Origin of the sequence: Sphingomonas arantia, from assembly GCF_042682045.1 — a bacterium.
In the GTDB taxonomy this organism is placed as follows: domain Bacteria; phylum Pseudomonadota; class Alphaproteobacteria; order Sphingomonadales; family Sphingomonadaceae; genus Sphingomonas_R; species Sphingomonas_R arantia.
The window spans coordinates 512559-570229 of sequence record NZ_JBHUGS010000005.1; the positions used below are offsets into that span (position 1 = coordinate 512559).

Below are 57671 nucleotides of genomic sequence, written 5' to 3' on the forward strand. Positions count from 1 at the left end.
CGCCATGCTCAGCGCCTGCACCACGTCGATCGTCCGGCCGCTGGCATAGCTGCCCGGGTTGCGGACCTTGCCGACGACGAAGAAGTTCATCCCCGCGGTGTTGCGCACCGTGACGGTCACCTCGGGCACCCGCTCGCGGAAATTGCCGGCGATGCGCGTGCGGATCTCGCTCGCGATCTGCGCGACGGTGCGGTCCATGGCGGCGATCGTCCCGGCCAGCGGGATCGCGAACGTGCCGTCCGGCAGGATCCGCACCGTCCGCTGCATCCGCTCCTCCCCCCAGACATAGATGTCCAGATCGTCGCCGGCGTTGATGCGATATTCCGCGGACCCGGCCGCCGTGCGCGGCGCGGGCGCGTCACTGGCCGTCTGCGCCTGCGCGATGCTGCCCGGCCCAACCATGATCGACAGCGCTGCCAGCGGCATCAGCGCGCAGCGCAGCCGCGAATGGGCGACGGGACTGTTCCTGTGATCCATGAATATGCCCCCTTCCCAACAGGAGGGCAGCTTAGCGGCGCGGTGTCCGTCGGATATCGGGAGGTGGCCCGTCCGATAAGGGCGTGCGGCATTTTCGGACCTGCCGCCCCCCTCCCGCATATGCGGGCTGACGATCGATCAGGTGGGAAACGACCGCGCACTCGGCGCGCCGGTCGGAACCCGCTTTTTCGGGTAGCGTCACGGCCGGCGACTTAACGGAACCGACGCTGCTCAAGACCCAACCGGATCGCGACGACGACAGGCTTCCGAACGCGCCGAAGCGGGAGGTCACCTGTGCTGCAACGTCTTGAAACCATCGACGCCGATCTGCTCGATCGCGAACCGGCGCCCGCCCCTGTCGTCATGCCGACGTCCCCCTCCGCGGTGCTCCCGCCGGTGCGCGCGGTCCCGACGCTCGGTTCGACCGCGAACTTCATGGATTTCCGGTTCCAGCTCGGCACGCAGGACGGCATCATGGGGCAGATCGCGGCGCGTGCGCCGGACGACGCCTTCGCCTATGTCGTGACGCCGAATGTCGACCATGTGGTCCGCATCCAGCATCTGCGGTCTGATCTCTGGCCCGCCTACCGCCATGCCTGGATGACGCTGTGCGACAGCCGCATCCTCGCGCGGCTGGCCGCGCGCACCGGCCTGCGCCTGCCGGTCATGCCGGGCAGCGACCTGACCAGCGCGCTGTTCGGCACGGTCATCGCGCCCGACGACCGGATCGCGATCCTCGGCGGCGATGCGGCCACGGTCGACGATCTCTGCGCACGCTACGGCCTGACCAACGTCTTCCACCACGTGCCCAGCATGGGATTCATCGAAAGCCCGGCCGACGCCGCCCGCGCGGTCGACTTCCTCGTCGCCACCCGCGCGCGTTACAGCTTCCTCGCGGTCGGATCGCCGCAGCAGGAGATGATCGCTTACCGCGTCGCCAAGCTCGGCCTCGCGATCGGGATCGGGTTCTGCGTCGGGGCAAGCCTCGATTTCCTGACCGGCCGGCAACGCCGTGCGCCGCGCGCGATGCAGAAGGTCGCGCTGGAATGGCTGTTCCGGCTGCTGTCGAACCCACGCCGGCTCTGGCGGCGCTACCTGGTTGACGGCCCGCTGATCCTGCACGTCTATCGCAGTTGGCGGCGGCGCAGCCGGGCCCTGCGCTGACGCTTTCGCCGGCCCTCAAGCTGCTCCACCGTCCAGCATCTGCGCCAGCATCGCCGCCCCGCGCGTACTGCTGAACCCCGCCGCGATCTTCCGCCGGCCCGCCGCGCCCAATTCTGCCGCGCGGGCCGGATCCCGCGCCAGCGCGATCAGCTGCGCCGCCATCGCCCGCGGGTCGCCCGGCGGCACCAGCACCCCGTCGATGCCGTCGTCCACCAGCTCCGGGACACCACCCGCGCCGGTGACGACGACGGGCAACTCCATCGCCATCGCCTCCATGATCGCGACGCCCAGCGGTTCGGCCAGGCTGGCGAGTGCGAAGATGTGCGCCGCCTCCAGATGGCCGCGCAGCACATGCTCGTCCACCGCGCCCAGCAAGGTGACGCCCACCGCGCCCGAGTCCGCGATCAGCGCGGTCAGCACCTGTCGGTAGCCGCCGCCCCCGCCCTCGTCCTCGCCGCAGATGCTCAGCCGCGCATCGATCCCCTTCGCGCGGACGATGCCGACCGCGGCGATCAGGTCGGCATGGCCCTTGCCGGGGTTCAGCCGCCCGCACGACAGGATCCGCAACGGCCCCGCCCCCCGCCACGGCGAATAGCCCGCGGTCCGCCGGAAATCGTCGAGGTCCACGCCCATCGGCGCGATGCCGGTGCGCGCCGGAAACGCATCGCCCAGCGCCTCTGCAGTGGCGGCATGCAGCTGCCGCGTGATGATCAGCGCGAATGTCGCGTGCCGCCATTTCTCGTGCTGGTTCGGCCCGTAATCGCCGAGCGGGCCGTGCAGCGTCAGGCTGTACGACAGCCCCGACAGCTGCCGCGCGAACATCGCGATATGCGCCGAGTCCGCGCAGGAATGGACATGGACATGGCTCCACCCGCGCGCCCGCGCCAACGCCGCCAGCCGCCCGCCCAGCACCGCCAGCGCGATCAACCTGATCCGACCACGCCGGTCGAGCCCCTGGGCACGCCGGATCGAACCTAGGCACCGTATCCAGCCGCCCGGAAACGCCCGGGCGATCGCCGCCACGGCCCCCGCGATCGACGCACCGTCGCGATCGGTCAGGTACACGGTCCGCGCCATCGCCTCCGCGCCCCAATCATGCGCGTTGACGCCGCGCGCCGGCCGCCGCGTCGACACCAGCTCCGCCTCGACCTCCATCCCCGCCAGCGCGCGCAGTTCGCGCCAGAAGAAGCTGTGCGTCTGGCCGGGAAATTCCGGGACGAGGTAACCGATCCTGTGCATCCCGCTCTTATGCCTGCGGCCCGCGCGGCTGCCTTTACGGCGAAACGCCCCCCGCTTTTGCCGCAGGCGCCAGCGCCGACAGCGGGACCACGCCGCTATCCGCGAACCGCACCCTCGCCACGCGCGTCACGATCATGTCGCCGGCCGGCCCCGTCACTCGCACACCGCCGTCGGCCTCCGTGAACCGATAGGCCGCGCGCTGGCCGCCGAGCTGCAGCACGTCGTCCCCGCCCCCGCCGTCGATCCGCACCGCCGCGCCGCCACCCGGCACGAACCGGTCGTCGCCCGCCCCGCCGATCAGGATGTCGTATCCGTGCGCGGTCCCGGCGATCGTCTCGCCCGCCGTCCCGCCGCGGTGGATCCGCGCATCGGCATAGGCGACCGCCGCCCCGCCGGACCAGGGCGGGTTGCGCCCGATCCAGTCGCGCAGCGCCTGGTATCGCGGCGTCGTCGCCTGCCGCACCGTCTCCAGCGCGGACCAGTTCCCCCATTTGGACGGCGTGCCGATGATCCCGAAATTGACGTACAGCGCGCCGCCCGCCGCCTGGAACGCGCGGTAGTTCTGCGTTTCCAGCGCGTGGAACTCCGGCCGGCGCTGCAACCGCGCGAGGAACTCGGTATAGGTCGCGTCGCCATGCTGCGACATCGGCGTCGTCTCGCCGAACCCGCTTTCATAGGTGACCAGCGTCAGCCCGCGCTTCCGCGCCTGTTCCGCGTGATAGAGATAGAAGGGCGCGTTGACCGTATCGATGCGCTCCGTCAGCGCCTTGATCGCCCGCCCGTACCCGCCATCCGCGTCGGTCCACCACCCCTGCACCACCGGCACCGCCGCATCGTCGTTCATCGTGCCGTCGTAATAGCCCGTGATCGCATAGTCGTCGTACCCGGCCGATGTCGGTGCGGGCCGCCCGGCCGCATCCCGCCAGTCCGGCGCGTCGAGCCCGTCCGCCTCCAGCCCCTTCCACCCGAACTGCGTGTTGTACGTCATCCGCACGCGCCCGCGACCGGCCGGCCCGAACGCCGATTTCCAGATCGCCCCGACCTGCGCCCCGCGCAGGCCGTACCACCGCATCCACTTCGCATCGGGGCCGAACCGCACACGCGCCTTCGCCTCGGCGAACAGGGCCTGCGGAAACATCCGGTTCCACACCTCGTTCGACAGTTCGACATGCACCGCCAGGTCGGGACGCAGATGGTCGCGGACATAGCTCGCAAAGCCGCGGACATAGTCGTCGCTGGCGTTGATCGGCATGTTGAACCACGGTTCCGCGCCGGTCCGGTTGGCGATCTCGACCATCGCCTCCACCGGCACGCCGCGCCCGCCATCGCCCCAGCGGCGGTCGGTCGGCACCGCCCGGTCGGCCCAGCGCAACCAGGGCGCCGCCCGGATCGCGGCATCGCCCTCGATCGCGCGGCCCGCGGCGTCGAACAGCACGTTGGTCGCCATCCAGTCCATGAACCGCAGCACCGCGAACGGCGCGACCTTTTCCAGGAACGCCGGATTGAACGTCAGCCCCGCGGCATGGAGCGGCAGGTCCGCCTCGCGCACCACGCGGATGTCGCGCACATAGTCGCCGCGCCCGGCCGGGTCGGTCGCCGACAACCGCAGATACAGGCTGCCCGTATCACTCACGCGCACCACCATCCGCCCGGGCGCGCGCGACAGCGTCGTCGATCCGCCCACGTCGACGACGTCCAGCGTCCCCTGCCCGACATAGCTGACCACGTAGCGCGCGCCCGGTTCCGCCGCCGGATTGTCGTGGATGACGTTCAGCAGCACGGACGTGTAGCGCAGCCGCGATCCCGGCCCGGGCAAGCGCATGACCCAGCCGGCGCGGTCCAGCGCGACCGGCTCGCCGGTGTCATATTCGGTGGCCGTCTGCGGCAACCACCCGCTCGACGATTTCATCAGGTCCAGCATCGCCAGCCCGGGGTTCCAATAGGCCAGCCCGTCCAGGTTCGTCCCGATCGGCAGGACCGCGCGACGCGCCGGCGGGCGCGGCTCGACCGCCGACCCGGCTGGCCCGCACGCCACCGAGCACAGCCCGAGGCCAAGAATGACGATCAGGCGGGAAGCCGCGATATGCTGGATAATCCCCACTTCGTTCGCACCACTTCTATCGCGATCGGAATTCCGTAAGACTGATCGCAGCTTACCGGACGATACGGACTGCATACCCGGACATGACCGGACAGACCATGTCCGTAACAGCGTAGGCATAATACAGGATCGGTATTGCAATGTATGCGACACAACCCTTCCTGCCTGGATCCCGGATCTTGAAACCGCGGCGGTACCGCATCCTGTTGCTGGCCGAGGTCGCCAATCCGGACATGGTCAGCGTGCCGCTCGTCGCCTGGTCGATCGCGGCGGCGCTGGCAAAGGTCGCGGACGTCCACCTCGTCACCCATGTCCGCAACCGCGATGCGATCGGCGCCCGCGGCTGGCAGGAGGGGCGCGACTTCACGATCATCGATACCGAATGGCTGGTGCGCGGCATCTTCCGAACGGCACGGCTGCTGGGCGCGGGCGAGGAACGCGGCTGGACGATCTTCCAGGCGCTGGCCCCGCTCGGCTGCCTCGCCTTCGAACGGGCGACCTGGGCGCGCTTCGCCGGTGCGCTGCGGGCAGGCGACTACGACCTCGTCCACCGCCTGACGCCGATGAGTCCCACCACGCCGTCGATCCTGGGCCCGCGGCTGAAGGCGATCGGCGTGCCGCTCGTCGTCGGTCCGCTCAACGGCGGCCTGCCCTGGCCCCCCGGCTTCGCGGAGCGCATGCACCGCGAACGCGAAGGGTTGTCGCGACTGCGCGGGCTGCATCGCCTGCTGCCGGGTTACCGCGCGACGCGCCGCGACGCCGCCGCCTTCCTGGCCGGATCGCGCCATACGCTGGGCGAGATTCCGCGCTATGCCCGTCCGCAGAGCGTCTACCTGCCCGAAAACGGGATCGACCCGACCCGGTTCGGCAAGGTGCGCGTCCGGCGTGCGCAGGCGCCCTTGCGCGGGGCGTTCGTCGGCCGGTTGGTGCCCTATAAATGCGCCGATCTGCTCATCCGTGCCGCAGCGGACCTGATCCGTGCCGGCACGCTGACGCTCGACATCATCGGCGACGGGCCGGACCGCGCGATGCTGGACGCGCTCGTCGCGGACCTCGGGCTCGGTGACGGCGTCACGCTGCACGGCACCGTCGCGCATATCCGCGTGCAGGACCTGTTGGTCGATTGCGATCTCCTCGCCTGCCCCAGCATCCGCGAATTTGGCGGCGGCGTGGTGCTGGAGGCGATGGCACTCGGCGTCGCGCCGATCGTCGCCGACTATGGCGGCCCGACCGAATTGGTCGACGACGACACCGGCATCCGCGTGCCGTTCAGCGGCCCGGAGGATCTCGTCACCGGCCTGCGCGAAACGCTGGAGGCACTGGTCCGCGATCCGGCCCGGCTCGATCGCATCGGCTCCGCCGCCGCGGCGCGCGTTGCAGCCCTGTTCACCTGGGACCGAAAGGCGGAACAACTGCTCCGCGTCTACGACTGGGTGCAGGCGCAGGGGCCCCGCCCCGACCTGCTGACCACCCCGCCGGCCGACGCGCCCGCGCCTGCCGAGCCCGCCCCCGCCTCCGCGATCCAGGGCTGACGCGCATGGCCACCGTCGTCATCCTGGTGCTCAGCTTGATCACCTTGCTGCTGCTGCGCGCGGTGCCGGGCGCGATCGGTCGGTCGGCCGGTCCGCATCAGCTGACGCTCGCGCTCGCGCTGCCGGTCGCGGCCAATTTCGGCGGCACCTATACGCTGTTCGCGATCGGGACGATGGGCCTGATGCTGCTCGCCCCCGCGATCACCGGCCGCGGCCTGGAACTGCCGCACGCCGCCGATGTCGCGCTCCGCGCCCGGCTCTACGTCTTCGCACTGCCCATGATGCCGATCCTGACGCGCACCGTCGCCGTGTCCGGCCTTACGCTCGTGCAGATGACATACGTCAACCTGCTGTCGTTCGGGATGGTGATGGCCATGATTCGCGCGGGGCAGAGCCTGCGTACGTCGTCGCTCGCCCGCTGGGATGTGCTGGCCGCGATCATGATCCTGGTCCAGCTGTTCATGAATGCTCGGGGCCAGGATACCGGCTTTGCGGTACGCGCCACGCTCAATGTCCTGATGAACCTCGGCCTGCCCTATCTGATCGTCAGCCGCGCCTGCCTGCGCGCGCGCGCACCCGACATGCTGCTGTTGTCGCTCGTCGTCGCGGGCTGCGTGCTGGCGGTCATGGCGCCTGCGGAATCGGTTCATCACTGGCTGTTCTACGATTCGATGCCGGCGGCGGCGAACGCCGATCCGGAACTGATCTCCGGCTATACCAAGCAGCGCGACGGGCTGCTCCGCGCGCACGTCACCTACGGCGAATCGACCGGCCTTTCGCTGCTGTTCGGCCTGCTGATCGTCATGGTCTTCGCGCTGCGCGATCGGATCGGACCGCGCCGCATCACCGCCGGTCTCGCCTTGTTGCTGTCCGCCGGGCTGCTCTTCACCTTCGCGCGGGTCGGCTACATCGTCGTCGCGCTCGGGCTGCCGGCGTGCGCGGCCTATGAACGGCGCTGGCGTCAGCTTGCCACGCTGCTGCTGGTCCTGCCCGCGCTGATGGGCGTCCTGCTCGTGGCGGCGCGCTATCTCCCGGTGGTCGCCGCCTCGATCGGCATCAGCGACGATGCCGCCGGCTCCGTGGACTATCGCTCGCAACTGCTCACCGCCGGGCTGCAACTGATCCGCGAGAACTGGCTGACCGGCATCAGCATGAAAACGCTGCTGGAGAAGCTCGCCTTCCTCCAGACGGGCGAACAGATCGTCGACCTGGTCAACCAGCCACTCGTCATCTTCATCCAGGCGGGCGTGTTCGGCGGGCTGCTCTATTTCGCGATGTTCGCGGCGGTGCTGGCCGCATTGTTCGCCCGCGGTCCGCGGCTGGACGCCGATGCCCGCGCCGCCGGGGCCGCCTGCTTCGCCGGCCTCATCGGCATGATGGGCAGCCTGACGACCACCAGCTTCGGCCGGAACGAGATCACCTACATCGTGCTGCTCGCCGCGGGGGCCGGCGTCGCCGCGCGCCGTCGCCGCGCGCGGCCGGTGGCGTCAGCCGCCGCCGAACAGCAGGAAATACGCTTCGTTCCCGCCCATGCCCAGCAATAGTCCGACACCGAGCGCCGCCAGCATGAGCAGTTCCTCGCCGATCCGGAACACCCCGATCCGGCCGAGCTCGTACCAGCAGTACAGCATGACCGGGATCTCGATCAGCCCCACCGCGGCGACCAGCCCGATCGGCCCGGCGATCAGGAACCCGGCCGTCCCCATCGCCAGCAGCCAGCCCAGCCGGACGAGGTTCGCGATCAGCAACGTCCGCACCCGCCCCGCGACGATCAGCACCTCGCGCGCGGCATAGTTGTTGAGCGCGAAGGCCGGCGCGATCGACAGGATCTGCATGTACCGCGCCGCATCGGCATAACGCGGATCGTAGAGCAGGTGGATCACCGCCGGCGCCATGGCGATGAACCCGCCCATCGCGACCAGATACAGCAGCATCACCCAGCGCCGCCCGGCATAATAGACCGCGGCCAGCGCATCACTCCCCCGCCGCAGCGCATCGGCATAGGCCGGCAGCAGGACGCGGTTTGGATAAAGCTGCGTAAAAGCGGACGGCGCACCGGACAGGTTCGACGCCAGCACATACAGCCCGAACACCCCGAACGGGACCAGCCGGGACAGCGCGAACTTATCGAAATTCGACAGCAGCACCTGGATCGTGTGCGCCCCCGCGACGGTCCGCCCGAACCGCCACAGCGCGGTCACCTCCGCCCGGTCATAGCCGAACCGCCGCCGCGATCCGGGGAACAGGACGTAGCTCAGCACGGATCGCAGCGCCGTACCGATCAACCCGCCGATCACGATCGCCCAGTAATTGTGTAGCAACAGCGCGAGCAGGATGCCGATCACCGTCTGCGACACCGCGGTCACGATATCGAGCAGGCTCAGCATCGCCAGCCGCTGCCGCCGGATGGCAGACAACGGCGCCAGCGAGGACATCCCCTCGATCACGAACTGGAATGCGGTGACGACGATCACCGCCTGCATCGCCGGCTTGTCGAGCAGCCCGGCGATCGGCCCGGCCAACACGAGCAGGATTAGCGTCAGCAGCGCCGACCGGATCAGCCGCACCGTCCAGACGATGTCGAGCAGCCGCGGCTCGTCCCCGCGCGGGTGCTGGACGATATAGACGCCGAACCCGAAGTCGGAGATCATCCCCATCACGACCAGGATCGCCGCGGTGATCCCCGCCACGCCGAAATCAGCGGGCGACAGCGCGCGCGTCAGGATGATCGTGCTCAGGATACGCAGTGCGTTGGCGGCCACGATCGTGCCCGCGACCATGCTGGTGCCGCTGGTCAGCGCGGTCCGCCACGTCGGCGGGAACGCGGCACTAGCCATGTCGGGACGGCGCCCCCCGCCTGCCCCCGCTCACGCCGCGGCCGGCGTCAGGAGTTCCAGATACCGGTCGGCCGCATGCGCCGTCGTGAACTGCCCCAGCCAGCCGTCGGCAGGCGGAGCCGCGGGCGCGCGTTCCGACAGCACGCGCAGCATCTCGGTCGCCAGCCGGTCGCTGTCGCCGACCGGGATCAGTGTCCCGTACCGCCCACCGGCCAGCGCCTCGGCCGGGCCGGACGGGCAATCGGTGGCGATCACCGGCGTGCCGACCGCCATCGCTTCGATCACCACATTGGCCAGGCTCTCGAAATCGGACGACAGCACCAGCAGCGCGGCCTTCGCCACATAGGCATGCGGATTCGGCGCGAAGCCCGGCATGGCGACATCCTCGTCCAACCCCAGCGTGCGGACCAACGTCTCCAGCATCTCCCGCTCCTGCCCGTCCCCCAGGATCAGCAGCTTCACGGTCCGCGTCGCGCGCACCTGTGCAAACGCGCGGATCAGCATCGCGAAGTTCTTTTGCGGTTCCAGCCGCCCGACCGCGATCACTACCGGCACGTCCGATGCGGTGAACCACGGATGGTCGACCGCCTCGCGCGATTGCGCGATCAGCGCATCGCTCACGATCGGGTTGTAGATGCATTCGATCGATCCCGGATCGATGCGCAGCACGTCGGCCAGGTCGTTCGCCGTCCCGCGGCTGACCGCTACGATCGAATCGGCGTGCGGGTACAGGTAGTGCGCCAGCGGGAAGAACCAGTAGCGCGCCTGCCACGGCCGCGGCGCGGCGCGATCGACCGACGGAAAACAATGTTCGGTCAGCATCAGCCGCAACGGGATTCCCGCCAGCCGCCGCGCCACCACGGCATACAGGTTGGGAAAGCCGAAGCTGGTACACATCATCGCGCGCGGCCGCCGTTCGCGCAGGAACCGGACCAGCTTCACCATCCGCGTCACCGGGTCGCGCGCATCCAGCACGCGGTACGCGATGCCGGGCGGGATCAGTGTGCGGAACGGCGAATAAGGATTGTCCAGGTCGACCAGGATCAACGGCACCAGCCCGCGCGCCTGGAATTCCTCCGCCAGGTTGAACACGACCCGGTCGACCCCGCCATTGTGCAGCTGCCGCGTATAGAAGACGATATCGATGCGACCCGGCGGGCCAAGCTCATCATCGGTCATGCTGCCACTCCGGTCATGCGGGAACGGGGACGGCGGTCGCCGCCTGCGGTGTCTCGATCGCTGGCCGCTGCTCGGCGATCGTCGCGGACAGGATGGCGAGCACCCGCCGCGCCTGTTCGTCCCAGCCCAGCCCGGCCTCTTCCAGATGCCAGCGGGCCGCCGCACCCAGCCGACGGCGCAGCGGCGCGTCGTCGGCCAGCGCCCGCATCGCTGCCGCCAGCCCCTCGACCAATGCATCCTCCGACGCCGGATCGATGAGCAGCGCGCAGTCCGGGCCGGCATATTGCGCGGCACCCGCCCAATCGACACCGATTACGGGCAGGCCGGTGGCCATCGCCTCCATCATCGCCATCCCGCCGCATTCGCGCAGCGACGGCGTCACGAACACGTCGGTCCGGGTCAGCAGATCGACATAGGCCTCGATCGGCAACCGCCCATGCAGCACGACCTGCGCCTCCAGCCCTTCCAGCCGGACCAGCGCGGCGATCGTGTCGAACAACTCCCCGTCGCCGACCAGATCGAGCCGCACGCGCCGCCGCGCTTGCCCGTCGCCTGCACCGTCCCGCGCCAGCAATGCAAAAGCGCGCACCAGATAGCCGATCCCCTTCCAGTCGACGAAGCGGCCGCAGAAGATGAACGACACGACCCCGTCGGGATCGTCCGGCAACGGCGCCCGCTCTTGCCACCGGCGCAGGTCGACCGCGCTTTCCATCTGCATGTAAACGCGCCCACTCGTCCGCGCTGGCAGGGCGGCGCGTGTTCGCTCGTTCGCGACGATCAGCGCGGCGGCGCGGCGCTTGCCGGGAATCAGCCCGTGCAAAACCGCGGACCCCGCCCGCGCCGCCCGGATCATCAGCGTCACGACCGGCCCGTCCAGCGTGCGGAACGCGGGCGGCAACGCCATCCCGCCGCTCATCGGGCCGATCACCACCGGCCGCCCCAGCCCGAACAGCGCGCTGACCGCCTTCGCCGCGATCGGCGTCGGCTGGAACACCACGTCCACTCGCTGCTCCGCGATCAACGCCCTCGCCATGCGCCGCACCCGGAACTGCGTCAGGATCTGGATCAGCTGGTTGACGATCAGGTCCTGCACCCGGTGCGGCAGGAACCGTTCGAACGCGAACAGCCGGCGCTGCAACCACCCGTCCGCCACGAACCGCACCCGCGCGAAGATCACCGGCGGCAGGTCGCGCCGCAGATCCTCGCGCACCCGCTCATGGCAGATGACCTGCACCTCGTGCCCCGCCGCCAGGAACTCGGTCAGATAATGATAGGGCAGGATCGTCTCGCCGCTCAGCCGCAACGAGATGTTCTCCGCGACGAGCAGGATGTGCATCGGCCGGTCGGGCTCGATCGACTCCATCTGCATCCCGCCGTCCTTTTCCTGGTCGTGTCCGCCGTTCGATACCCGCGCCGCCGAACGCTCCGCCAGTTGCGACCAACCTGTGCCGTCGTCCCCCCGCCGGGAAATCCCCACGGGATACGTCGTGGGGCGGCGCCGGTATTCTTCCGTACCGCCCGCTCCGCGATGCTGCCCGGACGCAGGAGTGGCCCCATGAACCGACCCCCATGCCGATCAAGACCGCCTCGGTCGGGACGTCCGTCTTGACCGCGCTGGCCTGGCTGCTGGCCGGCATCGCCGCCTGGCCGATGACCGTGGTGATCGTCGAATGCCTCGCGGGCCTGCGTGACCCCGCCGGCACATTTCCCGACGCCGCCAGCGATCCGCCGCCGTTCGTCGTGCTCGTCCCGGCGCATGACGAAGCGGCCGGCATCGGTCCGGTCCTGACCGCGATCCATGCCGAACTCCGGCCCTGCGACCGGGTCCTGGTCGTCGCCGACAACTGCACGGACGCCACCGCGACAATCGCGCGCGCGGCCGGCGCGGACGTCGTCGAACGCACCGCGCCGGGCCTGCGGGGCAAGGCCTACGCCCTCGCATTCGGGCGCGACCGAATCGCCGCCGATCCGCCGGCGATCGTCCTGCTGGTCGACGCCGATTGCCGGCCTTTGCCCGGGGCGCTGCGCCGGCTGGCGGCCAGCGCCGCGCGGCACGACGCCGCGGTGCAGGGGCGCTACCTGCTCGATCCGCCGGCGACGGCCGGTGCCGCCGTCCGGATCTCCGCCTTCGCGTTCATGGTCCGCAACATGGTGCGCCAGCGCGGGCTCGACCGGATCGCCGGCACGGCACAGCTCCAGGGATCGGGCATGGCGATGCCGTGGCGGATCTTCTCCACCGCCCCGCTCGCCACCGCCTCGCTGGTCGAGGATATGAAGCTCGGGCTCGACCTCGCGCTGTCGGGCGAGACGGTGCGCTTCGCGGACGACGCGCGGTTCCTGGCCGCCACCGCGTCGCTCACCGCGACCGCGACGCAGCGCACCCGGTGGGAACAGGGCATGCTGGCCACCGCCACAGCCTACCTGCCCCGCCTGATCGCCGCCGGCCTCGCACGACGGCCCGCTTTGCTGTTGATCGCCGCGGACCTCAGCGTGCCGCCGCTCGCCCTGCTCGCCGCGCTCGTCGGCGCGACGCTGCTCGTCCTGGGGCTAGTGGGCGTGATCGGCAGTTCGGCGGCACCCTTCCTCTTCCTGCTTACGGTCGGTTGCCTGTTCGCGGGCGTGCTCGCGCTCGTCTGGTCGCGGTTCGGCCGCGCCGTCCTGCCCCCGCGCATGATCGCGGACCTGCTCGGCTACGTCGCCTGGAAACAGCCGATCTACCTCCGCCTGCTCCGCCGTCGCGAGCACAGCTGGATCCGCACGAGTCGCGAGCCATGAACCGAACCCAGCCGCCCAATCCGCCCGTGATCGGCGCCGTCGTCATCGGCCGCAACGAAGCAGCGCGGCTCGGCCGCGCGCTGGCCAGCGTGCGGGACCAGATCGCCACGATAGTCTATGTCGATTCGGGATCGCAGGACGCCAGCCGGGAAATCGCGGCGTCGCTCGGCGTCGATGTCGTCCGGTTGCCGATCGGCTCGGGCTTCACCGCCGCCCGCGCGCGCAATGCCGGGTTCGCCCGCCTGCGGATCCTCCTCCCCGCCGTCGACCTCGTTCAGTTCGTCGACGGAGACTGCGACCTCGAACCCGGCTGGGTCGCCGCCGCCACCGCGTTCCTGCGCGCCGTGCCCGACGCCGCGGTCGTCTGCGGCCGGCGGCGCGAACGCTTCCCGGATGCCAGCCGTTACAACCGGCTGTGCGACCATGAATGGGACACGCGGATCGGCCGGACCGAAAGCTGTGGCGGCGATGCGCTGTTCCGCGCACACGCCTTTGCCGCCGTCGACGGCTTCTGCGACACGCTGATCGCGGGCGAGGAACCCGAACTCTGCCACCGCCTGTCGCGCGCCGGCTGGACGATCCACCGCATCGATCACGCCATGACGCGGCACGATGCGGCGATGACCCGGTTCGGCCAGTGGTGGCAGCGCAATCGGCGCAGCGGCTATGCCCATGCGCAGGCGCTGACGATGCGCGACGGGCTCGACACCCGGCTGCTGCGGATCGTGGCGAGCAACATCTTCTGGTCCACCCCGGTCGGCTGGCCGCTCTGGCCGCTGCTGTGGCTGCGCCTGCTCGTCCGGCGCGGCGCGCTGTATGCGACCTACACGACCATCGGAAAACTGCCGCATCTCCATGGACAGATCGACTATTGGTCCCGACAAAGGCGGCTTATCGAATATAAATGATGGCGCAAGCATGAATGGGCGGATGGTAGAATCCACCACATAATCGACCAACTTGGCGATCTTTGCGGATCGTCCTACCAGACTACATCGATCGTTCGTCAGGATCGATACCGAATACGGGGGGAATGATGATGCGATACTGGTGGGTCACGTCCGTGCCCGTCGCCTGCACGCTGTTGCTCGCGACGCCCGCACCGGCCCGCACCTGCGCCGCCGCCACGCCGGCCTCGCCCGCTATGGCCTGCCGCGCGGATCGCGATCGCGACTCCCGTGACGCCCCTGACGCCGCCGTGACCTGGGGTACCGCGCTGGCCCTCCTCTGTAGTGCCAGCATCGCCGGGGGCCAGGCCGCGCGCCGCCGGTCGGCCCGGGCGGTCCTGTCATGACGCCGGACGGGCTGCCGGACCGGGGCCCCACCTTCCCCGCCCTGCCCGTGCGCGGACCGCGCTGGCGCTGCGTCCTGATCGGGTCGGAAACGCTGCTGATGCGGTGCGGCGACATGCTGATCGCCGCCGGTCACCGGATCGTGGCGGTCGTGAGCGACGCGCCCGCCATCCTTAGCTGGGCGGAGGAGGCCGGCATCGCCGTGACGACGCTGGCGCAGCTCCCGGCGCTCGCCCCGTTCGACTATCTGTTCAGCATCACCAACCTGTCCGTCCTGTCGGCCGAGACGCTCGCATTGCCGCGCCACGCCGCGATCAATTTCCACGACGGCGTCCTGCCCGACTATGCCGGTCTCAATACGCCGGCCTGGGCGCTGCTGAACGGCGAACGGCGTCACGGCGTGACGTGGCACGCGATGACCGCGGAGGTCGACCGCGGCAATATCCTCGTCACGCGATCGTTCGGGATCGAGGTCGGCGAAACCGCCCACTCGCTCAACACGCGCTGCCTCGCCGAGGGGATCGCCAGCTTCGCCGCGCTGATCGACGGCCTTGCCGCCGGAACGATCGCCCCCCGGCCGCAGGACGCCCCACCGACGCGCTACTACAGCCGCGCCGATCGGCCGTTCGCCGCCGCGATGATCCTGTGGGATCGCCCGGCGGACGCCATCGCCGCCATGGTCCGCGCACTCGATTTCGGCGGCCACCGCAACCCGCTCGGCATGCCGAAGACGGCGTTCCGCGGCACGCCGTTGCTGGTGGTGGAGGCGACACCGCTCGCCGATGCCTCCACCGCCGCGCCGGGCACGATCGTCCGCGCCGACCGCACCGCCCTCCATGTCGCGACCGGCACCACCGATCTCGCGCTGGTCCGCATTGCCGGGATCGACGGTCGCATGATCGCGCTGCCCGATGCGATCGACCGGTTCGGGCTGTGCCCCGGCGGCCGGCTCGAACCTGCGACCGATCTTGCGGCGCTGTCGGTTCATGACGCCGCGTGCGCCGGGCATGAACATTGGTGGCGCCGGCGCCTGGCGCAGTCCCGCCCGCCGATGCTGGACCTGTCAACCGGCGAGCCCGCCGAGGAACGCGCCGTCACCGACGATGCGGTCGACGGCCATGCCGACAGCCACCTCCTGCTCGCCGCAGCGGTGGCGTGCCTTGCCCGCGTCGCCGACCGATCCGGGTTCGAAATCGGCTTTTCCGATCCGGTCTTCGCCGCGCAGGACGCGCCCGTCGCCCACTGGGTCGCGCGCCGGTTGCCACTGCGCGTCGATATCGATTGGCAGGCGGGGCTCGGCACGCTGGCCGCCGCGCTCGAAACCGACATCCGCCGCCTCCACCGCCATATCGGCTACGCCATCGACCTCGTCGCACGCAGCCCCGAACTCGCCGGGATCGACACCGACCTGCCCGTCGCGGTGACCCTGGTCGATCGGCTCGACGACGCGGATGCCGATGATAGCGCCACCCTCACGCTCGCAATCCGGACGGATGGCCGGGGTTGCCGCTGGATCCACGATCCTGCCCGGCTCGACATGGCCCTGTTCGCGACGATCCGCTCGGCGTTCCACGCGTTGCTCGCCGCCGGCCACGCCGATCCCGATCGTCCGGTGGCACTCCTCCCGCTGATGGCCGACGCCGACCTGGCCCGGATGGTTCATGGCTGGAACCAGACGGCGGCCCCGTGGCGCGACGATGCCTGCGTCCACCACCTGTTCGCCGAACAGGCCGCACGCACGCCCGACGCGCCGGCGCTGACCTGCGACGGCGTCACGCTGAACTATGCCGATCTGGACGCGCGGGCGAACCGCTTCGCGCGCCACCTCGCGTCACTCGGCGTGGGCCGCGGAACGCTGGTCGGGCTGCACCTCGAACGCTCGCTCGACATGGTTGTCGCGTTGATCGGCATCCACAAGGCGGGCGGCGCCTATGTCCCGCTCGACCCGGCCTACCCCGCCGCCCGGATCGCCCACATGATCGCCGACAGCGCCGCGCCGCTCATCGTCAGCCGCACGACGCTGGCCGCCACGCTACCGCCCGGCCCGGCGCGCGTGCTGTGCGTCGACCAGGACGCGGACGTCATCACGCTGTTGCCCGATACCGCGTTTGACGGCGGCGCGGAGCCCGCCGACCTCGCCTATGTCATCTACACCTCCGGATCGACCGGCCTGCCCAAGGGCGTCATGGTCGAACATCGCAACGTCGCGAACTTCTTCGCCGGCATGGATGCGCTGATCAAACCGGGCGGCGTCTGGCTGGCGGTGACCAGCCTCAGTTTCGACATTTCCGTCCTCGAACTCTGCTGGACGGTCGCCCGCGGCGCGCATGTCGTGATCGCACCGGCCGATGCCGCGACGTCGCGCGCCACCGCCGCCCCCCGCGGGCCGGTCGCGTTCAGCCTGTTCTACTTCGGCAATGCCGACAGCGGCGACGATCCCGATCCCTACCGCCTGCTGCTGGACGGCGCGCGCTTCGCGGACGACCACGGCTTCTCCGCGGTCTGGACGCCGGAACGCCATTTCCATGCGTTCGGCGGGCTCTATCCCAACCCGGCAGTGACCGGCGCGGCGATCGCGGCGATCACCACGCGCGTCGCGATCCGCGGTGGCAGCGTCGTCGTGCCGCTGCATCATCCGCTCCGCGTGGCGGAGGAATGGGCGCTGGTCGACACGCTGTCGCACGGCCGGGCCGGCATCGCCTTTGCCGCCGGGTGGCAGCCCGACGATTTCGTCCTGCGCCCCGATGCCTTTGCGGACCGGCCGGCCGCGCTGATGGCCGGGATCGACGCCGTCCGCGGCCTGTGGCGGGGGGAGCCGCGCAGCTTCCCCGGCCCGCTCGGATCGGACGTCGCGGTGCGCAGCTTCCCGCGCCCGGTGCAACCGGAACTGCCGTTCTGGATCACCACCGCCGGCAACCCGGACAGTTTCGCCGCCGCGGGCCGGGCCGGCGCGTCGGTCCTCACCCATCTGCTCGGCCAGACGGTGGCCGAACTGGCCGACAAGATCGCCACCTACCGCGCCGCATTCGCCGCCGCGGGCCATGCGGGGTCGGGCCAGGTCGCGTTGATGCTCCACAGCTTCGTCGGCGACGATCCCGACGCGGTGCGCGACGCCGTCCGGCAACCGCTGACCGACTATCTGCGAACCTCCACCAACCTGCTCAAATCGTTCGGCTGGTCGTTTCCCGCCTTCCGCCGCCGCCCGGGCATGACCGATACGCAGCCCGATCTCGCCGGACTGGACGATGACGAGATGGCGGCGCTGCTCGATCATGCCTTCACGCGCTATCACGACACCGGCGGCCTGTTCGGCACGCCCGCGCACTGCCTCGCGATGGTCGACCGGGTCCGCGCGGCGGGCGTCGACGAGATTGCGTGCCTGATCGATTTCGGCGTGCCGGCGCAGACCGTGCTCGATCATCTCCCCGCACTCGATCGGCTGCGGCAGCTCGCGATCGATCCGCCACAGCTCGATCAGAGCCCGGTCGCGCTCATGCTCCGGCACGGCGTCACCCATCTCCAGTGTACGCCCTCGCTGGCGCAGATGCTGGTCGCGGACGACGCGGCCGCACCCGCCCTCGCGCGGCTCGACATGATGATGGTGGGGGGCGAGGCGTTCCCCCCCGCGCTCGCCCGCCGGCTCGAAACGCTCGTCGGCGGCACCGTCGTCAACATGTACGGGCCGACCGAAACGACGATCTGGTCCACCACGCACCGGCTCGACGGCACTCCTGGCGCGGTCCCGATCGGCCGCCCGCTCGCCAACCAGGCCTGCTTCGTGCTCGACAGTCGGCAACAGCCGGTACCGCCCGGCATCGCGGGCGAACTGGTCATCGCCGGGGCGGGCGTGGTGCGCGGCTATCTGGGCCGGCCGTCGCTGACCGCGGAACGCTTCGTGCCGTTGCCGTTCCTGGAAGATACGCGCGGCTACCGGACCGGCGATCTTGTCCGGCAACACGCCGATGGCCTGCTCGACTATCTCGGGCGGATCGACAACCAGGTGAAGATCCGCGGCCACCGCATCGAACTGGGCGAGATCGAATCCGTCCTCGCCGCGCACCCCGCCGTGGCGCAGGCCGCCGTCGTCGCGCGGGAAGATACGCCCGGCGACGTCCGGCTGATCGCCTATCATGTCCCCGCCGCCGGGGCCGCGCCGGACGATCTGCGCGCCTACCTCCGCACGCGCCTGCCCGAATTCATGGTTCCGGGCTTCGTGGTCGCGCTGCCGGCGCTGCCCCGCACGCCGAACGGCAAGCTCGACCGCGCGCAGCTGCCGCCGCCCGAACAGGTCCAGCCGGCCGCCCCCGCCGCGTTGGCGGTGCCGATGGAGGGGCTGGAGGCGCGGATCGCGACGGTCTGGCGCGACGTACTCAAACTCGACGCGGTCGGCCGGAACGACAATTTCTTCGACATTGGCGGCCATTCGCTGCTCGCGGTCCAGCTGCACCGCAGTCTGCGCGATCTGGTCGGCCGCCCGCTCGCGCTCACCGATATCTTTCGCTTCCCTACTGTCGCCGCGCTCGCCCGCCACCTGGCGGACGGGGAGGACGACAGCGCGGCCCAGGCGGCGGAGGCGCGCGCGTCCGGGCGGCGCGCCGTCCTGCGCCGTGGCCGCACCGGGGCGCGACCCGCGCTTGCCACCGTGACGAGGGGCTGACCCCATGGACCATGCGACCGATCTCTTCCGCGCCGACGACGGAGCCGCCGACGGCGAAGCCGCAGCGGACACCGCGATCGCGATCGTCGGCATGGCCTGCCGCTTCGCCGGCGCGCGCAACCCCGCGGACTATTGGGCCAATCTGCGCGACGGCGTCGAATCGATCGTCCATTATTCGGACGAGGAACTGCGCGACCGCGGTGTCGATCCGGCGTTGCTGGGCTCCGCCGACTATGTCCGCGCCGGGGCGCCGATCGCGGACATGGACTGTTTCGACGCCGCCTTGTTCGGCCTGTCCCCGCGCGACGCGGCGATCATGGATCCGCAGCACCGCCATTTCCTGGAATGCGCATGGGAGGCGCTGGAGGATGCCGGCCATGTGCCGGCGCGCTTCGACGGCGCGATCGGGGTGTTCGGCGGGTCGGGCCACAACAGCTACCTGGCGAGCAACCTGCTCACCAACCCGTTGCTCGTCCGCGATGTCGGCCGCTTTCTGCTGCGCCATACCGGCAACGACAAGGATTTCCTGACGACGCGCGTCTCCTACCTGCTCGACTTGAAGGGGCCCAGCCTCAACGTCCAGACCGCCTGCTCCACCTCGCTCGTCGCGGTGCACATGGCGGCGCAGAGCCTGCTGACCGGCGAATGCGACATGGCGATCGCGGGCGGCGCGTCGATCGAACTGCCGCACGGTCATGGCTATACCTATGACAAAAGCGGCATCCTCTCGCCCGACGGCCATTGCCGGCCGTTCGATGCGGCGTCCGAAGGGACCGTGTTCGGCAGCGGCGTCGGCATCGTCGTGCTGCGCCGGCTGGCGGATGCAGTGGCGGACGGCGACCATGTCTATGCGGTCATCCGCGGATCGGCGATCAACAACGACGGCGCGGGCAAGGTCGGCTATCTCGCCCCCAGCCTGGACGGTCATGCCCAGGCAGTGACCGAGGCGCTCGCCGTCGCGGGCATATCGGCGGACACGATCGATCATGTCGAGGCGCACGGCACCGGTACGCCGGTCGGCGATCCGATCGAGGTCGCCGCACTGACCCGGGCATTCCGCCGCCACACCGCGCGCACCGGCTATTGCGGGCTCGGATCGGTGAAGGCCAATATCGGCCATACCGATACCGCGGCGGGCGTCGCGGGGCTGATCAAGGTCGCGTTGGCGCTGCACCATGGTCAGATGCCGCCCACACTCAACCACAGCACCGCCAACCCCGGCTGCGACATCGCGCAGACACCGTTCAGCGTCACCACCCGGCTCACCCCCTGGCCGCGCGCCGCGCACGGGCCCCGCCGCGCCGGGATCAGCTCGCTCGGCGTGGGTGGCACGAACGCGCATGTGATCGTTGAGGACGCCCCCGAACGGGCGAAGGGAACCGCGGGTCGCGGGCACCACATCTTCACGCTGTCCGCCCGCTCGGCCTCCGCGCTCGACGCGAACGCCGCGGCGCTGGCCCGTCATCTCGCATCGCACCCCTGCCTCGATCCGGCCGACGTGGCCTACACGCTGTCGATCGGGCGGCAGGCGCTGACGCATCGCCGCGTGATCGTGGCCAACGGGATCGCCGACGCGGCGGACGCGCTCGTCACGCCGGCACGCGTCCATTCGGCGGAGGCAGGCGACGCGCGCCCGGTCGCGTTCCTGTTCTGCGGCGCGGGGTCGCAGCATGTCGGCATGGGGCGCGACCTCTACGAGGCAGAGCCGGTGTTCCGCGACATGGTCGACGCCTGCATCGATCATTGCCGCGCGCTGGATATCGATTTGCGGCGCTGGCTGTTCCCGGCGGTCGACGACATCGAACAGGCCGCCGCCGAACTGAAACGCCCGTCGGTGGCGCTGCCCGCTTTGTTCACCATCCAGGTGGCACTCGCCCGGCTATGGCAGGCCTGGGGCGTCACCCCGTCCGCCATGATCGGCCACAGCTCGGGCGAATATGCCGCCGCGCACCTGGCCGGCGTGATCGGGCTCGAAGACGCGCTCCGCATCGTCGCGACGCGCGGCCGCCTGTTCGAGTCCGTGCCCGGCGGCGCGATGCTGAGCGTCGCGGCCTCGGAAGATGCATTACGCGCGCTGCTGACGCCGGACCTGACCATCGCGGCGATCAACGGCGCGGAGATCTGCGTCGCGTCCGGCCCCGCGCCGTCGATCGACCGGCTGCAGGCGACACTGGCGGCCGCGGAGGTCGAATGCCAACCCGTCGGGATCGACGTCGCCGCGCACTCCGCGATGCTCGATCCGATCCTCGACGCGTTCCGCGCCTGCCTTGCGACCGTCCGGTGGAATGCGCCGACGCGGCGGTTCGCATCGAACCTGACCGGCGATTGGATCACCGCGGACGAGGCGACCGACCCGGAATATTGGGTCCGCCATTTGCGCGAAACGGTCCGCTTCACGGACGGGCTCGCCCGCCTGATGCAGCACCCGGACCAGATCCTGCTCGAGGTCGGGCCCGGCCGCACGCTGTCCAGCCTCGCCCGCCGGCATCCCGCCCGGTCCGCGGACCAGCCGGTGCTGAACGCGATGCGCCACCCGACCGAGGCGGTCGGCGACATGGCGCATCTGCTGACGGTGGCGGGCCGGCTCTGGACGCTGGGCGTCGCGATCGACTGGGATGCCTATTGGTCGCGCGAAACCCGCCTGCGCGTCCCGCTGCCGACCTACAGCTTCGACCGCACCCGCCATTGGATCGAGCCCGGCGCGACCGCAGCGCAGGGACCGCAGCATGACGTAACCGCGCGGCGCCCCGACATCGCCGACTGGTTCTACGCACCCGTCTGGCACCGCAAGCCGCTGCTCCCCGGTGGGGAGCCGACCGACGGACCGGTGCTGCTGTTCCAGGACCGCGAAGGCCTCGGGACCGCGATCGCGGACCGGTTGCGCGCTGGGGGCCGGGTCGTGACGACGGTCCAGACGGGTCGCGTCTTCCGCCGCAACGGACCCGACGGCTTCGTCCTGCCGGCCGGCGACAGAACCGCCTACGACCTGCTCGTCGCCGCCCTCGCCGCCGATGGCCGCCTGCCAACCGAGATCTTCCACTGCTGGCTGGTGACCGGGCAAACACCCGCGCGCTCCGACCGCCGGCAGATCGATGGCACCCAGCAAACCGGCTTCTACAGCCTGCTCTTCCTCGTCCAGGCGCTGGCTGAGGCGGGAAGCGGGCCGGTGGCCATCGCCGCGATCTCGGACGGGATCCAGCGGGTCTGCGACGAACGGCTGCTCGCCCCGACAAAGGCGACGATCCTCGGCCTCTGCCGCACCGTCTCGGCCGAATATCCCGACATCCGCATCCGCAGCGTCGACGTCGTCCTGCCCGCGCAGGCCGGCGCGCGCGACCTGCTCGCCGCCGCGCTGATCGCCGAAAACCATGCGGCCGACACCGCCGCCACCATCGCGTACCGTGCAGGTGAGCGTTGGGTGCAGTCGTTCGATCCCGCCCCGCCCGCCGCGGTTCCGGGGCCCGCGCTCCACCCGCGCACGCGCGGCACCTACCTGATCACCGGCGGCCTCGGCGGGCTCGGTCTCGCGCTGGCACGACATCTCGCCGCCACGGTGCAGGCGCGGATCGCGCTGCTGTCGCGCACCGCGCTGCCCCCGCGGGATCAGTGGGACGGCGTGCTGGCGCAGGACCCGGACGATCGCGACGCAACCGTCATCCGCCGCATCCTGGCGGTCGAGGCGGCCGGCGGCGACGTGCTGGTCGTCACCGCCGACGTCGCCGATGCGCAGGCGTTGCGCCGCGCGGTCGCGCTTGTCCGCGACCGGTTCGGGGCGATCGACGGCGTCTTCCACGCCGCCGGTGTGCTCGACGACGGCGTCATCCAGTCCAAGACGATGGCGTCGGCGTCCGCAGTCATCGCCCCCAAACTGGCCGGCACCCTTGCGCTGGAGGCCGCACTCGCCGCCGATCCGCCGCGCTTCCTGCTGCTGTTCTCGTCGGTCAGCGCCTTCGCCGGCCTGCCGGGGCAGGCCGATTACGCCGCCGGCAACGCCTTCCTGGACGCCTACGCCCAGTCCCGCCGCGACGACGAGCGCACCCGCGTGATGGCGGTCGGCTGGAGCCGCTGGTCCGACGTCGGCATGGCGGCGATCACGCGCCCCGACACGGCCGGCCCGCCCGAACCGATTGGTGCGGGCGTGCCAGTCGACCATCCCTTCCTCGATATGCAGCACGACCTCCCCGACGGCGGCCTGCTCGTCACCGCACGGATCGGCCCCGCTACGCACTGGCTGCTCGACGAACATCGCCTGGCCGACGGCAGCGCGCTGATCCCAGGCACCGGCTTCCTCGAACTGGTCCGCGCAGCCGTCGCACCCGCCGCCGCTGGCGCACTCCAGCTGACCGACGCCGCGTTCCTCGCGCCGTTCGCGGTCGGTGCAGGCGAGACGCGCGACCTACGTATCCATATCGCGCCGATGCAGGCGGGGGCTGCGGTCCCGTTCGCCCTATACGGCCGCGCCACCTCGTCTCCGGACGCAGGCTGGACCGTTCACGCCCGCGGCACGATCGGGCACGATACGGATGCCGCGCCCGCGCCGATCGACATCGACGCCGTCGTGCGGCGTTGCGCCGAACCCGTCCGTGCCGCCGCCATTCCCGCCCCGCATCTGCGGTTCGGTCCGCGCTGGGATGCCATCCGTGACGCGCGCCGCGGCCCGGACGAGGCGTTGCTGTCGCTCCGGCTCGCCGACGCCTTCCATGCCGATCTCGACCGCGTGCTGCTGCACCCGGCGCTGCTCGACATGGCGTCGGCCGGTGCGCAGTGGCTGATCCCCGGCCATGATCCCGCCCGCGATTTCCTCGCCCCCATGCGCTGGGGCCGGTTGCGGATCCTCGGGGCCCTGCCCGCCGACATCGTCGCGCACGTCCGCCTGCGCCCGACCGAACCGGACGCGGCGCTCGCGATCTTCGACGTCACGGTCTGCGATCCGGCCGGCACCGTCCTGATCGACGCCAGCGGCTTCACCATGATCCGCGTACGCGACGCGACGCTGCTCGCCTCGCCCACGCCGGTCGCGCGTCCGATCGTGCCGGCCGAAGCGGCGCCCGCCATGTCGCTGACCGCACAGGAGGGGATGGCCGTCATCGACCGCATCCTGGCCGCCGGTCCCGCCGCGCACCTCGTCGTCTCGCCCGTCGATCTCTATCCCGCGGTGGCCAGCCTCCACGCCGCGCTCGCCCCGCGCGCCAAGGCCCCCCGCACCGACGCCGTCGATGCGCCGCGCACCGCGACCGAACAGGCGATCGCCGGCCTCTGGTGCGACATGCTCGGACTGGACAATGTCGGGCGGTCCGACGATTTCTTCGATCTGGGTGGCCATTCGCTGCTGGCGGTCCAGTTCATCAATCGGTTGCGCAAGCAGACCGGCATGGTCCTGCCGCTCGCCGCCCTCCTCCAGGGTCCGACGATCGCGCACCTGGCAACCCTGCTCGATCCCGCCGCACCCGACAGCGCGGATGTCGACACGCCCTCGCTGGCCGCGGTCACCAGCCTCGACGCGGTCCGGTTGGTCAGCGACGCCGCGCCCGCCCGCCGCGCACCCGATCTGATCGCGATCCGCCCCGGCGATCCGCGGTCCGCGCTGTTCATCGTGCATGACGGGCTCGGCGAAACGTTGCTCTACCGCTCGCTCGCCTACCGGCTTGCGGCGGGCCAGGCGGTGTTCGGCATCGAACCCGCGCGGCGGGCGGACGGCAGCGTCGGCTATGTCAGCATCCCGGACATGGCCGCGGACTATGTCGCACGCGTCCGCCGGCAACAGCCCGACGGCCCCTATCTGATCGCCGGGCTATGCGCGGGCGGCGTCATCGCATTCGAAATGGCGCGCCAGTTGCAGGATGCGGGCGCCACGGTGGCGATGGTCGCGATCTTCGATGCCGCCGACGTCGAAGCCGACATGCGGCGCTTCTACGTCATGCGTGCGCGGATCGATCGGCTCCGCCACCTGATGCAATCCGCGCGCGGCACGTCGCCCGTCGCGATCGCCACGGTCGGATCGCAATTGGTCCGCAAGGCGGGCAACACGCTGGCGTGGGAGGTACGATCCCGCATCGAACGCCGCCGTCAGTTGCGCTCGGTCACGCAGGCTCCAAATGCCTCGCTACCGGACGGCGCAACACCCGCCGGGCCCGACCTCGCCTTCCTCCAGCTTTACGAACTGGCGCACCGCGCGCACCGGCCGACCGGGCTGTTCAGCGGCGGCGATGTCCTGCTGTTCAAGGCGTCGGGGCCGGGCGTGGACGAGGAGGACGAACCGTTCGCCGAACGCTACGCCGATCGATTGCTGGGCTGGGGCAAGCGGGTGGAGGACGACATCATCCTGATCCCGGTCCCCGGCGGGCATTTCACGCTGCTGCGCGAACCGCATGTCACCGTGGTCGCCGAACGGTTGCAGGACGCGATCGACGCGGCGCTGCGCCGCGCCACACCGTCGACGGATTCGGCGCCCGCGGTTCCGCCCGTGGCCACGCTCGCGGCCGTGTCATGACGCCATCATCCACGCCGGCCACCATGCTCGCGGTGATCGTGAACTACCGCACCGCGGACCTCGTGATCGATTGCCTCGAAAGCCTGGTGGCGGAGGTTGCCGCCATCCCGGGGCTCAGCGTCTGCGTGGTCGACAACGCGTCGAACGACGGCTCTGACGAACGGATCGCCGCCGCGATCGCCGCGAACGGGTGGCATGGCTGGGCCACGTTGATCGCGGCGCCGACCAATGGCGGGTTCGCGGCCGGCAACAATGTCGCGATCCGCCCCGCGCTGACCAGCGCCAACCCGCCCGATCTCTGCTGGCTGCTCAATCCCGACACGCGCGTTCAGCCGGGCGCGACTGCCGCGATCCTGGATTTCTTCGCCGATCACCCGGCCGTCGGCATCGCCGGCACCGCGCTGGTCGAGGAGGACGGCAGCCCATGGCATTACGCCTTCCGCTTCCACAGCGTGCTGAGCGAGCTTGAACGCGGCGCGCGGCTGGGCCCGGTGTCGCGCCTGCTGTCGCACCGCGCCGTGCTCCGCCCGATGGGCGATCGCATCCAGCCGGTGGACTGGGTGTCCGGGGCCAGCATGATCGTCCGTCGCGGCGTGTTCGAGATGATCGGCCTCATGGATGAACGCTACTTCCTCTATTATGAGGAAACCGATTTCTGTCGCCGCGCCGCCCGCGCCGGCTGGCCGACCTGCTACCTGCCGCAGGCGTCGGTCATGCACATCGCCGGGCAGAGCACGGGATTGACCGGGCCGCGCCCCGCGCTCCGCCGCGTACCGGACTATTGGTTCGAATCACGCCGGCGCTATTTCCTCCGCCATCACGGGCGCGCCTATGCCGCGCTGGCTGATGCGGCGTGGCTGGCCGGGCATGTCGGCTGGCGGCTAAGGCGCTGGCTGTTCCGCCGGCCCGATCCCGATCCGCCCCGGCTGATCCGCGATTTTCTGCGCCATTCGGCCTTGTTCCCGCGCGCCGCCGGCATGCTCGACGCGCGTATCTCTTGACGGACGCCTGCACGGCGATCGGCGGCGTTCCCGGGCCACTGTCACTCTGGCTGGTCGATCTGACCGTCGAACCCGATCGGCGGCTGGTCGTTCGGCTTTCCGATACGGAACGGGATCGCGCGGCCCGCTTCCTTCGCTCGGTGCCACGCCAGCGTTATCTGGCGGCGCATTGCGCGCTGCGGCAGCTGGTCGAACAACATTGCCATGTTCCGGCTGCGACGCAGCGATATCACCGGACTCACGCCGGACAATGGCACTGCGACGGCCTGTCCGGCTGGCACCTCAGCCTCAGCTATGCCGGCGATGTCGGGCTGATCGGGCTGGGGCAGCACGGCGCGATCGGCATCGACCTCGAAACCGACCGACCCATTGGCAACGTCGCCGGCCTGGTCCGCAGTTATTGCTCGCGCCCGGAACGGATCGCCTTCGCACGGCTGCAACGCGCCGATCGCAACGCCGCTTTCCTGCGCGCCTGGACCCGGAAGGAGGCGTGCGCGAAGGCGCTCGGCCGCGGCCTCTCGATCCCGCTGGCCGAACTGGATTGCGGGATCGACGGAGCCCACCGCGCCCTCGCCTATCGCGACCAACGGATCGACGTCGGCTCGTTCCGGCCGGCCGCCGGGCTCGTCGCCGCATGGGCGCAGCTCCGCTGATCGCGCGTCAGTAAGCCGATCGCTGACCCAACACCGTCAACGCCGTCCGCGCCAGGATGTAGACGTCGAACCAGATCGACCAGTTGTTCACATAATGCATGTCATGTTCCAGCCGCCGGATCAGCTGGTCCGTCGTCGCCGTCTCGCCCCGCCAGCCGCACACCTGCGCCCAGCCGGTCAATCCGGGCTTCACCTTGTGCCGGTCCGCATAGGTCGCCACGACCTCGCCGAACGGCACCCCGCCCGCCCGCGTCGCGGGGGCATGGGGGCGCGGCCCGACCAGCGACATCTGACCGATCAGCACGTTGATCAGCTGCGGCAGTTCATCGAGGCTCGTGCGCCGCAGGAACCCACCGACCCGCGTCACACGCGGATCGCGTCGGCCGGCCTGCACGATCGGGGCTGCGCCGGCCTGGACATACATCGTCCGGAATTTCAGGATGTGGAACGGGCGGCAGTTCAGCCCCTCGCGCAACTGGCGGAACAGCACCGGCCCGCCGCTGTCCAGCCGGATCGCCACCGCCACCGCCAGCATCAGCGGCGCACACAGGATCAGCGCCACCAACGCCAGCGTCCGGTCCATCACCGCCTTCTGAAACCGCTGTCCTGGCGTCAGCGGCCGTTCGCCGACGGTCAGGAACCGCAACCGGGCCTGCGCGGTCGCCGATCGCCCGGCCGGCACCAGCGGTCCGCGATCGGGCAACAACAGGATGTCGACCGGCGTCGCCGACAGGGCGCGCACGATCGCGTCGATCCGCGTCTCGTCCGCCCACGGCATCGTCAGGAACACGCGGTCGATCGCGCCCGCCCGGATCATCCGCACCAGATCCGCGACGCCGCCCAGATATGGCAGGGGCAGCCCCGCCGCCACGTCCGCCGTCACCGGCCGATCATCGAAAAACCCGACCAGCGGCATCGCCAGCCCGTCGCTCCGCGTTAAATGGTCTGCAAACGCGACGCCCTGCCGTCCCGTCCCGACCACCGCGGCGCGGCCCTGGAACAGCCCGGCACGCTTCAACTGGCGCGCGACCTGCAACCCGAACATCCGTCCGGCGACGATCGCGATCGATCCAGTCGCGAACCACAGCACCAGGCCCCGCCATGGCAGCGCGATCTGCGCGTCGAACGCATGGCCCAGCGTCGCCAGCGCCAGCACCGTTGCCACCCACGCGTTCAGCACGCGCGGCAACGCCCGCCGCACCAGCAGCAGGGCGTCCGTATCGTAACCGCCCGTCGCCTGCGCGATGCCGCTGTGGCACGCGATCGCGACCGGGACGACGCCCCAGAGCGGCAAGCGCCACGCGTCGCACACCAGCGCGGCAAGCATGATGGCGGTGAGATCGACCAGCCACGTCGCGACCGCGACAAGCTGGAACGGCAAGGCGCGGCCCAGCCGGGCAACCGCCGGCGACGACACGGCGGCGGGCGCGATCATGCGCGCGTCGGCCGCCGCCACATCGGCCGATCCCACCGGATCGACCGCCCGCAGTTCTACCGGTTCCGCGTAGCCGACTGCGGCGTCAGCCACCGACCACCAGCGCGAGCGGCCGTTCGGCGGCCTGCACCGGCAACAACCCCTCGCGGATGACGTGCGCGATCATGTGTGCGCGGTTGCGCGTCCGCGTCTTCAGCCGGACATTCTCGATATGCCGTTCGACGGTGCATGGTGCGATCTCCAGCTCCAGCGCCGTTTCCTTTGCGGACATCCCGCAGGCGACCAGCCGCAAGACCTGCGCCTCACGTCCGGTCAGCCGCGTCAGTTCACTGACTTGTCGTGCCATTATCTATCCCCCCTGTTTGCGGCCTGCCCGAGTCCCCCGGCCGTGTTGGTAGGACCAGTATGAGGATATTCAGACTAACGTCGCATGCGCATTCGGGTAGGTCCGTCGGGGTTAGCGCTCCCAACAGGGCACCGGCGGCGGCGCAACACTTGCTACAGTATGTCGTTTTCCAGTGCGAACGCGACCATATGAGCGCGATTACGCGTCCGCGTCTTCAGGCGGACATGGTCGATGTGCCGTTCCACGGTGCGCGGCGCGATATCGAGCTGCTTGGCGATCTCCTTGGCGGAAAGACCCCGTGCGACGGCTTTCAGGACTTCCAGTTCGCGCGTCGTCAGCCAGGACAGCAGGTCCTCGGGCGTCGGGTTCACGGGCCCCGCCTCGCCGGTCGCCCGGTCCGTGGCGGAGCGAGCGGAACGCCCCGTTCAGCCCGCGGCACGGACGAGAACCGGTCCGGGCTTCGACACCGGGATCGGCACGTTGGTGGCCAGCCTTGGCACCTGGAGACCGCCATGCGCGCCGTAGATCGCCGCCTGCGTCCGGTTCGCGACCCCCAGCTTGCGCAGGATCGCCTTCACATGCACCTTCACGGTGGATTCGGAGATATCAAGCCGGCGCGAAATGATCTTGTTGGACCAGCCGGTGATCAGGCAGCCGAGGATCTCCTGCTCGCGGAGCGACAGGTTGGCGCTTTCCAGCAGGTGCCGCGCATGATCGCGCTTCGGCCAGTCGTGGTAGCGCTGCAACGTGTCGGCAAGGTGCGACGGCATCACCTTCTCCCCCATCGCCACCAGCCGCAGCGACTGGACCAGCGGCGCAAACGGCATCGCGCGGCAGATATAGCCGTGGACGCCCGCGCGAAAGGCGCTGGCCATCGCCTCGAACTCGAACGTCTCGCTCAGGATGACAAGCTTCACGTCGGGAAACCGGCCGCGCAGCACCCGCACGCCGGCCGCATCGTCGGCCGCCACGCGACCGTCCACCACGATCAGCAGATCGTCGTCATTGTCCCCCGACAGTTGGTCGAGATCCCCGACAGACTGCGTCACATCGAAATTCTTCTCGGCCAGGATATGGCGGAGCCCTTCACGCACGATCGAATCAGGACCCAGTAACGCGACCTTGAACGACTGTTGCACGGCGAGCTCCTATTTGGTTCTACGCAAAGCCGAATTTCTTCGGTTGGCGGAAGATCCGGGGCTTCCGCAGGGGTCACGAACTCACATCGCGGACTGTCCGCGCGCGCAGCGCATATCACGAAAGATCGTTAACAGAAAATTCACAATGTTAATCAACGCAAGATCGCGGGCGTGTATTTCGTACAACTTGTCTTGAGCCTCCCGACCGGAATCGGTCCGGTTAGTATGCGTCTGGCACGAACGGTCACGAAAGCGCGACGAAACGACTCGACGTTCCTTCCAGCTTTTCCAGCGAACAGTGGGAACGGACTACCGCCGACGTGGCACAATCCGCGACCGGTTGAAGCTATGGGAGCATCCCATCGTCACCCCGCGCACAAGACGGGGTCGAACCGCCACAATCATGTCGTCGTCGCGGCAAAATGGTACAGCACCGGTTCGACGAAAGGTTGAGACCGCTTCGGTGTCGTCCCGATTAGGCGACGCCTACCCGCACGACTATCCACCTGTTCCCGTGGTGCTTTCGTGCCATTTGCCGGCATGTGATCGGTGCATGTCGGGCTAAGCGGGCCTGTATTGTGGCGCGGTCCAGCAGAGGACTATTACGTAAGCCATGCAGGCAACCGTCCGCGACCCGCCGGGTCGCAGTCGGCATATTATCGCAAGAACGGCAGATCATGCCGCGACGCCGATCCGAGCTGGATTATACTATATCCAAATAGAGCGCGCCACCGGGTACGTCGCGGACACGGAGACACCGCCGCGCACAGCCGTGCGCGGCTCGACGATCAGCCGTTACCGGTCGCCCGGACGATCGTCAGGAACAGCGCGTAGAGCAGCCCGGCCAGCAGCATCGCCGCCGGCAGCGTCATGATCCACGCAAGCGCGATGTTGCGCACGGTGCTCTTCTGCAGCCCGGAGCCGTTCGCAACCATCGTGCCCGCCACGCCGCTCGACAGGATGTGCGTCGTCGACACCGGCATGCCCTTCACCTGCGCCAGCAGGATCGTGCTCGCCGCCACCAGCTCGGCCGCGGCCCCCATGCCGTAGGTCAGATGCGCCTTGCCGATCTTCTCGCCGACCGTGACGACGATGCGCTTCCACCCGATCATCGTGCCCAGCCCGAGCGCCAGCGCCACCGCGATCTTGACCCAGGTCGGGATGTAGCGCGTCCCCTGTTCCAGCAGGTGCTGATACGCGGTCAGCACCTTGTCCCCGCCGTTCGGGAACCGCGTAACCGCTGCCTCCTTGTCCTCGTTCAACAGCCGCAGCGTGTCGTAGGCGAGGTACATTTCGTTGCGCACATTCTTGGTTTCGGCGGCCGGCACGCGGCGGAGCGATCCGTAGCTGCGCAGGTCCCCGACGATCTGCCCCGAAATATTGTCCAGCGCGGCATAGACCTGCGGCGTGTCGGGCTGATGCGTCCGCAACGCGCGCTGCAACGTGGTGCGTGCCTCCGGCGGATCCATCGTCACGCCGGCCGCCTTGCTGCGGAACACCGTCTGCGCATCGGACGCGGCCTGGATGAACGCGGGCGTCGAACTGTCGGGCATCGTGCGGTTCAGCGCATAGGCGGTCGGCGCGACGCCGATCAGGATCAGCATGATCAGCCCCATGCCCTTCTGCCCGTCGTTGCTGCCATGCGCGAAGGACACCGCGGTGCAGGTGAAGATCAACAGCGCGCGGATGTGCAGGGGCGGCGGCTGCTCGCCCTTTGGCTCCTCGTACAGTTTCGGATCGGGCAGCACGCGCTTCATCGCCCAGAGCAGCAGCATCGCGGCGACGAAGCCGATGACCGGGCTGATCAGCAGCGCCAGCAGCACGCTTTCGGCCTGGCTCCATTCCACGCCCGCGGTCGCGGCCGCCCCGCTGCCCAGCCACTGGTTCGCCACGCCGACGCCCAGGACGGAGCCGATCAGCGCATGGCTCGACGAATTGGGTAGCCCCATGAACCAGGTGCCCAGGTTCCACACCACCGCGGCGATCAGCAACGCGAAGATCATCGCATAGCCGCCCGCGCTGCCGACGTTCAGGATCAGGTCGACCGGCAACAGCGTGATGATGCTGTACGCCACCGCACCCGTCGACACGATGACGCCGATGAAGTTCCAGACGCCCGACCAAACCACCGCGAAGACGGGTTTCAGCGAATGGGTATAGATCACGGTCGCGACCGCATTGGCGGTATCGTGAAACCCGTTCACGAACTCGAACCCCAGCGCGATCAGCAGCGCGAGGCCCAGGAACAGGAACGCCCCGATCGCCAGCGGCTCGCCCACGCGCTGCGTATCGAGGAAGACGCTGACGCCCGCATAGACCAGCCCGGCGAGCAGCGCGACGAGGAAGCCGATCGTCGCCGCCGGATGGACCTTGTGGTCCATCGCGACCCGCGGCGGTGCCTCGCCGACCCGGTCGATCACGGACGGTGCTGCTGCTGCTGTCATCGGTCACTCCTGCCTCGCGCATGTCCGCCATGCGCCGGCCCGACGTCGGACCTATCAAACTCGCCTTCGATGCCAACCGCGTCAGATTTGTTACAACGCCCCGGTCGGCGGGGTGAACCGGCTCGCCAAGGCTCATCGCCCGATCGGCAACACACGGTCTCGATTGGCGCAATCTTGCGCCCGATCCTAACCTATATCTAGCTGAAACGGCTATTTGCGGCGCAGGAACTTGGTATCGCCTGCAATCGCGCGGGCGTCGGCGGAAACCATCTCCACCGCCGGCGGCCTGCTGGAGACGACCGATGCCGCTGATCCGTTTGTGCATGAGGACCGTGATGCGCCCGGGCGCGCCCTGCTCATGACCGAGTCGCACGCGTCGTCGACGGACGGCCGTCGCCCGTTCCGCATCAATCGCACCGCGCGGATCTTCGTGGCGCTGGTCGGCGGCATCCTGCTCGGCACCTTCCTGGCCGACCGGCAGCCCGCTTTGTTGGCGAACGTCCTGGCGGTCGCAACTCCGATCGGGCGGCTGTGGCTCAACGGGCTGACCATGACGGTCGTGCCGCTGGTGTTCGGGCTGCTGGTGACCGGCATCGCCAGCGCCGCGGAAAGCGCATCGGCGGGCGGCGTCGCGCGGCGCGCGCTCCTGTGGTTCGCGGTCCTGCTGATCGCCGCGGCCGGGGTCAGCGCACTGCTGTCGTCCGCGCTGCTCGCCGTCTGGCCGCCGGCCGAGTCCGCCGCACTGCTCACCGGGCCGACTGCCGCCGCCGCGCCCGCCCCGGCTGACGGCCCGACCGACTGGGTGGGCGGGTTGATCCCGACCAACCCGATCAAGGCCGCGGCCGACACGGCGATGGTCCCGCTCGTCGTCTTCGCCATGCTGTTCGGGTTCGCGATGGCGCGGATCGCGGCACCGCTGCGCGCCGCCCTCGTCACCGCATTCCGCGGGATCGTCGAAACGATGCTGGTGATCGTCGACTGGGTGCTGTGGCTGGCCCCGCTCGGGGTCTTCGCGCTCGCGCTGGCGGTCGGTGCGCAGCTCGGGCTCGGCGCGGCGGGCACCTTGCTCCATTATGTGCTGATCGTCGCGGCGGCGTGCCTGTCCGCCGCGCTGCTCGCGATGGTTGCGGCGGTCGTGGCGGGGCGCATGTCGCCCGTCGCTTTCCTGCGCGCGGCGTTGCCGGCCCAGGTCGTGGCGGTCAGCACGCAATCCTCGCTGGCGTCGCTGCCCGCAATGATCGCCGCGGCCCCGGCGCTCGGGTCGGATCGCGATGCGGCCGGCGTCATCTTTCCGCTCGCCGTCTCGATCTTCCGCGCGGCCAGCGCGGCGGCGAACATGGCGGTCGCGGTCTATCTGGCGCACCTCCACGGCGTGCCGCTGACCAGCGCAACGCTCGCGGTCGGCGTCGTCACTGCCGCGGCGGTCAGCCTCGCGGCGGTCGGGCTGCCGGCGCAGGTGTCGTTCTTCGCCACGATCGCGCCGGTGTGCGTCGCGATGGGCGTGCCGATCACGTTGCTCCCGGTCCTGCTCGCGGTCGAATCGCTGCCCGACATCTTCCGCACGTTCGGCAACGTGACCGCCGATCTCGCGGTCGTGCGGCTGGCCGGTCGATCAGGTGCGCGTGAAGACGGCTGACACCAGCGCGATCCGCTCCACCTCGGCATATTGCGGCCGGTCCAGTTCCTCGCCGAACACGTCCGGGTCGATCTCGCGGTAACGCAGCGTGCAACCATGGTCGCCCGCGGCCTGCACCAGACGCGCTTTCAGCGGATCCTGCCCGTCCAGGATCGCGCTCCCCGTGTAAAGAATGGCCCGCCCGGTCCCGGACAGCTTGCCGAGCGCGGCGAGCGTCAGGTCGAACGGCAATTGCGCGCCGTGCATTCCGCCGCCGTCGCGGTAGGCGCGGCTGTCGTCGTCCATCAGATAGGGCGGGTTGAGCAGCGCGAGATCGAACGGCGCGGGCACATCGTCCAGGCCGCTGGTCTCGATCGTCTCGATCGCGAACCCCGCCGCCGCTGCATTGATGCGGGCCAGGCGCAGCGCGTGGCCATTGATGTCGGTCGCCACGACCGTCGCGCCGGGGCACAACGCCGCCGCCGTGACCGCCCCGACGCCTGCGCCGACGCCGATATCGACGATGCGCCCCCCCGCCGGCAGCGGCTGGCGCTCCAGCTCATCGGCGATCAGGTTGGCGAAGCGGTAGCTGTCCGGCCCCAGGAACACCGCGTCGGTGCCCGCGGTCGGATAGGCCGAGTGCCAGAAGGCGACATCGCGCACGGTCGACAGCCGAACCATGCTGCGCAACGCGGCACCCGTCTCGTCGAGCATCCCGACCTCGCGCAGCGCCTCCTCGATCGCACGCGGGATCGCCCCGCTCTCGAACGGCACGCTCCAACCGAAGACGTCGGTCAGCGACCCCGCCCGGCGGTCCGGCGACCGGGCCAGCACCCGGCCGTGCGTCTCCGGCGTCGGCGTGACGTGACGATAGCCGTCGGCGACCAGTTGTCGCGACAGGTCGAGAAGGGCTTGGTCGGCTTCTGAAAAATGTTGCATCCGCATCACTTAGGCCCCCTGCCCGGCGACGCAACCGCTTGCCCGACCCGTCCTCGCCCAAACCGGACGACGGCAGGATCAGCAACCGTTGAGCGCGTCGATCGATCGAATGAACGCGCGGCCGTCGCGGTCGGCAAGGCGGATGACCGCGCTGCCCTCGCAACGCGACCGGCCGGCCGAATAACGGTAGCTGACCCGATAGCGACCCGCGTCCAGCGGCACGACCCGCGTCAGACGGATCGGCTCGGCCAATCGTCCGTAGAACCGCGCCATCGCATCGGGTGCAAACGCCCCGCTCGCCCGCTTCTCGGGCACGACCTGCGCCGATGCCGCACGGCCATTCCCTTCGCCCAGCGCCGCGTAGAACCGCCGAACCGTCGCCTCCCCCGCGTCACCCGCCGGCACGACCGACCGCGGCTCTGTGCTACGGGCGTCCGTTGCCCGTTCGTCGGTTGGCTCGGCCAAGCGCTCGGCAACCGGCACCGGCGCTGCATCGTCGGAAACGCTCGCGTCCTGCTGCCCCGGATCGATCGCCGGCGACGGCCGGTACGCGCCGGTCGACAGGTTGAACGCGGCCAACCTGCCGATGATCGGCTCCGCCCCGGTCAGCCGGTAGACATAGCCGCTGCCGTCGGCCGCCGCCTGGGCGGTATAGTCGATATCCGCTGTCAGGCTGCGCTCGCCCCCGAACGCCCGCTCGGCACCCGCCGGGACCTGTAGGATGAACCGGCCCGAACATTGCGTCCGGTCGAGCGCCGGGTCCCACCCGTTCACGACCGGATCCTCGATCCGCACGATCGAATAGTCGGCCAGGATATCGAGGTTGGTCCGATCGCCCTGACGCTGGCTGACGGCCCGGTCGAACACGATGCCCTTCAGCCGGTCATAGGCGGTCGACGACGCGCAGGCGGCCCGGTGGCGCTTCGCCTCTGCCCGCGGCTTGACAGCATCGGGCGCTTGCTTCGGCTCGACCTTGCCACACCCGCCGAGCGCGAGCGCCAGGATGACCGCGGCGCCGCCGCCGATCGCTTTAGACAGTGTCCGCATGTTTCAAATCTCGTCGATCGCTCGCGCAACGGCGCTGCATGGTAGAACCGGACCGGTAGGCGACCTCGTCGCCGCACGATAGCCTGCCCGAGCCACGCCGCGGCCCGAACGGGTGACGCAGCGCCCGACCGGACGGGCAGCGCGCCCGCCCGAAAACCAAGCCCGGACATCGGGCACCGGCCGCGCATCTGAACGTTCAACGCGCGAAACGGATCACGCGCCGCTAGAACGAGACGGGAGCAACATCGATGGGGGTTGGGGAATGACGGACATCGACGACGCGCCCGCCCCTCCCTCGCCGCTGAAGCCGTTCCGCTATCCCATCTTCCGCGACGTGTGGCTCGCCAACCTGCTGTCGCGGTTCGGCGGGCTGATCCAGTCGGTCGGCGCGTCGTGGCTGATGGTGTCGCTGGGTGCGTCCGCGACGTTGATCAGCCTCGTCCAGACATCCACCACCCTGCCCATCATGCTGTTCTCGCTGCTCGCCGGCGCGCTGGCCGACACGTTCGACCGCCGCCGGCTGATGCTGATCGCCCAGCTGTTCATGCTGGTCGTGTCGCTGCTGCTCTCCCTCGCGGCCTGGTTCGGCGTGCTGACCCCCTGGCTGCTGCTGGCGTTCACCTTCCTGATCGGGACGGGCGCCGCGCTCAATGGCCCGGCGTGGCAGGCATCGGTCGGCGACATGGTCCCGCGCGACGATCTGCCCGCGGCGGTGGCGCTCAACAGCATGGGGTTCAACGTCGCGCGCAGCACCGGGCCGGCGGTCGGCGGGCTGGTCGTCGCGGCATTCGGTGCGGCCGCCGCGTTCGCGGTCAACACGGTCAGCTATCTCGGCCTGCTGTTCGTACTCACCCGCTGGCGGTCGCCCGCCCGTCGCGAGCAGTTACAGCGCGAAACGCTGGGCCGCGCGATGGGTGCGGGGCTGCGCTACGTCGCGCTGTCGCCGTCCATCCTCACCGTCCTGGTGCGCAGCCTGGTCTTCGGACTGGGTGCAAGCGCCATCCCCGCGCTCATGCCGCTCGTCGCGCGCGATCTGGTCGCGGGCGGCCCGCTGATCTTCGGCCTGCTGCTCGGCGCGTTCGGGATCGGCGCGGTCGTCGGCGCCTATTTCTCCAGCGGCCTGCGCAGGACATTGTCGACCGAGGGGTTCGTGCGGTTCGCCCTGATCGCGCTGGCCGCGGCCTCGATCGCCACCGCCTTCAGCCACTCCGTCATCCTGACCATGGCCGCGCTGTTCGTCGGCGGCGCCGGCTGGGTGCTCGCGCTTTCGACCTTCAACGTCACCGTCCAGATGGCGTCGCCGCGCTGGGTCGTCGGCCGCACGCTCGCGCTGTACCAGATGTCCGCATTCGGCGGCATGGCGCTGGGCAGCTGGCTCTGGGGCAGCGTGACCGAACAGGCGAGCCTCGAGACGGCTTTGCTTTGTTCGGCGGGGGTCTCGATCGGCTGCCTCGTCATGGGCCTCGTCCTGCCCCTCCCGATGGCGGGGAAGGCGGACCTCGAACCGCTCGGCCGGTGGAAGGCGCCCACGCTGGCGGTGCCGATCGAAGGCCGGAGCGGACCGGTGGTCACCACCATCGAGTACCGCATCGACGACGACAAGCTCGCCGAGTTCCTCCACCTCATGGTCGAGCGGCGACGCGTCCGGCGGCGCGACGGCGCGCGCCACTGGCTACTGCTGCGCGATCTGGAGCAGCCGGCGGTTTGGGTCGAACGCTACGATACGGCGACCTGGACCGAGACCGTCCGGCACAACGAGCGTGCGACACGGGCCGATGCCGACATCGGCGAACGCCTGCGTGCGCTGAATGCCGGCAACGAGCGGCCGCGGGTCCACCGGATGCTGGCCCGCGACCTCGACGCGGTCCTCGACGACGCCGACGTCACCGCCGCGCTCGCCCAGCCGCTCACCGATCCGTCCCGCCAGGCGTGATCCCGAGGTAGCCGGCGGCCTAATATGGTCTGACCAACTGACACGTCGATAGCCCGAACGGCCGACCACTGCCCGCTTTCCGCGGGTAATCGGCCTTACCACCCTTTAAACGTGGTTTATCAATTCGTGCGCTGTTAGGGTTTGCGGGCATACCGGGTGAGGCCGTGTTGACGACAACGGAAGGTGAGCGACGCGTGGCGATGACGGAGACGATGCGTTGGTTCGGTCCGTCCGATCCGGTCACCCTGCGCGACATCCGACAGGCAGGCGCCGTCGGCATCGTGACCGCACTTCACGAGATTCCCAACGGCGATGTCTGGCCGCACGCCGCCATCCTGGCGCGCAAGACGATGCTCGAGGAAGCCGGGCTCCGCTGGGCGGTCGTCGAAAGCCTGCCCGTCCCCGAGGCGATCAAGACGCGCGGCCCCGGTGCGGAGGACTGCATCGCCGCCTATTGCCAGAGCCTGACGAATCTGGCCGCCTGCGGGATCCGCACCGTCACCTACAACTTCATGCCGGTCATCGACTGGACCCGGACCGACCTGGCCTGGCCAATGCCCGACGGAGCGCTGGCGCTCCGGTTCGAACTGGAGGCCGCGGCGGTCTACGACCTCCACATGCTGCGCCGGCCGGGTGCCGAACGCGACTATCCGGACGATCTGCGCGATCGTGCCGCCCACCGGTTCGCCGCGATGGACGAGGCGGAACGCGCCCGGCTCGAACGGACGATCATCGCCGGCCTGCCGGGCAGCGAGGAAGGCTTTACGGCGGATCGCTTCCGCGCCGCACTGTCGGCCTATGACGCGATCGATGCCGACACGCTGCGCGATACCCATGTCGCGTTCCTGCAAGCGGTCTGCCCCGTCGCGGACGCGCTCGGGATGCAACTCGTCGTCCACCCGGACGATCCGCCCTTCCCGCTCTTCGGCCTGCCCCGCGTGGTCAGCACGGAGGCCGACGTGGCGACCCTGTTCCGCCGCGTGCCGAACCCCTCGAACGGCCTGTGCTTCTGCGCCGGATCGTTCGGCGCGCGGCCGGACAACGATCTTCCCGGCATGATCGACCGGCTGGGCGACCGGATCGGCTTCCTCCACCTCCGTTCGGTCCAGCGCGAACCCGGCGGCGCGTTCCACGAGGCGGCGCATCTTGAGGGCGACGCCGACATGGTCGCGCTGGTCGCCGCGATCCATGCGGTGCAGGTCCGCACGGGCCGCTCGATCCCGATGCGCCCGGACCACGGCCACCAGATGCTCGACGACCTGACGAAGCGGACCCTGCCCGGCTACTCGCTGCTCGGTCGCATGCGCGGTCTGGCCGAACTGCGCGGGCTGGAACGCGGAATCGCGCATATGGCCGCGCAGGCGGAGATCCGGCGCGACGATCCCTGACGAGACCACCGGGATTGCGACGGACGACAAGCGGGCAAACCGCGGGAGACGGAGAGGTGAACGGCATGGCAGAGGCGACAGGTCCGTCACCCGCATCGGCGCGCCCGCGTGGCAACGTTCGCTGGGTGATCTGCGCGCTGCTCTTCTTCGCTACCGCGATCAACTATATCGACCGTCAGGTCATCGGCATCCTGAAGCCGCTGCTGCAGACCGAACTCGGCTGGACCGAGGTCGACTACAGCATGATCGTGTTCTGGTTCCAGGCGGCCTACGGGATCGGCCTGCTCGCCAGCGGGCCGATCATCGACCGGATTGGATCGAAGCTCGGCTATGCCGCCGCGATCACGTTGTGGAGCGTCGCCGCCGTCGCGCACGCGCTGGCGCGCAGCCCCACCGGGTTCGCCACCGCCCGGTTCGCGCTGGGCCTGGGCGAGGCCGGCAATTTCCCCGCCGCGATCAAGTCGGTGGCCGAATGGTTTCCGAAGAAGGAACGCGCGCTGGCCGCCGGCATCCTGAACGCCGGGGCCAATGTCGGCGCGATCGCCACGCCGATCATCGTGCCGATCCTCGCGATCAACTATGGCTGGCAGGCGGCCTTCATCGGCACCGGCCTGCTCGGCTTCGTCTGGCTGGTCGCCTGGCTGCTGCTCTACCGCGCGCCCGAACGGCATCCGCACGTCACCGCGGAGGAACTCGCCTATATCCGCGCGGACCAGGACAATGACGCCGGCGCCGCGCCGATCCGGTGGACCGCGCTGTTCCGATATCGCGGGACCTGGGCGTTCATCGTGGGCAAGTTCCTGACCGACCCGGTCTGGTACCTGTTCCTATTCTGGCTGCCCGATTTCTTCGCCAAGCGGCACGGCCTCGACCTGAAGAGCTTCGGCCCGCCGCTGATCTCGGTCTATCTGCTCGCCGACGTCGGCAGCATCGGCGGCGGCTGGCTGTCCTCCGCACTGATCAAGCGCGGCTACAGCGTGAATGCCGGCCGCAAACTCGCGCTGCTCGCGTCCGCCGTCCTCGTCACGCCGATCATCTTCGCCAGCAGCGTGTCGAGCCTGACCGCCGCGGTCGCGATCATCGGGCTCGCCGCCGCCGCGCACCAGGGTTGGTCGACCAATCTCTACACGATGGTGTCGGACACCTTCCCGAAAAGCTCGGTCGCGTCCGTCATGGGCATCGGCAGCGCGGCCGGGGCGGTCGGCGGCATGATCATGTCGCGCTATGTCGGTCAGGTGCTGGAGACGGTCGGCAGCTACGTCCCGATCTTCCTCTGGGCCGGCAGCGCCTACGGCGTCGCGCTCGTCATCATCCACCTGCTCGTCCCGCGGCTCGACACCCCCGTCGTGCCCGCCGCCGCGGATCGAGCCGAATAGAATGCCCACTCATCCCGGAGACCACCGCATGTCCGCCGACCTGAAGGACGCGATCTCGCGTCGTACCCTGATGAACGGCGCCGGCTGGGGCACCGCGATCGCCGCCCTGCCCGCGATCGCCGTCGCCGCGCCGAAGCGCACTGCCGCGCCCGACCGCCGGACCGCCTTCCCGCTGATCGCCGACGGCATACCTGCCACCGTGCTGATCGACGCCACCGCCGACAGCGCGGTGCGCCATGTCGCGACCAATTTCGCCAAGGACCTCGAACGGGTCAGCGGCAAGCCCGCGCGCATGATCGACGGCGCGGCGGGCGACCTGCGCGGCCCGGTCGTCATCATCGGCGTGCTGGGGCAGAGCGCCACGATCGACCGGCTGGCCGGCGCGGGCAAGATCGCCGCCACGGATCTCCGCGGCGAGTGGGAGGCATTCCGCCAGATCGTGGTCGACGATCCGATGCCGGGCGTGGCGCGCGCGTTGGTGATCGTCGGGTCGGACCGCCGCGGCGCGGTGTTCGGCACCTACGACGTGTCCGAACGGATCGGCGTCTCGCCGTGGCACTGGTTCGCCGACGTGCCCGTGCCGAGGCAGCGCGACGTCCTGATCCCGGCCGGATCGCGGCGCGACCAGCCCAAGGTGCGCTATCGCGGCTTCTTCATCAACGACGAGGATCCGTGCCTCAGCGGCTGGGCGAAAAAGGCGTTCGGCGGCGTCAATTCCGGCATGTACGCGCATGTCTTCGAACTGCTGCTGCGGATGAAGGGCAACTATCTGTGGCCCGCCATGTGGGGCAAGGCGTTCGCCGACGACGATCCGAAGAGCATGGTGCTGGCCGATGCGATGGGCGTCGTGATGGGCAATTCGCATCATGAACCGATGCTGCGCGCGCAGGCCGAATGGCATCGCCACACGGACGGCGGCGTCACCGGCGGCGCGTGGGATTATGAGAAGAACGGCGACAATCTGCGCAAGTTCTGGCGTGGCGGGATGGAACGGATGATGGCCAAGGGCGGCGGCCGCCGTTACGAATCCGTCGTCACCGTGGGCATGCGCGGCGACGGGGACGAGGCCATGGCGGAGGGGACCGCGACCGGCCTGCTCGAACGCGTCGTGACCGACCAGCGCAGGATCATCGCCGACGTCACGGGCAAGCCCGCCGCCGCCACGCCGCAGGTCTGGGCGCTCTACAAGGAAGTGCAGGATTATTACGACCACGGCATGAAGGTGCCGGACGACGTCACCCTGCTGTTTTCCGACGATAATTGGGGGCAGATCCGCCGCCTGCCTGATCCCGCCGCCGCCCCGCGCGCCGGCGGCTACGGCATCTACTATCACTTCGATTATGTCGGCGGGCCGCGCAACTACAAGTGGCTCAACACCAACCAGATCGAGAAGACCTGGCAGCAGATGGACCTGGCCTATCAACGCGGCGCGCGCGCGATCTGGATCGCCAATGTCGGCGATATCAAGCCGATGGAATATCCGCTCGGCTTCTTCCTGGCGCAGGCGTGGAACCCGGAAGCGATGACGCCCGCCGCGCTCGCCGCCTACCCGCGGGGCTGGGCCGCCGCGACGTTCGGCGCGGAACAGGCCGGCGCGATCGGCGAGATGGTCACCGCCTACAGCCGCTACGTCGCGCGGCGGAAGCCGGAGCTGATCGACGAGACCAGCTTCCCGCTAGGCGGCGTCACGCCCGCCGGGCTCGACGGCGGTGAATTCGGCACGATGATCGCCGAATGGGACGCGCTCGACGCCCGCGTCGCGTCGGTCCGCGCGCGGCTTCGCCCCGACCAGCACGACGCCTACTACCAGCTGGTGGAGTTCCCGATCTCCGCGGTCGGCAACCTCTACCGCATGTATTACGCCACGGCCTGGAACCGGCTGCTCGCCGGCACGAACGATCCGCGCGCCAACTATTTCGCGGACCGGGTGGAGGCCACGTTCGCGCGCGATGCGGCGCTGACCCGCAGCTACCACGCGCTGAACGGCGGTAAGTGGGACGGCATGATGGCGCAGGTCCATATGAGCTACGTCATCTGGAACGACCCGACCGCGCAGACCATGCCGAGCATCGTCCGGATCGCCGGCGACACGCCCGTCTCCGAACGCAGCCGCCAGCCCAGGTTCGTGGCACCCCGCCCCACCGACGACGGCATCGTCGCGGTGGAGGCCCCCGCGTTCAGCCGTGCCCGCGACGGCAAGGGCCTGCGCTGGGCCACGCTCCCCAATCTCGGCCGCACCGCGGGTGCTGTCGTCGCGCTGCCGCAGGGCCGCCCGGCGACTGCCATGACCGACGGCGTCTGCCTGGAATATGACATGACGGTCCGGAAGGCGGGTCCCGCGACGCTCACCCTCACCCTGGCCCCCACGCTCGACACGATCGGCCATGCCGGCGGGCGGATCGGCGTCTCGATCGACGGCGGTCCGGTGCAACCGCTGGTGGCCGCGCTGGAAGTGACCGGCGGCAGCACCGACACGCCGGGCAAGAAGCGCTGGGCGACGTCGGTCTGCGACAACGCGGTGCGGCTGTCAGCCAACCTCGGTCAGATTACGGCCAGGCGTCACACGGTGAAGGTCTGGCGGCTGGACGACAACATGGTCCTGCAGAAACTCGTGCTCAGCACCGTGCCCGTCCCGCCCTCCTATCTGGGGCCGCCACCGAAACGGGCCTGATCCGGACCTGCGGCGGCGGGAAACCGCTGCCGCAAGCGCCGCGGGACTAGGTCAGGGTCGCACCACCTGCCACGGCCCATCCGACGCGTTGGGTCCGGCGCGCGCCACGATGGCGGGCGGCCCGAAATAGGACGCCACCGGCGCGTCGCGCGACACCGCGATCGTCTGGATCACCATGGTCGGGTCGATCATGCCGATGGTCAGCCGGTGCCGACCCGGCCGGTCCGCCCGGATCGTGAACCGCATCGTGCGGCCATTGTCCTTCGTGTTCGCGGCATGCTTGTCGCCCAGGAAATCCTGCGACGCCGCGTCCGCCGGCGTGAAAACCGTGGCGATTTCCGCCGGCCCGTCGTCCAGCCACATCGCGACGCTCAGGTTGCGACCCGGCAGGACCTGCAACGTCGGCCCGGTCACCAGATCGACGTGATACGTCCCCGCCTCGGCCAGATAGATCGGATATTCCAGCCGCGGCGCGCTCTTCGGATCGGCATGCGACGCCCCATCGACCGGAAAAATCGACATCGCCGCCCCCACCCGTCCGAAATCCGGGATCGCCTCCCACCGCACGCCACCCACCGGCACCGTGCGCGCAAATCCCGTCACCGGCACCGCGAACGGCCCCGTCAGCCCGCCATACGCCCCGCGCGCATCGCGTTCCTGCGCTGCCGTCGCGCGGATCGCGGTCACCTTCACGCGTACCGTCTGCGCGCCCTTGACCGTCACGGACGCCTCCGACCGACCGACCGGCGCCTTCGCCCAGTCGATGTCGATCCAGTAGCGCCGGTCGCGCGGCGACACGCCGGACGCCTTGCTCTCGCGGATGATGACCCACGGCTTGTCCGCCGTGACCGTCACGGCCAGCGGCACGTCCGCCCCACGCGGAAAGACCTCGAAATAGGTCGGCATCCGCGTGATGCTGTCCAGCGTCGGCAGTTCGGGCGGCAGGTAATAGCCCGGCCACGACCGCCTGTTGCCGTCCACCGCGACGCCGAGCCCCGTCATGTCGGCGGAGTCCACCTCGCTCAACGGCGGCATGATGTCGGCTTCCGGCGGGTACCAGTCGAAATAGCCGATATGGGTCTGGTCCATCATGTGGTTCCATTTCCCGCCGGCCATGACGTGGTTGTACGTGTCGCTCAGTTCGCGGTCGTAGCGGAACCGGCGGCGCACCTCATCCGCCTCGACGGCCGTGCTGGCCCGCGCCTGTTCCGCGAACAGCGCGTTGCGGCCCGCGGCGACGTACATCGACGTCAGATTGGCGCACGCCCGCACCGGATACAGCACGAGCTGGTAGAAGGCATCGCGCTGGTCGGGCCGCAACGCCGCATTCACCGCATCGGCGCGCCGGACCAGATCGTCCCACGCCGCGCACATCCGCTCCGCCTCGCGGTAGTTCACCAGGCTGAACGTGTCCGGCCGGATCTGCTCGGGTTTGCGCAGCGCGTTGTACTTGCCGTAGCGCGCGGCGAGATACGCGATCTCGTCGGCATGCGCCGCGCCGAACTGCCGTTCCGCCCAGTCGCGGGTCCAGCCGGCGATCTTGTCCTTGCCCACGTCCGCGGGGTTCCACGCCATCGCCAGGAAGAACTCGATCGGCAGTTCGAGCGGCTTCAAGTCGCCGACATTGGCGATCCACATCTCGTTCGCGCCGTACTGGTTGGCGAGGTTCATCTGCTCCCAGATCTTGGGCAGCGGGTTCGAATTGATCCATTGATAGGCGAACGGCCCACCATGCATGTCCATGTGGAAATAGATGCCGAACCCGCCCTTCCGCCCGCGCTCGGCCGGGGTCGGCAGGCGGCGCAGATTGCCGACATTGTCGTCCGCGAACATCAGCGTCACGTCGTCGGGCAGCTTCAGCCCGGCGTCGTAATATTTGTAGACCTCGGTGAAGAGCACCCAGACCTGCGGCACCTGTTCGGCCGGTTTCGCCATCCCCTGCGCGATGATCGCACGCTGGTCCGCGATGATCGATTCGAGCAGTTTCACGTCGGATTGCAGGCTGCCCGTGCTTTCCAGCGCCACGTCGCCGTCGCCGCGCATGCCGATCGTCACGACGACCTCGTTCGCCCGGTTGCGCGCGATCCCTTCGCCGAAGAACTTCCGCACCGCGGGCTTGTTCGTGGCGTAATTCCACGCGCCGTTGCCATACTCGGCGCGGTTGTCGGTCCATTCCTTGTGCGCGCGCATCATCGGTTCGTGGTGCGACGTGCCCATCACGATGCCGTAATCCTCGGCCATCGGCGCGTTGGCGGGGTCGTCGATGGCGAACGCGTTGTTCCACATCGCCGGCCAGAGATAGTTGGCACGCAGCCGGAGCAGCAGCTCGAACAGCCGGCCGTAGAACTTCGCGTTCATCCCGCCGAACTTTTCGGTGGTCCAGCCTGACAGGCACGGCGCCTCGTCGTTCAGGAAGATGCCGCGATACTTCACCGCGGGCGAACCCTGGACATAGCGGCCATGCGCCACGCGCAGATAGGCCTGCCGCACGACGGGCACGTCCGCCCACCAATACCAAGGCGACACCCCGATCATCCGCGACAGATCATAGGCGCCGTAGATAGCACCGCGCCGGTCGCTGCCCGCGATCACCAGCGCCTCGCGCACGCCGGGCAACGGATTGGCGATCGTCTGCACGACGAACGCCTCCCACTTCCCCGCCACGCCCGTGACGTCCAGCTTGCCCGTCGCGATCATCCGGTCGATCAGCGGGCTGTGGCCGATCGTCCCGACGACGATCATCCGGTCGGGCAAGGCCGCGCGGTCGCCGATGATCCGCGCCGCGGTGCCGGTCACCCGTCCGATGTCGGCGGCCAGATCCGCCGCCGCACGCCGCACGCCGGAAATGTCGCCCGCATCGACGAACAGCGGCACGACGCCGCCACCGTCCGGCGTGATGGCGAAGCCCGGCTTGCGCCGGTCGAACCGCACCGCGGCGGCCAGCGGCGATGCCATCAGGCCCGCCGCCACCGCACCACCCATTATGTCGCGTCGCGTAATCGTCATGTCGCCTCCCGGCCGTCTAATCGGGACTGTACTGCGCGAAGGTCGCATTTCCCTACCGGAATCAGGACCGCGGCATCGCATCGAACGGGGCCTGCACGTTGTACGCCGGCCGCCACACGGGGGACCACCGCCCGTGCCCCTTGGTTCGACCGCTCGCCCGCGGCACAGTCAACTTTCCCGTCGTTCCCGAACAAGTCTTGCCGGCGATCCGGACCTAGACCGCCGGAACGAGCAACGACCGGGATCGAGACGCATGATGAAGCCCAAGCGCACGTGCATCCTGCTGGTTTGCGCAGCAGCTCTCCCCGGCGTCGCCGGTGCCGCATCGGGCCAGCCGCTCTGGCTCGACCGCGCACTCCCGCCCGCGGCCCGCGCCGCGGCGCTCGAACAGGCGCTGACCGACGAGGAGCGGCTGTCGCTCGTCCACGGCATCTGGCCCGTGCCTTGGACGCGACCGGCGGGGGCGGCGCTGCCGCCGGGCGCGATCCCAGGCGCGGGCTATGTCCCCGGCGTGCCGCGGCTCGGCATCCCTGCGCTGACCGAGACCGACGCCTCGCTCGGCATCGCCAACCCGTCCAACGTGCGCGCGGGCGACATCGCCACCGCGCTCCCCTCCGGGCTCGCCATCGCCGCGACGTTCGATCCCGACCTTGCTTATGCCGGCGGCGCGATGATCGGAGCGGAGGCGCGGGCCAAGGGGTTCAACGTCCTGCTCACCGGCGGCGCGAACCTGGCCCGCGATCCGCGCGGCGGGCGCAATTTCGAATATTTCGGCGAAGACCCACTACTGACCGGCCTGATGGCGGGCGCGGCGATCCGCGGCACGCAGGACCAGCATGTCATCGCCACGGTCAAGCATCTCGCGCTCAACGATTCCGAGACGAACCGCAATTTCTCCAACAGCGTCATCGACGAGGCGGCGATGCGCGAAAGCGACCTGCTCGCGTTCCAGATCGCGATCGAACGCGGCCGCCCCGCATCGGTCATGTGCGGCTACAACCTCGTCAACGGCACCTATGCGTGCGGCAACGACCATCTGCTCAACGACGTGCTGAAACGCGACTGGCGCTACCCCGGTTTCGTGATGTCGGACTGGGGTGCGGTGAAGGCGACCGATTTCGCCAACAAGGGCCTCGACCAGCAATCCGCCGAGGAACTCGACAAGCAGCGCTGGTTCGCCGAGCCACTCGCCGCGGCGGTGGCGGCCGGCACCGTATCGCACGCCCGCCTGTCCGACATGGTCCGGCGGATCCTGTATGCGCAGATCGCGTCCGGTGTGTTCGACACGCCCGTGAAACCCGGCGCACCGATCGACTATGCCGCCCACGCCAAGGTCGCGCGCGGCGTGGCGGCGAGCGGCATCGTGCTGCTCAAGAACGACCGCGCCATGCTGCCGCTCGCGAAGACCGCCCGAACGGTGCTGGTGATCGGCGACTATGTCGAAAAGGGCGTCCTGTCGGGCGGTGGATCGTCCAACGTCGTCGCCAGCCCGGATCAGACCGGCGTGGCGATGAGCGGCGAAACGCAGTTCGCGCAATATGTGAAGGAGCAATATCACCCCTCCCCGCCGCTCGCCGCGATCCGGGCGCGCATTCCCAACGCCACCGTGCTGTTCGACAATGGCCGCAACGCCGCCGAGGCCGCGCGCAAGGCGGCGCATGCCGACATCGTGATCATGTTCGGCAACCAGTGGATGACCGAGGACAGCGACGCCCCGAACCTCGATCTGCCGCGCGGGCAGGACGCGATGATCCAGGCCGTCGCCACCGCCAACCCGAACAGCATCGTCGTGCTCCAAACCGGCGGCCCCGTCGCGATGCCCTGGCTCGACCGCGTCCCCGCCGTGATCGAGGCGTGGTATTCGGGGCAGCAGGGCGGCGAAGCGATCGCGGACGTCCTGTTCGGCGACGTGAACCCCGCGGGCCGCCTGCCGATGACCTTCCCGCGTTCGATCGCGCAGACGTCGCGGCCGGCCGTCCTGGACGGTGCGGACCTGCCCGACGGCCGCCCGTTCGACGTGGCATATCCGGAGGGGTCGGACGTCGGCTATCGCTGGTTCGCGAAGACCGGCGCACGCCCGCTGTTCGCGTTCGGCCACGGGCTCAGCTACACACGCTTCCGCTACGCCAACCTGCGCGTCCAGGCCGGCCGCAGTCCGCGCGTGTCGTTCACCGTCACCAACGTCGGCGGCCGCGCGGGCGGCGACGTGCCCCAGCTGTATCTCACCGCCGATCCCGCCGGGCCGACGCGCCGCCTGCTCGGCTTCCGCAAGGTTACGCTCGCGCCGGGGGCCAGCACGCGCGTCACGCTCGACATCGATCCGCGCCTGCTTGCGCGCTACGACACCGCCCGGCCCGGCTGGTCGATCGCCTGCGGTCCCTATGCGATCGGCCTGGGCAGCGCCGCCGACGCGCTCACCCTGTCCGAACAGCTCCGGCTGAAGCCCCGCACGCTACGTCCGTAGGTCCGAAGCGCCGCCCTGCGCAATTTATCGGGCGCGCCGCCTCAAGATGTTGCGCACCACAGCGCGCAATATCCTCCCCGCACTGACCGGTCGAAGCAGCATGCGCACATGCGCCGACCCGACACAGGCATCGCCGTCACGGCGCCCGTCAGAGGCCCGACCGGTCTTCGTCCGCAGGAACGGATCAATGGCGTTTGGGGAAAAGGGCACGACATGACGACACGACTTCTGAGGAGCATGTTACTCGGCGGCGTTGCACTCGCCGCGATACCGGCGGCGGCGGCGGCACAGACGGCCCAGGCCGCATCGCCCGCACCGGCCGACCCGGCGGCGCAGCCTGCGGGCGAGGACACGACCGAGATCGTCGTCACCGGCGCGCCCGACCTGTCCGGCGTGCTGCAGAAGAAAGACAGTTCGACGCTGTTCGGCATCGACAAACCGCTGGTCGACACCCCGCGCTCGATCACCGCGGTCTCCGAGGAGCTGCTGTCGCGCTACAACATCAAGACGGTCTATGATTTCACCGCGGTCGCCGCCGGCACCTATACGGGCAGCTTCTTCGGCGTGCCGGGCAGCATCGCGATCCGCGGCACGGTGGCGGACAATTATTTCAACGGGTTCCAGGGTATTGCCAACTACGCCAACTATCCGACCCCGGTCGATGCGGCGTCCGACGTCGAAATCGTCCGCGGCCCGCCTTCGCCGATCTACGGGTCCGGCCAGGTCGGCGGTTTCCTGAACCTCACGCCCAAGAGCGCGCGCGGCGACAAGACCAAATATGTCGACAGCGTCGAAGGCGTGGTGACCTCGACGATCGGCAGCTACAAACAGCGCGAGGCCACCGCCGATCTCGCAATCCCGATCACGATCGGCGACAACCGCGGCGGCCTCGCACTCTACGGCAAGATCGAGGACTCCAACAGCTTCTACCGCGGCATGAGCCCGAAGTCGCAGGTCGGCCAGGCGAGCTTTGCGACCGATATCGGCGACAAATGGACGCTCGACCTCAGCTACCAATATATCCATTCGTCCGGTTACCTGAAGAATATCGGCTGGAACCGCGTCACGCAGGACCTGATCGACAACGGCAATTACACCGCCGGACGCCCGATCGCACAGATCGTCGCGCCGGGCGCCGCGTCGATCACGACCGAGCAATATTATGCGCAGACCGGCGGCAGCGCGCTGCTGTTCTACGCGCCGTCGATCGGCGCCACCGTCACGCCCAACGACTTCACCACGCTCGATCCCGCGACGGTGAAGACCGTCAAGCTGTCGCCGCGCACGACCTTCCTCGATCCCGGCGTCGACATCAACGAGGCGACGGCCCACACCGGCTACGGATCGCTGGCGCGCAGCTTCGACGACGACAGCGTGCTGAAACTGCAAAGCTTCATCAACACGCTGGATAGCGACAATTACCAGAGCTACGGCTTCGCCACGCGGTTCGACGCGACCGTGACCGAACAGCGACTGACCTACAGCCGCAAGGACCAGCTCGGCGACCTGCTGCTCCAAAGCGTGGTCGGCGCGAGCTACCGCCACACCAAGTCGCGCGATCTCGCCAATCTGAACGATTTCGCACTGTCGGAGGACCGCCGCGACCTGTCGGTCGGCCCAACGCCCGACGATCGCTTCAACAACCCGTTCGGCGTGGCGGACTATGCGTGGGCGACGGACATCCACAGCCGGATCGCCGATCTCGCGACTTTCTTCGTCGCGGACGCCACGCTCGGCCGCGTCGCGCTCACCGTCGGCGGGCGGCTCGACAATTACCGGGTGAAGGCGACCAACACCGGTGCCGAGGTCGCCGGTGTGTTCGTGACGCAGAAGGACCGCTCCTCGCCGTTCAGCTACAATGCCAGCCTCAGCTACAAGGCGCCGATCGCCACCGTCTACGCCACCTATGCGCGCGCGAAGTCGCTGCAATCGACGCAGGGCGGGTCGATCGATCCGGCGACGGTCGAAAGCGGCGCCTATGTCGGCGGGTCGAAGCTGGCGGAGATCGGCATCAAGACGTCGCAGCTCGGCGGCCGGCTTTACGCCTCGCTCGATGCCTATACGCAGCAGCGTTCCTACCTCGCGACGCCGCCGACCGGCGAACGGTCCGTCTCCGCGGTGCGCAGCCGCGGGATCGAGGCCGAACTGCGCTACCTCGTCACCCGCTCGTTCGGCGTCACCGGCACCGCGACCTACCAGAAGGTCCGGCAATTGCCGACCGACGGTGCCGGCACGTTCATCACGGTCCCGGCCTACCTCGCCGGCATCCCCGGCACGTCGGGCTATGGCGGCTATGTGTTCAGCAACACCAACTATCTCGGCCTGACCGACGGTTACACGCTGCGCACCACCCCGCGATTCAGCAGCAGCGTGTTCGCGACCTACGACGCGCGCGGCAAATGGGGCCTGACCGGCGGCGTGACGTATAATTCGCGGACCGGCGGCTTTCTGCCCGGGTCGATCGTCCTGCCGCGCTATGCGCTGGTCAAGGCGGGGGTCTACGGCGTGGTCGGCCCGGTGCGGATCGACGTCAACGTCGATAACCTGTTCGACAAGCTCTACTTCATGGCGAACAGCGATACCGACGCCAACGCCAACGTCCTGCCGGGCGTGGGCCGCACCGTCCACGTGAAGGCGACCTACCGCTTCTGAGGCGATCGATCATGGGACCCCGCCGCCCTTGCCGGCGGGGTCCCGCAATCGAAGTTCAGACCGTTTCGGCCTCGGCCAACTCGCCGCCGTCCTTCATCGCACCCGCCAGGAACGCGCAGACGATCAGCTGGATCTGGTGGAACAGCATCAGCGGCAGCATCACCGGCCCCAGCACCGCGGGCGGGAACAGCGCCGACGCCATCGGCACGCCCGACGCCAGGCTCTTCTTCGATCCGCAGAACAGCATCACCACCCGGTCCTCGCGCGCGAAACCCAGCCGGCCCGACAAGCTCCACGTGAACCACAGGATGAACGCCAGGATCACCGCGCAGAGCATCACCACGACCGCGAGATCGGCCAGGTCCACCTTCGCCCACAGCCCCTCGACCACCGACGCGCTGAACGCGGTATAGACCACCGCCAGAATGGACAGCCGGTCGATCCGCCCGACCAGCGGCTTGTGCCGCGCGATCAGCCCCCCGGTCCACGGACGCGACAGATGCCCCGCCACGAACGGCAGCAGCAGCTGGCTGACGATCTTCATCACCGAATCCGCCGACACCCCCGCCGACTGCCGCATCAGCAACGCCACCAGCAACGGCGTCAGCACGACACCGAGCAGGTTCGACAGCGACGCGCTGCACACCGCCCCCGCCACGTTGCCGCGCGCGATCGCGGTGAACGCGATCGACGACTGCACCGTCGACGGCAACAGGCAGAGGAACAGCACGCCGCTCAGGATCCCCGCCGCGACCAGGCCGGTCAGCGCCGCCTGCAACCCCAGCCCGATCAGCGGGAACACCACGAACGTCGTTGTCAGGATCGCGACATGCAGTCGCACATTGCCGAACCCCGCCACGATCGCCGCGCGCGACAGCTTCGCCCCGTGCAGGAAGAACAGCAGCACGATCAGCCCGTTGGCGACATAGCCGGCGATCACCGCCCCCTGCCCGCGCACTGGTGCCACGCTGGCCAGCAGGACCAGCCCCAGCATCAACAGGATGAAGGGGTCGAGCGCCGCCAGGGCCGCCCGCAATCGCCGGGTCATGGAGTCAGTCCGTTCGTGTCAGAGGTCGAGGACGAGCGTCGCCGATCGCGAGCCCGAGCAGCACACCATCATCGATGCGTTGGACGCCTTCTCCGCGGGCGACAACACGTCGTCGCGGTGGTCCGGAATGCCCGAGATCACGCGCGCCTCGCACGCGCCGCAAATCCCCTCGGCGCAGGAATGCGGCACGTTGATGCCGGCCAGCTTCAGCGCGTCGAGGATCGTCTGCCCCGGCTCGACCATGTACCGCCCGCCGGTCCGCGCCAGTTCGACCGCGAACCCGCCCGCGGTCGCGACCTCCCCGGTGGCGGCGAACCGCTCGTAATGCAGCCGCCCCTCCGGCACGCTCGCCCCGGCCGCCAGATAGGCGTCGAGCATCCCGCCCGGGCCGCAGGCGTAGAAATGCGCATCGGCCGGCGCCCGCGCGATGATCCCGGCCAGGTCCAGCCCGCGATCGTCCTCGTCCGCGAACACCGTGTGGAGCGCGACCCCGGCGCCTGCAAGCCCGGCGGCGATCTCCGCCAGCAACGGCGCGGCGGCCGCCGACCGCGCGCCGTAATGAAACTCGAACGAACGCCCCAGCGCGATCAGCCGCTGCGCCATCGACCAGATCGGCGTCACGCCGATCCCGCCGGCGATCAGCACGCTGTACGGCGCATCCTCGACCAGGTGAAAATGGCAGCGCGGCGCACCGACATCGATCCGGTCGCCCTCCGCGACCTGCTCGTGCAGATGGCGCGATCCACCCCGGCTGGCCCCCTCCAGCGCGATCGCGACGACATAGCGGTGCCGGTCGACCGGCGCATTCAGCAGCGAATATTGCCGGATCAGCCCGTCCGCCAGGTTCAGGTCGACATGCGCGCCCGCCTCGAATGCCGGCAGGTCCGCCCCGTCCGCCGCGCGCAGGTCCAGGATCCGCACCGACCCCGCCGTCCCCGGCGCACCGATCTGCGTGACCCGGTGGACGATCGTGCGCAGGATCGGATCCGTCATCGTTGCTCCCGATATTGCCCGGCCGCGGCGCGTCGCGTCGCGTCGCGTCCCCGATCGTCGTCCTTAGGCAAGGATCCGGCGGATCGGCTTGTTCGTGACGGCACGGAATCTTGCACGGCCCACTCCGCAGGGGGTAGGCGCTGTCCCGGCGGCGACGCCGTGCCGATGGACGCAACCCGGATCATCGCGCATGACGCGGTCGACGCCTCTGGACGGCATCCTCGCCAGCGTCGGGAGACAAACGCATTGCGGATCACGACCCACGCCTACCCCCGTGAACAACGCTGGGATGCGTGGCGTTTTGCGCTGCACCGGAAATCGCTCCGACTCGATGCCATGGATACCGACGCATCGTTCGGCGAAATGGCGAGCTACCGCAGCGATAACGGGCTCGACTTCATCACGCTGTCCTCGACCCGCCAGTCGCTGACCATCGACATGGTCGAACGCGCCGACGACCTCTGGCTCGTCGAACTGCTCGAAGGCGACCTGACCGTCACCGCCGGGCCGGACGTGCTGCGCGTGCGCGAGGGCGACATCGTCTTCGGCCATGCCGACATGCTCGCCCGGCTGGAATTCCCACGCGACCACCGCATCCTGCTGGTCCAGATCCCCGCGGCCTACTTCACGCAACGCGTCCGCAACCACCTGCCTGCCGGCGTCAGCCTGATCGCCAGCGACACCGGGTCCGGCCGCATCCTGTCCGGTATGCTCCGGGCGGTCGGCGATACGGTGAACGACCTCAGCGGCGATCGCCTGCGCCCGGTCGAACTCAGCCTGCCCGATTTCCTGCTGACCGCATTGATGGAGGGCGCGCCGTCGAAGTCGCTTGGCGGGTCGGCCGGGGCGCGCGCCATGCTGCTAGAACGCGTGTTCCAGTCGATCGAAATGCACTTGTCCGATCCGCACCTGAACCTGGAACAGGTCGCGACCCGGCACGGCATCTCGATGCGCTACCTCCAGAAACTGTTCGAGACGGTCGGCGACAGCTTCGGTCACTACGTCAAGCTGCGCCGGCTCGAACGCTGCCGGATGGATCTGATCAGCCCGCTGCACGCGCAGAAGACGATCTCCGAAATCCTGTTCCAATGGGGCTTCAACGATTCCGCATCGTTCAGCCGGGCGTTCCGCGAACAATATGGCATCTCGCCGCGCGATTACCGCAAGGCGCCGCCCGCCGCAGCCAGCGCCGAGGCCCCGCGGCGCGGCAGTCCCGTGCCGGAACAGCGTAACGACCGGAGCGAGATCGACGACGAACCCCTCCCCGATCCGTCCGACGAGGAGGATGCAGACCCCGCCACGCCCGGCATTGGCCAGATCCGCCATCACTTCCTGCCCGCGACCGTCGAGACGGTCCGCTGGGGGCATCTGTCGCGCCATATCAAACCCGTGCTGCGCGTCCGGTCCGGCGACTATGTCACGATCGAGACGCTGACCCACCACGCCGCCGACGATCACGAACGCATGATCGAGGGCGATGTCGAGATCGAGCGGATCTACCACTGGGCGCCGGGCGACAAGACGATCGACCGCCGCGGGGCCGGGCCGATGGACGCCTCGACGCTCGGCCGGGGCGCGGGCGAGGGCTTCGGCGTCCACATCCTGACCGGGCCGATCGCGATCGCCGGCGCGAAACCGGGCGACATCGTCGAGGTCCGCTTCCTCGAAATCTCGGCGCGCCCGTCCGGCAACGCGAAATATGCCGGCCGCAGCTTCGGCAGCAACGTCGCGGCCTATTGGGGCTTCCATTACAACGACATGCTGACCGAGCCGAAGCCGCGCGAGGTCGTCACGATCTTCGAGGTCGAAACCGGCCGCGACCGCAGCTGCGCCCACGCGCTCTACAACTACCGCTACACGCCGCAGGTCGATCCCGACGGCGTCCTGCACGAACGTTACGACTATCCCGGCGTGCCGATCGACCAGGCCAGCATCATCAAGAATTTCGAGGTGTTGCAGGGCGTCGAGATCCCGGTCCGGCCACATTTCGGCTTCGTCGCACTCGCGCCGGCCTATGACGGGCTGGTCGACACCGTCCCGCCCGGCGATTTCGGCGGCAATATCGACAATTGGCGGCTCGGTCCCGGCGGGTCGATCTTCCTGCCGGTCAATGTCGCCGAAGGGCTGCTGTCGCTCGGCGATCCGCACGCGTCGCAGGGTGATTCCGAACTGTGCGGCACCGCGATCGAATGCGCGATGTCCTCGGTGATCCAGATCGTCCTCCACCCGCGCGGGACGCAGCGCAACACGCTGCGCGACCTCGATTACCCGCTGATCGAAACGCGCGACGAATGGGTCATCCTGGGCTTCGCGCAACCGCATTACCTCCGCGAACTGGGCAGCAAGGCGCAGAGTGAGGTCTACAAGAACTCCTCGATCGAAGCCGCGATGCGCGATGCGTTCCGCAAGGCGCGGCGCTTTCTCATGACCACCCGGTCGCTGAGCGAGGACGAGGCGATCTCGCTGCTGTCGGTCGGCGTCGACTTCGGCATTACGCAGGTCGCCAACGGCAACTGGGGGGCCCACGCCATCATCCGGAAGGCGCTGTTCAGCAGCTGACCGAAGGCCAAGAGGACGGGCGCGCGCGGACAAGACGTTGGCCGCGCACAACTGCCAGAATGCGTCGATCCCATCAGGAGCCGCGATGACCATCTCGTCCAAGGCCGTGCCGCGTATCGTCGTCATCGGCAGCGTGAACACCGACATCATCCTGCGCGTGGCCGCCCTGCCCCGCCCCAACGAAACGATCCTTGGCCGCGGATCGGAAACGGTCGTCGGCGGCAAGGGGCTGAACCAGGCGGTCGCCGCGGCCCGCCTAGGTGCCGAAACCCACATGGTCGCCGCAATCGGCGACGACGCGCACGGGGACGCCGCCCGCGCGCATCTGATCGCACGCGGCGTCGATGTCGCGCACGTCACCACCACCGCCGGCACCGCGACCGGCACCGCCCACATCCTCGTCGCCGATGACGCATCGAACAGCATCGTCGTGACACCCGGCGCCAACGCAGCGCTGACCCCGGCGATGGTGGAGGCCGCCACCGCGCTGATCGCGGGCGCCGATGCCGTCGTCGTGCAGCTCGAGGTGCCGTTGCCGACGGTGCAGGCCGCGCTGGAGATCGCCCGCCGCCACACTGTCCGCACGATCCTGAACCCCGCGCCGTCCGACCGCGCGGCGCTGGCGCTGTTCCCGCTCGCCGATCTGGTCACGCCGAACGAGACCGAGCTTGCCGACCTGACCGGGATCGACGGCAGCAACGATGCCGCCATCCACGCCGCGCTCAACGACCTGCGCCAGCGCGGGGCACGCGACGGGCTCGTCACGCTCGGCCCGCGCGGCAGTGCGGCGTTGATCGGCGGCATGCTCGTCTTCCAGCCAGCGCTGCGGATCGCGGCGGTCGACACCACCGGCGCGGGCGATGTCTTCAACGCCGCACTCGCCTGCGAACTGGCGCGCGGCTTCCCGCTGCTGCGCGCGATGGAATTCGCATCGGCCGCCGCCGCGTTGTCGGTCTCGCGCGCCTCCGCCGACTCCGCCCCCACGCGTAGTGAAGTCGAAACCCTCCTTGCCCGCCGCGGCGATCCCGCATGATCTGGTTCATCACCGGCGTCTCGCGCGGTCTCGGCCGCGATCTGGCGAAGGCGGCGCTGGCCCGCGGCGACATCGTGGCCGGCACGGTCCGCAGCCACGCGGCCGCCGATGCCTTCACCGCGCTCCACCCCACCAACGCCGTCGCGCTGATCGCCGACGTCACCGATACCACCGCGATCGCAGCGG

Annotated in this window: 36 protein-coding genes (2 of these 36 cut by a window edge); 19 read left to right on the forward strand and 17 right to left on the reverse strand. The window is 69.5% G+C overall.

Annotation, left to right across the window (positions count from 1 at the left end; all coding sequences use genetic code 11):
* Positions 1-477, reverse strand: the 5' portion of a protein-coding gene (locus ACFSGX_RS17465) for a polysaccharide biosynthesis/export family protein (protein WP_380931572.1). Its footprint begins 183 nt before the window's first position; the window shows 477 of its 660 coding nt (coding positions 1-477); its start codon is at positions 475-477; its stop codon lies off the left edge, out of view.
* 294 nt (positions 478-771) lie between these two features.
* Here ACFSGX_RS17465 and ACFSGX_RS17470 point away from each other — a divergent pair, with 294 nt between their 5' ends.
* Positions 772-1641, forward strand: coding sequence for a WecB/TagA/CpsF family glycosyltransferase (locus ACFSGX_RS17470; RefSeq protein WP_380931573.1), 870 nt, complete (start codon positions 772-774; stop codon positions 1639-1641).
* A gap of 15 nt (positions 1642-1656) precedes the next feature.
* Here the strand turns inward: ACFSGX_RS17470 and epsE are convergent, their stop codons facing one another.
* Both epsE and ACFSGX_RS17480 read right to left on the reverse strand, forming a co-directional pair.
* A complete protein-coding gene (epsE, locus tag ACFSGX_RS17475; protein ID WP_380931574.1) occupies positions 1657-2880 on the reverse strand; it encodes an exopolysaccharide biosynthesis GT4 family glycosyltransferase EpsE in 1224 nt (407 codons plus the stop codon).
* A 34-nt stretch (positions 2881-2914) separates the two neighbouring features.
* Entirely contained in the window at positions 2915-4981 is a 2067-nt protein-coding gene (locus ACFSGX_RS17480) for a hypothetical protein (protein WP_380931575.1), read from the reverse strand.
* Between the two features lie 179 nt (positions 4982-5160).
* Between ACFSGX_RS17480 and ACFSGX_RS17485 the strand changes: the two genes are divergently transcribed.
* Together ACFSGX_RS17485 and ACFSGX_RS17490 are read left to right on the forward strand one after the other, a co-directional pair.
* The gene (locus tag ACFSGX_RS17485) at positions 5161-6513 is read left to right on the forward strand and encodes a glycosyltransferase family 4 protein (RefSeq protein ID WP_380931576.1); all 1353 of its coding nucleotides are present in this window, start codon (positions 5161-5163) and stop codon (positions 6511-6513) included.
* A 5-nt stretch (positions 6514-6518) separates the two neighbouring features.
* Positions 6519-8057, forward strand: a complete 1539-nt coding sequence (locus ACFSGX_RS17490; protein ID WP_380931577.1) for an O-antigen ligase family protein — start codon at positions 6519-6521, stop codon at positions 8055-8057.
* Here the strand turns inward: ACFSGX_RS17490 and ACFSGX_RS17495 are convergent.
* From ACFSGX_RS17495 to ACFSGX_RS17505, 3 genes are read right to left on the reverse strand one after another with little or no spacing between them, the layout of a single operon-like run.
* Positions 8001-9350 carry an oligosaccharide flippase family protein gene (locus ACFSGX_RS17495; protein WP_380931578.1) on the reverse strand — a complete coding sequence of 450 codons (1350 nt, stop codon included), beginning with the start codon at positions 9348-9350 and terminating at the stop codon, positions 8001-8003. The genes ACFSGX_RS17490 and ACFSGX_RS17495 overlap by 57 nt on opposite strands.
* A gap of 30 nt (positions 9351-9380) precedes the next feature.
* On the reverse strand, positions 9381-10529 hold the full coding sequence (locus ACFSGX_RS17500; protein WP_380931579.1) for a glycosyltransferase: 1149 nt from the start codon (positions 10527-10529) through the stop codon (positions 9381-9383).
* Between the two features lie 13 nt (positions 10530-10542).
* On the reverse strand, positions 10543-11898 hold the full coding sequence (locus ACFSGX_RS17505) for a glycosyltransferase family 4 protein (RefSeq protein ID WP_380931580.1): 1356 nt from the start codon (positions 11896-11898) through the stop codon (positions 10543-10545).
* Between the two features lie 200 nt (positions 11899-12098).
* Between ACFSGX_RS17505 and ACFSGX_RS17510 the strand changes: the two genes are divergently transcribed.
* Together ACFSGX_RS17510 and ACFSGX_RS17515 are read left to right on the forward strand one after the other, a co-directional pair.
* Positions 12099-13304 (forward strand): glycosyltransferase family 2 protein, encoded by a 1206-nt coding sequence (locus ACFSGX_RS17510; RefSeq protein WP_380931581.1) that lies wholly within the window; start codon positions 12099-12101, stop codon positions 13302-13304.
* Entirely contained in the window at positions 13301-14212 is a 912-nt protein-coding gene (locus tag ACFSGX_RS17515; RefSeq protein ID WP_380931582.1) for a glycosyltransferase family 2 protein, read from the forward strand. The genes ACFSGX_RS17510 and ACFSGX_RS17515 overlap by 4 nt, the downstream gene beginning before the upstream one ends.
* An 82-nt stretch (positions 14213-14294) precedes the next feature.
* Here ACFSGX_RS17515 and ACFSGX_RS17520 read toward each other — a convergent pair whose 3' ends face one another.
* Positions 14295-14432: a hypothetical protein gene (locus ACFSGX_RS17520; protein WP_380931583.1), complete on the reverse strand. Its 138-nt coding sequence runs from the start codon at positions 14430-14432 to the stop codon at positions 14295-14297.
* A gap of 162 nt (positions 14433-14594) precedes the next feature.
* Here ACFSGX_RS17520 and ACFSGX_RS17525 point away from each other — a divergent pair, with 162 nt between their 5' ends.
* The 4 genes from ACFSGX_RS17525 to ACFSGX_RS17540 are packed head-to-tail and all read left to right on the forward strand — an operon-like array spanning position 14595 to position 27397.
* Positions 14595-19253 (forward strand): MupA/Atu3671 family FMN-dependent luciferase-like monooxygenase, encoded by a 4659-nt coding sequence (locus ACFSGX_RS17525; RefSeq protein ID WP_380931584.1) that lies wholly within the window; start codon positions 14595-14597, stop codon positions 19251-19253.
* A gap of 4 nt (positions 19254-19257) precedes the next feature.
* A complete protein-coding gene (locus ACFSGX_RS17530) occupies positions 19258-25743 on the forward strand; it encodes an SDR family oxidoreductase (protein WP_380931585.1) in 6486 nt (2161 codons plus the stop codon).
* Positions 25740-26744: a glycosyltransferase family 2 protein gene (locus ACFSGX_RS17535; RefSeq protein WP_380931586.1), complete on the forward strand. Its 1005-nt coding sequence runs from the start codon at positions 25740-25742 to the stop codon at positions 26742-26744. The genes ACFSGX_RS17530 and ACFSGX_RS17535 overlap by 4 nt, the downstream gene beginning before the upstream one ends.
* A complete protein-coding gene (locus ACFSGX_RS17540) occupies positions 26741-27397 on the forward strand; it encodes a 4'-phosphopantetheinyl transferase family protein (RefSeq protein ID WP_380931587.1) in 657 nt (218 codons plus the stop codon). The genes ACFSGX_RS17535 and ACFSGX_RS17540 overlap by 4 nt, the downstream gene beginning before the upstream one ends.
* Positions 27398-27404: 7 nt before the next feature.
* Here ACFSGX_RS17540 and ACFSGX_RS17545 read toward each other — a convergent pair whose 3' ends face one another.
* From ACFSGX_RS17545 to ACFSGX_RS17565, 5 genes are all read right to left on the reverse strand, one after another.
* Entirely contained in the window at positions 27405-28925 is a 1521-nt protein-coding gene (locus ACFSGX_RS17545) for an undecaprenyl-phosphate glucose phosphotransferase (protein WP_380931588.1), read from the reverse strand.
* Positions 28918-29178, reverse strand: coding sequence for a helix-turn-helix domain-containing protein (locus ACFSGX_RS17550; protein ID WP_157176134.1), 261 nt, complete (start codon positions 29176-29178; stop codon positions 28918-28920). The genes ACFSGX_RS17545 and ACFSGX_RS17550 overlap by 8 nt, the downstream gene beginning before the upstream one ends.
* A gap of 152 nt (positions 29179-29330) precedes the next feature.
* Positions 29331-29549, reverse strand: a complete 219-nt coding sequence (locus ACFSGX_RS17555) for a response regulator transcription factor (RefSeq protein ID WP_380931589.1) — start codon at positions 29547-29549, stop codon at positions 29331-29333.
* A 54-nt stretch (positions 29550-29603) separates the two neighbouring features.
* Complete coding sequence (locus tag ACFSGX_RS17560; protein ID WP_380931590.1) at positions 29604-30317, reverse strand: LuxR C-terminal-related transcriptional regulator; 714 nt, start codon at positions 30315-30317, stop codon at positions 29604-29606.
* 788 nt (positions 30318-31105) lie between these two features.
* Positions 31106-32698: an inorganic phosphate transporter gene (locus tag ACFSGX_RS17565; protein WP_380931633.1), complete on the reverse strand. Its 1593-nt coding sequence runs from the start codon at positions 32696-32698 to the stop codon at positions 31106-31108.
* Between the two features lie 292 nt (positions 32699-32990).
* Here ACFSGX_RS17565 and ACFSGX_RS17570 point away from each other — a divergent pair, with 292 nt between their 5' ends.
* The gene (locus ACFSGX_RS17570) at positions 32991-34397 is read left to right on the forward strand and encodes a dicarboxylate/amino acid:cation symporter (RefSeq protein ID WP_380931591.1); all 1407 of its coding nucleotides are present in this window, start codon (positions 32991-32993) and stop codon (positions 34395-34397) included.
* Here the strand turns inward: ACFSGX_RS17570 and ACFSGX_RS17575 are convergent.
* Both ACFSGX_RS17575 and ACFSGX_RS17580 read right to left on the reverse strand, forming a co-directional pair.
* Positions 34374-35315, reverse strand: coding sequence for a methyltransferase (locus ACFSGX_RS17575; protein WP_380931592.1), 942 nt, complete (start codon positions 35313-35315; stop codon positions 34374-34376). The genes ACFSGX_RS17570 and ACFSGX_RS17575 overlap by 24 nt on opposite strands.
* A 78-nt stretch (positions 35316-35393) precedes the next feature.
* Positions 35394-36362, reverse strand: coding sequence for an immunoglobulin domain-containing family protein (locus ACFSGX_RS17580; protein WP_380931593.1), 969 nt, complete (start codon positions 36360-36362; stop codon positions 35394-35396).
* Between the two features lie 262 nt (positions 36363-36624).
* Here ACFSGX_RS17580 and ACFSGX_RS17585 point away from each other — a divergent pair, with 262 nt between their 5' ends.
* The 4 genes from ACFSGX_RS17585 (at position 36625) to ACFSGX_RS17600 (ending at position 43730) form a co-directional block, all read left to right on the forward strand.
* Positions 36625-38295: an MFS transporter gene (locus tag ACFSGX_RS17585; RefSeq protein ID WP_380931594.1), complete on the forward strand. Its 1671-nt coding sequence runs from the start codon at positions 36625-36627 to the stop codon at positions 38293-38295.
* 212 nt (positions 38296-38507) lie between these two features.
* Positions 38508-39683, forward strand: a complete 1176-nt coding sequence (uxuA, locus tag ACFSGX_RS17590) for a mannonate dehydratase (RefSeq protein ID WP_380931595.1) — start codon at positions 38508-38510, stop codon at positions 39681-39683.
* 65 nt (positions 39684-39748) lie between these two features.
* Positions 39749-41059: an MFS transporter gene (locus ACFSGX_RS17595; RefSeq protein WP_380931596.1), complete on the forward strand. Its 1311-nt coding sequence runs from the start codon at positions 39749-39751 to the stop codon at positions 41057-41059.
* 28 nt (positions 41060-41087) lie between these two features.
* Positions 41088-43730, forward strand: coding sequence for a glycosyl hydrolase 115 family protein (locus ACFSGX_RS17600; protein WP_380931597.1), 2643 nt, complete (start codon positions 41088-41090; stop codon positions 43728-43730).
* A gap of 51 nt (positions 43731-43781) precedes the next feature.
* Here the strand turns inward: ACFSGX_RS17600 and ACFSGX_RS17605 are convergent, their stop codons facing one another.
* Entirely contained in the window at positions 43782-46736 is a 2955-nt protein-coding gene (locus ACFSGX_RS17605) for a glycosyl hydrolase 115 family protein (RefSeq protein WP_380931598.1), read from the reverse strand.
* Positions 46737-46989: 253 nt separating this feature from the next.
* Here ACFSGX_RS17605 and ACFSGX_RS17610 point away from each other — a divergent pair, with 253 nt between their 5' ends.
* Entirely contained in the window at positions 46990-49200 is a 2211-nt protein-coding gene (locus tag ACFSGX_RS17610) for a beta-glucosidase family protein (protein WP_380931599.1), read from the forward strand.
* A 213-nt stretch (positions 49201-49413) separates the two neighbouring features.
* A complete protein-coding gene (locus ACFSGX_RS17615) occupies positions 49414-51852 on the forward strand; it encodes a TonB-dependent siderophore receptor (protein WP_380931600.1) in 2439 nt (812 codons plus the stop codon).
* Positions 51853-51907: 55 nt separating this feature from the next.
* On the opposite strand, the gene ACFSGX_RS17620 is transcribed toward ACFSGX_RS17615, so the two are convergent.
* Complete coding sequence (locus ACFSGX_RS17620) at positions 51908-52900, reverse strand: bile acid:sodium symporter family protein (RefSeq protein ID WP_380931601.1); 993 nt, start codon at positions 52898-52900, stop codon at positions 51908-51910.
* Between the two features lie 18 nt (positions 52901-52918).
* Positions 52919-53893, reverse strand: coding sequence for a PDR/VanB family oxidoreductase (locus ACFSGX_RS17625; protein WP_380931602.1), 975 nt, complete (start codon positions 53891-53893; stop codon positions 52919-52921).
* A 246-nt stretch (positions 53894-54139) separates the two neighbouring features.
* Between ACFSGX_RS17625 and ACFSGX_RS17630 the strand changes: the two genes are divergently transcribed.
* The 3 genes from ACFSGX_RS17630 to ACFSGX_RS17640 form a co-directional block, all read left to right on the forward strand.
* Positions 54140-56452 carry an acetamidase/formamidase family protein gene (locus ACFSGX_RS17630; RefSeq protein ID WP_417774587.1) on the forward strand — a complete coding sequence of 771 codons (2313 nt, stop codon included), beginning with the start codon at positions 54140-54142 and terminating at the stop codon, positions 56450-56452.
* An 85-nt stretch (positions 56453-56537) separates the two neighbouring features.
* The gene (rbsK, locus tag ACFSGX_RS17635; protein ID WP_380931604.1) at positions 56538-57485 is read left to right on the forward strand and encodes a ribokinase; all 948 of its coding nucleotides are present in this window, start codon (positions 56538-56540) and stop codon (positions 57483-57485) included.
* Positions 57482-57671, forward strand: the 5' end (the start) of a protein-coding gene (locus ACFSGX_RS17640; protein WP_380931605.1) for an oxidoreductase. It continues 635 nt past the right edge of the window; only the first 190 of its 825 coding nucleotides appear in the window; it begins with the start codon at positions 57482-57484; its stop codon lies beyond the right edge, outside the window. The genes rbsK and ACFSGX_RS17640 overlap by 4 nt, the downstream gene beginning before the upstream one ends.

Coding starts and splice junctions, on each gene's coding strand:
- ACFSGX_RS17595 (WP_380931596.1), top strand. CDS start 39,749: ATGGCAGAGGCGACAGGTCCGTCACCCGCATCGGCGCGCCCGCGTGGC.
- ACFSGX_RS17495 (WP_380931578.1), bottom strand. CDS start 9,350: ATGGCTAGTGCCGCGTTCCCGCCGACGTGGCGGACCGCGCTGACCAGC.
- ACFSGX_RS17580 (WP_380931593.1), bottom strand. CDS start 36,362: ATGCGGACACTGTCTAAAGCGATCGGCGGCGGCGCCGCGGTCATCCTG.
- ACFSGX_RS17585 (WP_380931594.1), top strand. CDS start 36,625: ATGACGGACATCGACGACGCGCCCGCCCCTCCCTCGCCGCTGAAGCCG.
- ACFSGX_RS17505 (WP_380931580.1), bottom strand. CDS start 11,898: ATGCAGATGGAGTCGATCGAGCCCGACCGGCCGATGCACATCCTGCTC.
- ACFSGX_RS17615 (WP_380931600.1), top strand. CDS start 49,414: ATGACGACACGACTTCTGAGGAGCATGTTACTCGGCGGCGTTGCACTC.
- ACFSGX_RS17620 (WP_380931601.1), bottom strand. CDS start 52,900: ATGACCCGGCGATTGCGGGCGGCCCTGGCGGCGCTCGACCCCTTCATC.
- ACFSGX_RS17605 (WP_380931598.1), bottom strand. CDS start 46,736: ATGACGATTACGCGACGCGACATAATGGGTGGTGCGGTGGCGGCGGGC.
- ACFSGX_RS17510 (WP_380931581.1), top strand. CDS start 12,099: ATGCCGATCAAGACCGCCTCGGTCGGGACGTCCGTCTTGACCGCGCTG.
- ACFSGX_RS17610 (WP_380931599.1), top strand. CDS start 46,990: ATGATGAAGCCCAAGCGCACGTGCATCCTGCTGGTTTGCGCAGCAGCT.
- rbsK (WP_380931604.1), top strand. CDS start 56,538: ATGACCATCTCGTCCAAGGCCGTGCCGCGTATCGTCGTCATCGGCAGC.
- ACFSGX_RS17625 (WP_380931602.1), bottom strand. CDS start 53,893: ATGACGGATCCGATCCTGCGCACGATCGTCCACCGGGTCACGCAGATC.
- ACFSGX_RS17565 (WP_380931633.1), bottom strand. CDS start 32,698: ATGGACCACAAGGTCCATCCGGCGGCGACGATCGGCTTCCTCGTCGCG.
- ACFSGX_RS17600 (WP_380931597.1), top strand. CDS start 41,088: ATGTCCGCCGACCTGAAGGACGCGATCTCGCGTCGTACCCTGATGAAC.
- epsE (WP_380931574.1), bottom strand. CDS start 2,880: ATGCACAGGATCGGTTACCTCGTCCCGGAATTTCCCGGCCAGACGCAC.
- ACFSGX_RS17525 (WP_380931584.1), top strand. CDS start 14,595: ATGACGCCGGACGGGCTGCCGGACCGGGGCCCCACCTTCCCCGCCCTG.
- uxuA (WP_380931595.1), top strand. CDS start 38,508: ATGCGTTGGTTCGGTCCGTCCGATCCGGTCACCCTGCGCGACATCCGA.
- ACFSGX_RS17575 (WP_380931592.1), bottom strand. CDS start 35,315: ATGCAACATTTTTCAGAAGCCGACCAAGCCCTTCTCGACCTGTCGCGA.
- ACFSGX_RS17500 (WP_380931579.1), bottom strand. CDS start 10,529: ATGACCGATGATGAGCTTGGCCCGCCGGGTCGCATCGATATCGTCTTC.
- ACFSGX_RS17550 (WP_157176134.1), bottom strand. CDS start 29,178: ATGGCACGACAAGTCAGTGAACTGACGCGGCTGACCGGACGTGAGGCG.
- ACFSGX_RS17535 (WP_380931586.1), top strand. CDS start 25,740: ATGACGCCATCATCCACGCCGGCCACCATGCTCGCGGTGATCGTGAAC.
- ACFSGX_RS17490 (WP_380931577.1), top strand. CDS start 6,519: ATGGCCACCGTCGTCATCCTGGTGCTCAGCTTGATCACCTTGCTGCTG.
- ACFSGX_RS17530 (WP_380931585.1), top strand. CDS start 19,258: ATGGACCATGCGACCGATCTCTTCCGCGCCGACGACGGAGCCGCCGAC.
- ACFSGX_RS17515 (WP_380931582.1), top strand. CDS start 13,301: ATGAACCGAACCCAGCCGCCCAATCCGCCCGTGATCGGCGCCGTCGTC.